The sequence below is a fragment of the Streptomyces sp. NPDC086787 genome (assembly GCF_044745865.1).
Classification (GTDB): domain Bacteria; phylum Actinomycetota; class Actinomycetes; order Streptomycetales; family Streptomycetaceae; genus Streptomyces.
In genome coordinates, this window is the sequence record NZ_JBIVBC010000019.1 from 56,351 (window position 1) to 101,026 (window position 44,676).

Genomic DNA, 44,676 nt, shown 5'->3' on the forward strand with positions numbered 1-44,676 from the left:
GGAGACCCCACCGAGGGGGCCCTGCTGGTGGCCGCCCGCAAAGCCGGCCTGGATCCGGCGCAGGAAGAGGCCGGTTCACCCCGGGTGGCGGAGCATCCCTTCGACCCCGGGCGCAAGCTCATGAGTACCGTGCACCGCGGCGACGACGGAAGCTTCTTCGCCTACGTCAAAGGTGCGCCGGTCGAACTGCTCGCCCGCTGCGATGCCATCGACCGCAGCGGCACGAGGACACCGATGTCAGATGCGGCCCGCACCCAAGTCGCGGCTGCGGCGGACGGCATGGCCGCACAGGGCCTGCGCGTACTGGCGGTCGCCCGGCGGCGGCTGGCCGGTCCCCGGCCGTCGCTCGTGGACGTCGAGTCGGAGCTGACGCTGCTGGGGCTCGCGGGGATGTACGACCCGCCCCGGCCGGAGGTGCGGGACGCGGTGAACGCGTGCCGACGGGCCGGGATCCGCATCGTCATGGTCACCGGAGACCATCCCCTCACCGCGGAGGCCGTCGCCCGCCGCGTCGGCATCGTGCGCGAGCCGGCCCCGGCCGTGGCGACGGGCACCCAGCTGGACACGCTGGACGACAACGGCCTGGACGCATTGCTGGCGGACTCCAGTGAACTGCTGCTGTGCCGCGTCAGTCCAGAGCACAAGATGCGAGTGGTCACCGCGTTGCAGCGGCGCGGTGAGGTCGTGGCCGTCACCGGCGACGGGGCCAACGACGCCCCCGCCCTCAAGCATGCCGACATAGGCGTCGCCATGGGCGCGTCCGGCACCGACGTCGCCCGCGAGGCCGCAGTGATGGTGCTGCTCGACGACTCCTTCGCCTCCATCAGCACCGCGGTAGGGCTGGGCCGCTCGGTCTACCGCAACATCCGCAAGTTCCTGATCTACCTCTTCAGCCACAACATCGCCGAACTCGTACCGATCCTCGCGGCCACCTTCGCCGGATTCCCACTGGTGCCGATCACAGCCGTACAGATCCTCGCCATCGACCTCGGCTCCGACGTGCTACCCGCCCTCGCGCTCGGCGCGGAACCGATGGAACCCGACGTCATGAACAGCCCGCCGAGGCCCCGCCACGAACGACTCTTCTCGACGTCTGTCATGGGCCGCATCCTCTTCCTCGGCGGTATCCAGTCCCTCGGCGTATGCGCCGTCTTCTTCTGGCACATTCACGCCTCCGGCATCCCCTACGCGGACTTCACCAAGAACGATCCCGTCTACCGGGAGGCGATCACCATCGTCCAGGCCGGCATCGTCGTCAGCCAGTTCTTCAACGCCCTCGCCGTGCGCACCGACCGGCAGAGCGTCTTCCGAGCCGGCCTGCTGACCAATCCCTGGCTGCTGGCCGCAGGCTGCTTCGGAATCGGGCTGATGGTCGCCATCAGCTATGCGCCACCGCTCCAGGCGCTCTTCCACACCGCGCCACTGGCTCCCGCCGACTGGGCGGTTCTGGCCGCGTTCGGAGCGCTGCTGCTGGCTGCCGAGGAACTCAGGAAATGGGCGCTACGGCGCCGGAGGACACCCCTGAAGGGGGGAAGATGAATGAGAGTGATCATCGCGGGTTGCGGCCGGGTCGGAGCCACGCTGGCCACGCAGCTCGTCGCCGAGGGCCACGACGTTCGGCTCGTCGACCGGCAGCCGAAAGCGCAGAAGAAGCTGTCGCCGGGCTTCCCCGGCACCTTCCACGTCGGCAACGGCTTCAGCCGCTCCGTGCTGGAGGCCGCCGGAGTCACCCGCGCGGACGCCTTCGTCGCGGTCACGTCCGCGGACAGCAGCAACATCGTCAGCGCGCGGACCGCGAAGGAGACGTACCGGGTCCCCATCGTCCTCGCCCACATCCACGATCCACGCCGCGCCGACATCTACCGGGAACTGGGAATTCCGACGATCTCCAGCGTCCGCTGGGCTGTCAACCGCATCCACCAGATGCTGCTGCACCGTCACCTCACCTCCGAACTCGCCTTCGGCAACGGCGAGACACTACTCGTCCGCTCCCAGCTGCCCTCCTATCTCACCGGACGGCAGGTCACCGAGTTCGACGTCGACGGCGACATCCGCGTCGTGGAGATCACCCGCGCCGGACGCTCTCTGCTCCCCGCCCACGGAGTCCTGGCCGAGCCCGGCGACCTGGTCACCTTCAGCGTCGCCGCCACGGCTCTGGGCCGACTGAGCGGCTTTCTCGACAAGGAGCTGGGAACGTGAGGGTCCTGATCGCGGGTGCGGGCCGCCTCGGCACCCAGATCGCCCAGGTGCTGTCCGTCGCCCGCAATGAGGTCACCCTCGTCGAGTACGACGACGACCGCGTGGCCGAACTCGGCGAACTGCCACACGTACGCGTCGTGGCCGGGGACGCCTGCGAACCGGCGCTCCTTGAGCACGCGGGAGCCCTCGCCTGTGACCTCGTCATCGCCGCCACCGGCAGTGACGAGGACAACCTCGTCATCAGTCTGCTCTGCAAGGGGCAGTTCGCAGTTGGGCGGGTGGCCGCCCGCGTCAACGAGGAGGAGAACGCCTGGCTCTTCGATCAGCGGTGGGGCGTTGACGTGGCCGTGCCAGCGGCCACTCCACTGATCTCCCTCATCGAGGAGGCCACCGGTGCCACGGACACGGTGGCACTGCTGCGTCTGAGCAAGGCGGGCGTCGAGGTCATCGAGACCGCGATCACCGAGGAGTCCCGGGCAGCGGGGCACAGGCTGGGTGAGATCGAGCTGCCCGCCGGCACCGTGGTCGCCACCGTCGTGCGCGACGGCCTGCCCACGGTCCCGGCCCCCGAGGTGCGGCTCCTCCCCGGCGACGAGCTCCTGCTCGTGTCGCACGAGGCGACCGAACAGGAGATTCACGCGGCATTCCAGTGAGCTGGTCCCGCCCAGCACCGGGCCACAGCAACGGCACGGGTCACTGCTCCTGGGAACGCACGATCACGACCGGGCAGCTCGCATGCTGCGACACATGCTGACTGACGGAGCCGAGAAGGGCACGCGTGAACCCGCTCCTGCCCCGGCTGCCCACCACCAGGACCTCGGCTCCTTCAGCGGCGCGCAGCAGGACGTCAGCGGCATTGCCGTGGACCACATGGGTCCGCACCGAGCCCGCAGTCTCCGCGCCGAGCACGTCGGTCAGTTCCTGCGTCATCTTCTGCTGGGTCTCCTCCTCGTCGACGTCCATGTCCACGGCGGGCCCCGACCAGCCGTACAGGCCCGGCAGTTCCCACACCGCAATCGCTTCCACAGTGCCGCCCACCAGACCGGCGTAACGCACGGCCCAGCACAGAGCCTCGTACGAGGACCGCGACCCGTCGACGCCCACCACCACTCGTGGCTCCGAGACATCCGTGCCCATGCGTCCCGCCTCTCCTTCGGTGTCCACGCCCACCGGGCCGTTCCGCCCATGTTCCCCACGCTGCGGGACCCGTGGCGACACCGCCACCGATGGACATCCGGCGGCATGACGCGGGCGGCGGGGGCGACGGTGCTGTCAGCGCCCCGTAGCGTGTGACCCAGCGGGGCTCCACGCGTTCCTCTCCCGGTCCCACCGGGCCGATTCGCCCGTCGCCCTCAGCGAGGAAGGCCGGCGGTGCGCCATGCGTCCGACCGTCGCTCCGTCCGCCTGGGTGCTCGCGACGCGGCGGACGAGCGCATGCTGTTGCCGACGTCCTCTGAACGCGCTCACTGCCGTGCGGGCACGACGGCGACAGGGCACTTCGCGTGGTGGAGCAGGGTATGACTCACGCAACCGAGCTGGAATCCGAAGGGCCCCGTTCTGCGCCGAGCTCCGACGATCACGAGATCAGCAGCAGCCGATCGGTCCACGAGGATTTTGCCCGCCGGTCCCTCAAGAGCCGCCGGGCGCGTCCGGACATGCGGATGCTCGGCGCTCGCCGCCCCGAGAAGAGCATCCATCACAGCGGAGGCACGCTCCTCGTACGTGTCCGCCGGGCCGCCGGGCTCCAACCGGTCGCCGCTCCTGTCGAAGGCGGGCCTGCGCCAGGCCCGCACGACGTCCAGGACGCACCCGCGCACCTCGGCCTCGCGGAAGGCGAAACGCACGGCCTCCGCGCTCGTGTCGGTTTCGCCCAGGCCGAGCAGAATCCGCTCGTGCACACCCTCCAGGCCCACGCGATCGCCCCCCACCACGACCGACGGGCAGCGTGCTCGTGCGGACATGCCGAGGCCAACCGACCCGAGCAGCAGACCCTTGAGCGCACCACGGCCGCGCGAACCCGTCACCAGAGCGAACGCCTCGTCACCAGCGCGTACGAGAGCTTCCACGGCGTCCTCCCGGACGATGTCGGTGGTGACCCTCACATCCGGGTTGCGCCGTTCGGCGCGGTCGGCCGCGGAGGCAACGATGTGCTGAGCCAGCACTTGCCCGGCGGGCCGCTCGCAGCCCACCACCGGGAGGCCGGCCTCATAACGCTCCCAGAGGGAGGCGTACAGCAGCCTGAGCGGGACGCCATGACGGGCGGCTTCGTCCACGGCCCAGTCGACCGCCGGCAGGCACGAGTCCGATCCGTCCACGCCCACCACCAGAGGAAGGGTCATCGTCCCCACCACCTTTCGTGGAGCCGCCCAAGTCGCGCGGTGTTGCGGATGAACCCCACCGTCGCACCCCGTGACGGTGGTCGCGAGGGCGCATCGACCCATGCAGGAGGACCATCGGCCCCTTACTGCTCGTGATCCAGCCCGTGTGCCTGCCGCACAGAAGCGGCGACCCGGTCGACCAATTCGGGGAGCGCCGACCGCACCGCTTCACTCAGGGGCGCGCCGAGTTCGACGTCCGCGACCTCGATGGCGTGCACCACGAGCCTCGGCGGCAGCTGCCCGAGTACCTTCGCCAGGGCTAGGCACTCTCCGAGGCCGAGCGCATGGGTGCTCGCCGTAGCCGCTGACCGGGAAGTCGCGTCCGCCGCCGTGAGGGTGTGCAGCTCCCCCGGCCGGCCCGGCTGTCCGCGGAGGGCTTCCACCACGACCACCGTGTCCGCGCCGCGCCACAGATCGAGCATGCGTGCGGGTTCGCCGTCGCTGACCGTCAGGACGGTTCCGTCCGGGGCACGGCCTCGCAACGCCTCCACCGTGGCCGGACCGACGCCGTCGTCACCACGCAGGGGGTTACCCACGCCGATCACCACGACCCGACCGCTCATGTGCGCTCCACGGTCGCGTCGAGGAAATGGGCGGCGCAGGAGATACAGGGGTCGTGGTTACGGATGACCCGTTCGCACAGACGGACGAGCTCCTCGTCGTCGGCGGTGGGCCCGGCTGTCTCAAGGCGTGCCTGGACGGCCTTGCGCACGTCCTCCTCGATGGCCGTCTGGTTCTGGGCCGTGGGCGGGATGATGCGGACCTCGGTGAGAGTGCCGTCCTCGGTGAGGCCGTAGCGGTGGTACAGCAGGCCCCGGGGCGCCTCGGTGGCCCCGGTGCCGACAGCCCGGCGCGGCGGGACCTCGACGGCCGGGCGGGGAGGTCGCTCGTATCCGCCGATGATCCGCAGGGCCTCCTCGATCGCCTGCACCACTTCCACGGCGCGTACGACGATGCTGCGGTATGGGTTGTCGCAGATGGCGCCGGTGGACGGGTCACCCAGGCCGGCGTCCCGCGCCGCCTCTGCGGCCACCGGGTGAAGCCAACGGTTGTTGACCGCATAGCGGGCCAGCGGCCCGGTCAGGTAGCGGCGGCCGTCGAGTGTGGCCGTGCGAGCAGTGGAGTGCGGCGCCTGCCCCTCCTGGACGTGCTGCTCGAATTCGACCAGGGGGAACTCGCGCAGCGCCGGGCCTTGGCCTTGGCCTTGGCCTTGGCCTTGGCCTTGGGTAATCATCACCGCCGGTGTTCCGGAGTCGATCGCGTAACGGCCGGGATCACACAGGGCGAGCAGGTCGTGGTCGCAGACCGCGTCGGGAAAGTCGAACGCCGCCACCCAGCGGACGGTCTCCAGCGCGTCTTCCCGGGCCTGCCGCAGCCGTTCCGCCAACGGACGCAGTTCCTCGCGATCGGGGGTCCGGTAGAAGCCGCCGACCCGGACATTGACCGGGTGGATGGGGCGGCCGCCGAGCTGTTCGAGGATCGCGTTGCCGGTCTGCTTGATCCTCAGGCCGCGCTCGACGGCGGCTCGCTGGTCGCGGGCGAGCTCCACGACGTCTGCGCGCCCGAGGAAGTCCGGGGCGTGCAACAGGTAGATGTGCAGGGTGTGGCTCTCGATCCACTCCCCGCAATAGAGCAGGCGGCGCAGTTCCGCGAGGGAGCCGTCCACCGTGACACCACAGGCGTTCTCGATCGCTCGGCAGGCGCTCATCTGGTAGGCGACCGGGCAGATGCCACAGATGCGCGCGGTGATGTCGGGCGGCTCCGTGTAGCCGCGGCCGCTGAGGAAGGCCTCGAAGAAGCGTGGCGGTTCGTAGATGCGCAGCCACGTCTCGGCGACGGTGTCACCCTCGACGCGTAGGTGGAGGGCGGCCTCGCCTTCCACCCTGGCCAGCGCGTCCAGCCGCAGGACGCGGGTTCCGCGATGGTTCATGCGCGCCTTTCCGGGGCGGGCGTCCGTCAGACCGGAAGGCTCCGCTGTGCCTCAGCCCGCGAGATGGGTTACGGGGGCATAGTCCGGTGACGCGGCGTTGAAAGTGCGGAAGACACGCTGGATGTCCCGCTCGCTGAGCCCGTCGTGGCGCAACTGCGCGATCATGGAGCGAAGGTTGGGCTTGCTCGACGGTCCGAAACAGCCGTAGCAGCCGCGGCCGTAGGCAGGGCAGACGGCGCCGCACCCGGCGTGCGTGACCGGACCCAGACAGGGGGTGCCGTGGGCAACGGTGATGCAGGTGGTGCCGCGCCTCTTGCATTCGAAGCAGACGCTGTGGTTCGAGATCTGGGGTTTACGACCCGCCAGGTGGGCGTCGATGACTTCGAGGAGCTGGCGGCGGTCGATGGGGCACCCTCGCAGTTCGAAGTCGACCGGCACGTGCGCCGAGATCGGCGTCGACGTCTCCAGGGTGGCGATGTACTCCGGCTGGGCGTAGACGGCGGCGAGGAAGTCGTCGACATCGGCGAAGTTGCGTAGTGCCTGGATGCCGCCCGCGGTGGCGCAGGCTCCGATGGTCACCAGGTACCGGGAGATGCTGCGGACGTGCTGGATCCGCTCGGCGTCCGCGGCGGTGGTGATCGACCCCTCGACCAGGGACAGGTCGTACGGCCCCCGCCCCTCCAGCCGCGCACGCTCCTGGTCGACGCCCTCGGCCGGGGTCATCTCCACGAAGTGGTCGATCCGAACACGCTCGGTGAGGCCGAGGAGTTCGTCCTCGCAGTCCAGGAGGGTCAGCTGACAGCCGTCGCAGGAGGCGAACTTCCACACGGCGAGCGTCGGCCGTGTGCGTATGGTCGGGCCAAGTTCGATGACCATGTCACAGCTCCCTCACGAGAAGCAGATCCGCCACTCGGTCATAGCCGACCACCGGCCCGTCGCGGCACAGCAGGAGCGGGCCGAGCTGGCAGTGGCCGCAATGGCCGGTGGCGCAGCGCATGTTGCGTTCCAAGGACACCTGGACGCGGTGCGGGGCCAGCCCGCGGGTCACGAGGTCGCGTGCGGTGTGCCGCATCATGACCTCGGGTCCGCAAACCAGTGCGCAGGTCCGTTCGGGGTGCAGGTCGAGGCGGTCGAGGAGGGTGGTGACCACGCCCACCGCGCCACGCCAGCTCGGTCCGGGGCGGTCGACGGTCACCTCCACCCGGGCCGGACCGCGCCAGTTCTCGATCTCGTCCTGGAAGACAAGGTCGACAGGGGTGCGAGCACCGACCAGGAGGGCGAGCCGACCGTACTCCGCCGGCCGGGCCAGGACCGTGTGCACGACCGGCCGCAGCGGAGCCAGCCCGATGCCGCCGGCGACCACCAGAACGTCGTGTCCGGCCGCCGCTTCCAGGTCCCAGCCGGTGCCGTACGGCCCGCTGAGCCCGACGCTGTCACCCGGGCGCAGCCGGTACAGCGCGGTCGAGACCGCGCCCACCGCGCGCACGGTGTGGACAAGACCTCCGTGGCGGCCGCGTAGGGCACTGACCGAGATGGGCACCTCACCGACTCCGAACGCGTAGATCATCGCGAACTGCCCCGGTGCGAAGGGTGAGAGTCCTTCCCCGGCCTGTACCAGCTCGATCGACCGGGTGTCGGATGTCTCGGCCCAGGTATCGGCGACGCGATAGGGCAGCGGGGACGGCACGGTGGTCATCCCCCCTTCGGCTCCGCTGCCGTCCAGTCGTGCAGGGCAGCGGCTTCCTCTGTGATGTCGATACCGACCGGACACCACACGATGCAGCGCCCGCAGCCCACGCAACCCGACGAGCCGAACTGGTCGTACCAGGTGCCGAGTTTGTGCGTCATCCACTGCCGGTAGCGGCTGCGCGAGGAGGCGCGGACCGGCCCGCCGTGCAGTTGGGAGAAGTCCAGGTCGAAGCAGGAGTCCCACAAGCGCCACCGCTCCGCGTGGTCACCGGTGAGGTCCGTGACGTCCTCGGTAGTGGTGCAGAAGCAGGTCGGGCAAACCATGGTGCAGTTGCCGCAGGTCAGACAACGCCCGGCGACATCGTCCCAGCGGGGCGCGTCGAGCGTCCCGGCCATCAGCTCCCGCAGGTCGGCTTCCGGCATGGTCCGTCCCATGCGCTCCGCGGCAGCCGTGACGCCTGCGTGGGCCCTCTCCCGGATTTCCGGGCCGGCCGGACGAGCGGGCACCTCGGCCAGGATCTCCGCGCCTTCCGGGCTGCCGCTGCGGACCCAGAAGCGGTGCCCGTCCCCGTCGACCACCTCGGTCATCGCCAGGTCGTAGCCGGGACCGGCAGCGGGCCCGGTGCCCATGGAGACGCAGAAGCACGTGGCGCCGGGCTCTGAGCACTCGACCACGATCAGCAGGGCCCCGGAGCGACGCCCCTCGTAGGTGGCATCGCGGTACGCGCCGCCGGTCAGTACCCGGTCCTGGATGGCGATGGCCCGCAGATCGCACGGGCGCACACCCAGGAAGGCGTACCGCGGAGACGCGGTCTGGTCGGCAGCGAGGACCAGCTCCCCCTGCACCCGGTCGGCACTCCACTCCCGCACCCGCGACGGATGCAGGAAGGACTTCCACGACTGGGGGCCCGCGGCGTTCGCGAAGGCCGCGCCGTCCGACCGCTCCCGCAGCCGATACCGCCCGGCCTCCAGCTCCACGCCCCATCCGTACGGCAGCTCGTCGGCCGACGGCAGCTCCGCCAGTACGATCGCACCGTCCCGCACCGTGGGTCCGACCACGGTGAACCCTCGCCGGACCAGCACGTCCACGAGCGTTCCCATGCCGTCCTTGTCTATGACAAGCCCGTCGGACGCGGGCGGCCGAGAAGTGTTCACATCGCCGTCGGCGCTCATGACCGACCTCCTTCGGCACAGCGGACGGCACATCGAGCCCCACCGTCCCCACAGACCCACGATGGCAGCATTTCCGGCACGGCGCCGCGCCGACAGAGCCACGTGTGCACCTACGTGGGGTCCATCGGTCCCGTTGCCCCCGGCGAACCGGCGACTGCGCACCTCGGACGGCTGTCACAGGTGCCTGCCGGCTGCAGCCGCGGCCGGGGCGGCTCGATGCACCTTTCGACGCCGACCGCCGCTTCTACGGCGGCAACGCCATCTTCGGCGGCGGCCTCCGCGGCCGGCCTGGCCCTCGCCGACCGCATGACCGGCCGCACTCGTGTCACCTGCTGCTTCTTCGGTGACGGCGCCTTCGCCGAGGGCGAGTTCCACGAGACTGGCACACTCGCCGCCCTGTGGGGCCGCACCTGCTGTTGGTCTGCGAAAACAACCTGTACGCGATGGGCACCGCCCTGGCCCGGCACCAGCGCACGACGCTCGGCACCGACTTCGCTCCTCGCTCCCCCACCTCCACGATCACCCTCGCAGTACCCACCCGTGCATCTCAATCCGGCTCCATGTACGGGCGACGGAAGACCGGGGCTTGACCGGTGCCCCACGGGCGTACCGCCGTCAGCGCCCGGGAGACGGCGGATTCCAGTGCGCCTGTGGTGTCGACCGGCACGGCTTCGGGCCACGGCGGTTCCTTCGCGGCCATGGCACCGGCGATCTCGGCGTCGGCGTCGGAGGCGCCGGGGGTGCGTGTGCCCAGGCGGGCTGCCGACACGTCGCCCGGCACGCGGCAGTGCAGGGCCACCAGTTCGGCGCTGGTGCGTTCGGCCACCTGCGCCGCCGCCTCACGATGGGGGGAATCGGACCAGGTGGCGTCCAGAACGACGGACTCGCCGGAGGACAGCAGCAGGGCTGCGCGGTCAAGCAGCGCTGTGTACGTCCTGGCCGTCCACTCGGGCGTGTACAGCCCTTCGCCATAGCCGGCCGCGGCGGACTGCTCCGCCGGGATGCCCGCCAGCTCCTTGCGGATGCGGTCGCTGCTGAGCAGCGTGACCCCCAGCCGGTCGGCCAGCGCACCGGCGAGCGTGGACTTCCCGCTGCCCGGCAGTCCGCCGACGAGGGTGAGGCCGACGGCGGAGGTGCGCAGGTGGCGCAGTGCCATGGCGGCAAGGCTCCGCGACGCTGCGTCCGCGCCGGGCGCTCCCTGGCGAGCCTGAATCACCGAGACTTTGGCACGGACGAAGGCGCGGTAGGCGACGTAGTGGTGCCACAGGGAAGGGGGCGCGGGATCGCCGGAGTACTCGCCGTATCCGGCGAGGAAGTACGCCGCCGCGTCCGGGAAGCCGAGCCGTTCCAGGTCCATGGCCAGGAAGGCGGCGTCGTCCAGGCCGTCGACGTAGCGGAGGCGGTCGTCGAACTCCAGACAGTCCAGGACGCGGGGGCCGTCACCGAGGCAGAACACGTCCTCGGCGAGCAGGTCGCCGTGGCCGTCGACCACCCGCCCCTGCTCGATGCGGCTGTCGAACAGCCGCTTGCGGCCGGTGAGATAGCGGTGCACCAGCCGCTCGATCTCCGCCACGTGCTCGGGCACGGCGCCCTCCGCGGCCAGCGCGTGCAGCTGGGCGAAGCTCGCCTCCCATCGTGCCGACAGCGCGTCCCGCGTGCCCTGTTCGTCCACTTCGCGGCCGCGGGGTGCGGCGGCGTGCCACGCTGCCAAGTGCCGGGCGAGGGTCCGAAGGGCATCGTCCACGGCCGCACCGGCCCGTACGAGACGGGAGAGGCGGCGGTCCTCCGGCATGCGGCGCATCACCACGACCGGTTCAGGCGCCTCCCCATCGGGGCCACGGAACTCGCCCAGGCCCACGTAGACATCAGGAGCAAACCGGCGGTTGAGGGTCACCTCGCGCTCGCAAGCGGCCCGGCGTGCCTCGACCGTGGTGTAGTCCAGGAATCCCAGATCGACCGGCTTCTTGAGCTTGTAGGCCCGGTCGCCGACGAAGAACAGCGTCGCTGTGTGCGTCTCGCACACCCGGGCGCGCGGGGGCGGATCACCGTCATGCCTGGCAGCCCGCTGGAGCGCGGACTCGTCGGCCCGAGACGCGCCGAGGCTGGACTCGGTCATGAAAACCGACGGCGAGAGGGAAGCACACGAGATGTGTGGCCTCCTCGTCTGTGCGTCGGCGGCCCAGCGGGGAGCGGCCAGCACCCCCGGCATGCCGTGCGGCCTGCGGTGACGACTGGTGGCATGGCGACGGCCTCCTTCGCGTAAGAAGCTGAGGGAGCGGCGGACGATCCCCGGCCCGGGCGATCGACCCGCACGGCACCTGCTACCGACGCGAGGCGTTCTCCCGTTCGAGCATCCCCTGTGCCTCTCCGTGGCGCATGTGGGGGCTGCGGCGGTGTCCCTGGCCGTCGACGCCGTCCCGCATAGTGAACGCCCCGGACAACACAGTCGGCTGCTTCCAGGGCCGGTCGCCGGTTTACGGGGACTTTCGGCCCTGTGGCCGAGGAGCGCTGCCGTCTGATCATGGAACAGGAGACCGCCCGGTGGCCGGCTGGAGGCCACCCACCTGGTTTTCAGCCGTCGCGCCCCTCCGTCGCGGTCACCTGGAACGCCGCTGCTCGGACTTGAGTCGCGCGCGGACACACAGGCAAGGAGAGACCGATGTCGCACACCGAACAGTGGAGCGTGCGTCTCCACCTCTTCGAAGACGACGACGGGACAACGAAGGCACACATCACGTTGGACACCGGCACCACGGAGCTCACCGGGCACGGAACCGCGCACTGCAGTCCGGCGGACACGAACGTGCCGGAGATCGGCGACGAACTGGCGGCGGGGAGGGCCATGCACGACCTCGCCCACCAACTGCTGAAGGCCGCCGAACACGACGTCCAAGGTATGACGACGTCCCGACCGAACATTCCTCACATTCCTCAGACGGCTGGAAGGCCCGCTTGAACTCCGAAGGTCTCATGCGATGACAAGCAGGTGACAGCGCCTGCACTCGCCACCCGGGCCGGGCTGAGGGTCCGACCGGCCCTCACTCAGGTGTCGGTGGACGCCTCCCGGGAGTCGTCCTTCCGGTAGGAGAGATTCCCGGAGACCGACACCACGCCATCGACGCCACGGCACAACTGCTCGACGACGGGGATCAGACTCCGGTACTCGACGGTGCCGGCCAGGGTCACCCGCCCGTCGCGCACCTCCGCGCTCACATCCCGTGGGTCGAGTCCCAAGGTGCGCCGCAGCAGGTCGCCCGTGATCTCTTCGCGGATGGCCTCGTCACGGCGGAGGAAGATCCGCAGCAGATCGCCGCGACTGACGATGCCGAGGAGCCGGTCCGTCTCGTCCACCACAGGCAGTCGTTTGACGTTCTGGGCCTCCATGAGGCGGGCGGCCTCGACCATGGTCCACTCCGGACGTGCGCACACTGCGGGAGCGGACATCAGTTCCTCGGCGCGGGAGCCCTCGGCCTTGGCCCGTTCCCAGGCCTCCAGGTGCGGGATGGGTGTCCTGCCCGAGGGGTCGGCCCGGTCGGCACTCTTGCGGAGCAGGTCGGCCTCGGACACCACACCCAGAGGTCGATCCAGTTCGTCCACCACGGGCACGGCGGTGACGTCGTTCTCCTCCAGCAGTCTGACGAGCTCCTTGAACGGCGTGTCACGCCGTGCCCGGACGACGTCGCGGCTCATGAGCTCATCGACCGTTCGGTGGTGCATGTCGCCTCCCGGAAACGGGCCGCCCACCTCGCGGAGACGGGGCAGGCGCCCGGTGCGGCGGTCTGGTCCGCGTGGCAGGTTGGATACAGCACCATTCTGAGGAGAGGACGGCGATCATGCGAGCTCACCTCGGCGATCAACTCGTCGTCGACAGTCCGGCGACCGGCGCCGCCAGGCGCGACGGCGAGATCGTCGGACTCCGCCACGAGGACGGAACGCCTCCCTACGATGTGCGCTGGTCGGACACGGACGAAGTGACTCTCGTGTTCCCCGGGCCCGACGCCCACATCCGCCATCTTGAACACGAACAGCCCGTGTCCGCACGCGAGGGGCAGACGGAGAAGGTGTTCGCCACCGCCCGTCCGACCCGAGCCACCAATCCTGGTGACATCGGCCGACGCGTGGCCGTCGAACGCCGCAGGTGCGGGCTCAGCCGGGAGGTGACAGCCGACCGCGCCCGGATGTCGCCCGACTACCTCGCATATCTGGAGGAAAGTCCCGCCGACCCGAGTCTGTCGACTCTCATCAGGCTCGCGGACGTCCTGGGCACCACTGTCGCAGCACTCCGTGGCGGGGGCATGGATCTCCCACCCGGCCAGGGCATTGCCCTGCTCCACCCTCAGCTGCGAGACCTGGAGCCGGAGGAGTGCCGAACCCTTCTGTCCACGCACGGCGTGGGGCGCGTTTCGGTGTCGGCGTCCGACGGTCGCCCGGCGGTCGTCCCGGTCAACTACGAGTTCGTCGACGACGCCATCGTCTTCCGGACCGCGCCCGGTTCCGTAGCAGCAGAGGCGGCGGAGACGGAGGTCGCCTTCGAGGTCGACCACGTGGACGACGCCCTGAGCCAGGGCTGGAGCGTACTCGCCGTCGGCCCCGCAAGTGTGGTGACGGAGCCGGAGGCCGTGCGCAGGCTCACCCGGCACGCGCACACCACCCCCTGGGCCGGCGGTGAACGTGAGATCTGGGTGTCGGTCAGGCCGACGAGCCTGACGGGCCGCCGGATCACTCCGGCTGATCGGTAGGCAGCCACCGAAGTGAGCCGGAGCGCCCACGCACACCCGCGGCGGGCAGGGGATCATTCTGCCGGGCAGGGGCCGACCGGGCCGATTTCCTCTCCTCTGAGTCGCGACTCGACACCCACCACGCCCTCCAGCCCGCGGACGAGGCACTCGGCGACCCAGATGAGCGAAGTGTCATGGACGGGCCCGCGGAGGGTGACGACGCCGTCCCGCACGGACACGTGGATGGCATGAGCGTGCATCGGGAACAGGTAGGACACCACCGTGCGGCGGACCTCTTCCTCGATGTCCTCGTCGGACCGCAGGAACACCTTCAACAGGTCGCCACGGCTGACGACCCCACACAGTCGATCCACGTCGTCGACCACAGGCAAACGCTTGACGTGATGCACAGCCATCAGGCGAGCCGCCCGGGCGAGAGTGTCGTCCGGTCGGACCGTGACTGCGGGCGTGCTCATCACCTCCTCGGCGGTCATGCCCTTCGCCCTGGTCAGGTCGGCCCGGCGTTGGAACCGCTCGAAGCCGGTCGGCTCACGGTCCCGAAACTCCTCCTTGGGCAGCAGATCGGCCTCGGACACCACACCGACGACCCGCCCTTCGCCACCGACGACCGGCACGGCACTCACATGACGCTCGTCCATGAGCCGCACGATCTCCTTGAAGCGGGCTTCGCGCCCGACGGTGACAGCTGCCGAGGTCATCACATCGCTCACGATGTGCAGAACGGCGACGGCCATGTCCTGGTCCTTGAGAGGTTCCGGAGGCGGCAGGCCCGACCCCTGCCTCCAGCATCACGGCGAGCGCACACACCGCAAACCGGCCGGGCACAGACCAGTCCGACCGGTGGTGTGTCGCGGCGACGAGCAGGCGGTGAGACGGTATTCACAGCGGGCTCTCGGCCACCGGGCGGCAAAGGCGGTGACGGCGATGGACCTCCCACTGGTCGTGGGCGTCGACGGATCGGACTCCAGTCTGACGGCGGTCGACTGGGCCGCGGACGAGGCGCTACGGCACGGGCTGCCCCTTCGCCTCGTCCACGCCTCCCTCTGGGAGATGTACGAGGGAGCCCAGCCGAGCTTCAGTACGGACCGCCCGGCCGCGGATGTCATGGCCGAGCACATCGTCGCGTCCGGCATGGAACGGGCACGCCGCCGCCATCCCGAGGTGAAGGTCTCGGGCGAGGCACTGGCCGAGGACCCCGTGTCCGCACTACTACGGGCGGGCCCCGAGGCGTTCGCTCTGGTCACGGGGTCACGCGGGCGGGGCGAGATCGCCGGGATGCTCCTGGGGTCCGTAAGCCTTGCGGTCGCGGCCCGTGCCGTCTGCCCGGTCGTCGTGGTCCGAGGCGCGGAGCCCAACCGCCGGGGAGCCCTCGGTCGCATCGTCGTGGGTGTCGGTGACGCCACCGGCAGCGCGGCGGCGGTACGGTTCGCTGTCCGCGAGGCCGGGGTACGAGGCTGCGCCCTTACCGCCGTTCGGGCCTGGCGCAACCCGTCGCAGGAACCCGTGGACCACATGTTGATCGCCGACGACGCTGCCAGGCTGCGCGAGGAGCGGGCTTCCACCGGCCTCGACGACGCACTGCGCGAGTCCGTGGGAGAGCACCCCCCGGTCGATGTCCGACGTCAGCCGCTCGAAGGTCCCGCCCACCGGCTCCTGCTTAAAGCGTCGGCCGAGGCCGACATGGTCGTCGTCGGCGCCCAGCGACGACACGGACACTTCGGTCTGCAGCTCGGGAGGGTCGCCCACGCCCTCCTGCACCTCTCGGACTGTCCGGTCGCCGTCGTTCCGCAACCGGTCTGAGACTCGCCCGCGCACCTTGGCTTCCAGAGCCTCAGGAGGAGAGGGAAGGGGGGCGGATGTCGGAGTGGACATGGGATTGGACGGGCTACGACCCCACCGCCGAGCGTCTGCGTGAATCGCTCTGCACCCTCGGAAACGGTTACTTCGCCACTCGGGGCGCGCTGCCCGAGCGACGGGCCGGCTTGCAGCACTACCCGGCGACCTATGTGGCCGGCTGCTACAACCGTCTGGAGTCAACCTTGGCGGGGCGGCAGGTGGTGAACGAGGATCTGGTCAACCTCCCGAATTGGCTGCTTCTGCGATTCCGCCTGCGCCCCACCGCGGGAGCGTGGGGCCCGTGGCTCTCCCCCGGCACGCACACCCTCCTGGACCACAGGCACACCTTGGATCTGCGCCGAGGCACGCTCACCCGGGCCTTCCGGCACCGCATGGACGAGAGGGGCATGCTCAGGGTCGAGCAGATCCGCCTGGTGCATATGGGAGACCCTCACCTGGCAGCGCTGCGCACGGTCATCACGGCCGAGGACTGGTCCGGCGAGATCGAGATCGAAAGTTCCATCGACGGCGAGGTGATCAACGGTAACGTGCACCGATACCGCGCCCTCGGCCACCACCATGTGACCCATGTGCGCACCGGTGCCCACGAGCCCCACACGGTCTGGCTGACCTGCCGGACCAGCGCATCGGACATCTCCGTCGCCCTGGCCGCGCGAACGAGGATCCTCCCCGACGAGGATCAGGTCTCGTCGGTGCTTCGTCCGGCCCGCCAACGCGCGGTCCACCGTCTGGTGATCCCGGTCTCGCCGGGCCGACGAGTCACCGTGGACAAGACCGTGGCGCTCCACACCTCGCGGGACACGGCGATCAGTGACCCGCTCACCGAAGCGGTCGACCGGGTGACCACAGCGCCGGACTTCCCCACCCTCCTGGACTCCCATGCTGCCGCGTGGGAGCGGCTGTGGCGGCGCGCAAACATCCAGGTGCCCGGTGAAGCCGGCCGGATCCTGCGTTTCCACCTCTTCCACGTCCTGCAGACGCTGTCACCCAACACCGCGGACCTGGACGTGGGAGTTCCCGCCCGGGGCCTGCACGGGGAGGCCTACCGGGGTCATGTCTTCTGGGACGAGCTGTTCGTTCTCCCGTACCTCAACTTGCACTTCCCGGAAGTCTCCCGGTCGCTGTTGAACTACCGCTATCGGCGCCTCACGCGAGCCTGCCGAGCGGCGACCACGACCGGTCGGTCCGGGGCGATGTACCCGTGGCAGAGCGGCAGCGACGGCCGAGAGGAATCCCAGGAATGGCATCTCAACCCCGCGTCGGGCCGCTGGCTGCCCGACCACTCCAGCCTCCAGCACCACGTGGGCTCGGCGATCGCCTACAACGTCTGGCAGTACTGCGAGGTCACCGGCGACACCGAGTACCTCCACACGAGGGGCGCGGAGATGCTGCTGCAGATCGCGCGCTTCTGGGCGGACCTCGCCGTCCACGACCCCGACACAGACCGCTATCGGATCCGCGGTGTCGTCGGCCCCGACGAGTACCACGACAGCTACCCGGGGGCCGTCGTGCCAGGACTGGACGACAACGCCTACACCAACGTCTCCGCCGCCTGGGTCCTCACCCGCGCCCTGGAACTCGTGCGGCGCCTTCCCGCATGGCGTCGCGGGGAACTGTTCGACCGGCTCCGGCTGAACCCCGACGAGCTGCCGAAGTGGGAAGAGGTCTCCCGCCGGTTGCGAGTGCCGTTCCACCAGGGGGTCATCAGCCAGTTCGAGGGCTACGACGAACTCACGGAGCTGGACTGGGAGGCCTACCGCGCGCGCTACAGCACCATCCGCCGACTGGACCGGATCCTGGAGGCCGAGGGCGACTCGGTCAACCGCTACAAAGCGTCCAAGCAGGCAGACGTCCTCATGCTCGGCTACCTGTTCTCACCCTCCGAACTGCGGGCTCTGTTCCGGCGTCTCGGGTACGACTTGGACGAGGACGTCTGGCGGAAAACGGTGGACCACTATCTGCAGCGCACCAGCCATGGATCCACTCTCAGCGGACTCGTCCATGGCCTGGTCCTCGCCAGAGCCAGACGGGCCGAGGCATGGCAGTACGTTCACGAAGCCCTGGAAGCTGACATCGCCGACATCCAGGGCGGCACCACAGGGGAAGGCATCCACCTCGGGGCCATGGCAGGGACGCTGGACCTGGTTCAGCGTGGCCTGACGGGGCTGGAGACGCGAGAGGACGCCCTGTGGCTGGACCCGGTGCCTCTTCCCGCTCTCTCCGAGTACGGGTTCACGATGCACTACCGCGGTCACTGGGGCGTCGGCGTGCGCCGACGGAGCGGGCTGCTGGAGATCAGTGTGCCGGACTCGGACGAGTCCCCGATTCGCGTGATGCTGACCGATCGGGCGGTGACCATCGCGCCTGGGGAAACCTGCTCACTTGTCGTGCCGGACATCGCCCCGGACCGCTCGTCGCGTCAGGGCTGACCTCGTGCCCCGGAGAACTCGAGATGCCGGGCTGCCCGATCGCCTGCCACCCTGAAGGTGTGGCGCCGGTTCTGGTCCGCGATAGGGCGGTACCTGCGGCGCGTACGCCGCAGACCTCCGGGGCCGGGAGGGTGGCCATGACCACTTCAGGCAAGAAGCCGGGCGGTAGCGTGCCCTCGACCTCGCCGATCAGGGTCCTCCTGGATGCCGACGGGGTGATCACAGAGTGGAGCGTGGGGGCCGAGACACTGCTCGGCCACCGGGCCGAGGAGATGGTGGGCCGACCGCTGTCATCCCTCCTGGTCCGGCCGGAACCGCACGAGGAGGTCTGGCATCCGCACGCACCGCTTGTCAACGGCGGCTTTCGGGTGCGGCTCAACGACAGGTCCGGTCTGCCGGTCGACGCCGAGTGGTGGATGTGCCCGCACGTCGACCACACAGGACTGGTGACCTGGGCGGTGTTCCTCTCCCCGACGCGCGGTACGGATCCGGGTGACTTCGACCGGGCGGTGCTGGACGCGCTCGTTACCGAGTCACCGATTGGACTGCACGTCCTTGACACCGACCTACGGGTGGTGCGGTTCAACACCGCGTCACCCGGCATGCGGAACGTACGTACCGAGGATGTCATCGGGAGACCGGCCCGCGAGATCGCGCCCACCGTGGTGACCGACACCGTCGAGCACTTGCTGCGGCACGTTCTGAGTACTGGAGAGCCGGTCATCGACTTCGTCCAGCCGGGGTATCCGCCCGCCGATCCCCACAGGGAACACATGTTCTCCATGTCGGCGTTCCGGCTACTCAATCGCGCTGGAGAACCCCTGGGCGTGGCGACCCTGGTAATTGACGTCACGGAGCGCGACCGATACCGGGCGCGCGTCGAACTCCTCAATGACGCCAGCATGCACATCGGCACGACTCTGGACCTGGCCCGTACCGCGGAGGAACTTGCCGAGACCGTAGTGGGCCGCGTGGCCGACGCTGTCAGCGTGGACCTGCTCGATTCCGTCTACCGGGGCGAGGCGCCCGAACCCGGACCCGTTCCCTCCGAGGTCACCTTCCGGCGCACCGCGTTCCGCGCGACGGAGGACTCCGGCCTTCAGCCCGCATATGCCACCGGAGACAAGGCCTCGTACGGCTTCCCGACACCGCTCACCCAATGCCTGGCTGATCTACGGCCCCGTCTGATCCGGAAGGTCGACGAGAACAGCACTTGGTTGGCGCACGATCCGCTCCGAGCGAGCCGCATGCGCGCCGCGCGGGTGCACTCGATGATGATCGTACCGATAGCAGCCCGCGGCGTTGTGCACGGAGTGGTCAGCTTCTACCGTTCCGTGACGTCCGAGCCATTCGACGAGGACGACCTGACGATTGTCGGCGAACTCGCCGCGCACACCGCCCTGGGCCTGGACAACGCCCGCCGCTACACACGCGAGCGCGCTGCCGCCCTCGTCCTGCAGAACAGCCTGCTGCCGGGCCGGCTGCCTACCCAGAATGCCGTCGACGCGGCGTTCAGCTATCTGCCGGGACAGGTCGGCGGCCCCTGGAACAACGTGCCCTGGTACGACGTCATCCCGCTGTCCGGCGCACGAGTCGCGCTGATGGTCGGGGAGGTGGCCGGGCACGGCATGCGTGCCGTGGCCACCATGGGCAGGCTGCGCGCCGCGACCCACAGCCTGGCCTCGTTGGACCTGGCCGCCGACGAGTTGCTCGCCCACCTGGACGACCTGATGATCCGGCTCGCCGGGGAGAATCGTCTGGCTGCGGCCAACGACCCGCTGGACGTGCAGCCCACTGTCGCCACCTGCGCCTACGCGGTCTACAACCCGGTGGACCGACAGCTGATCGTGGCTCGCGCCGGGCATCCCGTCCCGCTTCTCGCCCACCCCGACGGGCACGTGGCGCCGGCCGACGCACCCGCCGGACCGCCGCTGGGCGCCGACGGGCTGCCTTTCGATACGTGGGAGACACACCTGCCAGAAGGAACTCTGATCGCCCTGTACTCCGAGGGGCTGGTCCGCCTGCCGGATGAAGATGCGGGAGTCACGCGATTGGGGCACATCCTGGCCCAGCAGCATGCGGGCACGAAAGAGGCGTGCGACGCGGTGATCTACTCGCAGTTGTCCGGACGAGCCCCTGAGGACGTAACGCTCCTCCTCGCCCGGACCTGTGTTCTGCGCGACGACCAGGTCGCTTCCTGGACGTTTCCCAGCGATCCCGCGATCGTGGCCACCGCCCGCACCCTGACCGACCGTCAGCTCACCAACTGGGGGCTGTCCGACCTCGCGTTCACCACGGAGCTGATCGTCAGCGAACTGGTCACCAACGCGATCCGGTATGCCCCGGGCACCATCCAGGTACGACTTATTCGAGACAGCACACTGATCTGCGAGGTCACCGACGGCAGCAGCGCCGCCCCCCACCTACGCCACCCGCGGACCACCGACGAGGGCGGACGCGGACTCCTGCTCGTCGCCCAGTTCACCGAACGCTGGGGCACCCGCCACACCGACCGCGGCAAGACCATCTGGACCGAACAGCCGCTGCCGGCGCACCTGGGCAACGCCCTACCTGCCAATCCGGACAGCTGATCAACAGCCGGCGAGATGAGTGCGAATCTCTGAAATGCCAAGCTGGTATGTCCCGTACCGGCCCCCTGCGGGAGGTGTACGAGCAGCGTCTGCGCTCCACGAGCGCTACCGTTCCGTGCAGCGGCCTGGGATGCGGTGAGTTCTCCCGTGGGACTCCGGCTCACTCTTCGGGCCAGTCCCTACTCAGCCGTGCCGGGACTCCGGCACGGTGATCACCGGGCACTCCGCCCGGTGCAGCAGACCATGAACCACCGACCCCAGCCTCATCCCGGAGTACCCCCCGCGCCCGTGCCTTCCGACGACAACCACAAGGGCGCCGACCGAAGCGAGAGCCAGTCCCTCCACCGGATGGCCGCGCAGCACCTCACGGGTGATCTCCACATCCGGGTACTTGTCCGCCCATCCCGCAACGGTCTCGGACAGGATACGGTGCCGTTCCTCAAGCCCCACCGCTTCGTCGCCGAAGGACACCACGGGCCGCCGCCACACCCACACGGCGCGCAGGGAAGCGCCATGCAGCGCGGCCTCTTCTACAGCGAACCCCACGGCGGCCCTGGAGGATTCGCTGCCGTCGACACCCACAACGAGATGAGGATGCCGCTCCCCCGCGTGCTGCGGCTCCCTGACCACGACGACCGGGCAGTCCGCATGGGCACTGACCGGAACCGCCACCGAGCCCGTACTGAACAGCTCCTCCGGTCGGCTGAGCCGACGAGAACCGACGACGACCATCCGGGCCTGCGCCGCTTTCTGGCAGAGCATCACCGATGGCATGCCGTCGAGCAGTTCCGTCGCCAGAGGTACTTCCGCATGCAGCGCCCGTACCGTGGCGACTGCCTCGGCAAGGGCGCCTTCGCCCTCCAGCCGGAGCATCGTGCGACGCCAGGGTGCGTCGATGTGCTGCCCGCCAGGCAGAGGTGGTACCGCGACGACCAGACGGAGGGACAACCTCCTGCGGACAGCCTCGTCGACCGCCCAGGCGAGCGCCGGGACGGACTGCTCGCGCGGATCGATCCCGACGATCACCTCATTGCTGACAGCGGTATTCTTCATGTCTCCTCCTGCCGCCTCATGCCGTCGTGGGTAATGGGTCGTGGGTAATGGACTGCAACGAGTGGGCTCGGCATCGCCGTGAATGCCCTCGGCCATGTCCCTCCCGGTCACGCTTGGACGGGGCGCACCCACTCTCGTCATCGCGGCCGCACGAGGGCCGGGGCCAGCAAGCAAGCCTCCGTGCAGAGGCCGAAGATCCTGCATGTGGCCCGTCCCATGCCATTCTTTCGCCGGACGGGCTCGCCCGCCGCCCCACGCGGCCGGGCCGGCGGAGCCCAGGGTTTTCTCACCAGCGCGTCGGCGTCGACATTTCGCTCTGCGCCGGCGGCACCGCTGTGCCACCGTGGTGATCATCGACGAGACCCACGAGCCGATCGACGTGCGGTCCGACCGCACGGCTGGCACGCTGGAAGCGTGGTTACGCGGGCATCCAGACGTCAAGGTCGTATGCCCTGACGGCTCAGCGACCTACGCCGAGGCCATCCGCCGGCCCCTGCCCGACGCGGTGCAGGCCGCCGACGGGCGGCACTTGCGGCACGCTTCGGGGATGTCGCCGGCCGCGCACCAGGTCAGGAACTTACAGTCGGCGTGCCCGAGGTGGTTTCGGTCGACGCCGGTGCGGGCCAGGGCGAGCAGGTTGCGCAGGGGCTCTTTGGCAATTCACGCGGTCGGCGGCATCTGCCCGATCTGCCCCTCTTCAGCAGTGCGTTCCACATGCTCGCGAACTGCTCGTCGGTGAGGTCCTCCCGGTTGCGTAACAGGCGGCGGGCCTTCCACTCCGGGTCCGTGGCCCGTCCACGTCAGTCGCGGACCTCGGCGGTGGTGCGGCGTCGCACGGCGGAGACCATCTTGTTCGCGAGCTGCACGATGCGAAGGTGATCGACCACGATGACGGCGTCGGGCAGGCCGGGGCGGATCGCGGCGCGGTAGGTGGCCGACATGTCGATCGCTACGTGGGTGCCCGCGCTCCCGAGACGACGACGGTGAAGGCTGCGTGCGGCGGGCGGGCAGACCGCCGTCACCTCGGCGGCTGTCACGATCGCCAAGGGCAGGGCCCCGACGGCCGCTCAGGGCCGCCCCGGGCACATGGACGCCCACCCCGACGTCGTGCACCTACCCGTGGTACGTGGGCGACAAGGCGATCACGAAAGCCACCGGGGCCTCGCTGGGACTGACCTCCGCCCAGCGCGGCAGGACGATCACCGTGAAGGTGACCGCCCACCGCACAGGACACAGCGACGGCACCGCCACCAGCAAACCGACAGCGAAGATCCCCCGCTGATAACACGCCCGAGTCAGAGGCAGGACCCGGAGAGCTGAGGGACCAGAAAGGGCCCGGTCCTGAAAGTGCCCCCGACCCGCGATATAAGCGCAGGTCGGGGGTATGAGACCGCGGCGTTCCTTCGAGCACTCACCGCGGTCCACAAACGAATCCCGGAGATCGCGGCCGTCCTGATTGCGCTCTCCGAGGTGATCAACGTGCCGCATCCGCCGACCAGGACCACTATCAGCAGCGGCGCTGGGCGCAGCGGTCGGTCGGCTCAGGAACTGAGTGAGCGGCGAGGTCACTCTTCGCTCTGCGACTGCTCGCGGCCCTTACGGATCTCTCCGCGCAGTTCACGGATTGCACGAAGAGCGCGCTGAGCCTTCTTGGCCAACGGCGGAATCTGGCTCAGCACGTGACTCGTGATCACCGATGCGCCGGTCACGGCAGCGACCACGCCAACAACCCAATCGCCAATGTCCACACTCGTCTCCTGATTCAGGCAAGCCGGAACCAACGACCCGTCTTTGGGTCCTTCCTCCGACTCGGCACTGCAGGAGCTGGGCCGCCGCCAGTAACGGCTCGACCCGATTGAATTGTTGTCCGGTCTGCTACCCACTCAGCACGCGCGCCATGCTTCTCGATGTCGCTCGCCGCCAAAGACCACCGGCGAGACGGGGGGACGCATGGCCACTAAGCAAGCCCTCCTCACCCGGGGGATCGATCAGGGCGATCAGGGGTTTGATGCCGCGCTTGCGCAGCAGGCGGCAGTACTTGTGGAAGTCACAGCCCGGTCGGCGTGCACACGCCGGGGTTTGCGGCGGGGGCGTCCCCGAATCGATGGACGGCGTCCAGCAGGGACAGGAGCCGAGTGACCTCGTGCCGCTTGCCGCCGGGGGAGCGTGGCCGCGAGCGAGGCCCGTGACGGTCGACGATCAGGTGGTGCTTCGAGCCGGGGCGAGCACGGTCGACAGGTGAACGGCCGGTGTGATCCCCCTTGATCTACACCGTGGCCCGCCCGTGCCGCGTGCCACCGCTCACGCCTCATGGGCCACGTACACCGCCTCACCTCCCACATAGGTGCGCTCGACCTTGGCCTCCGCGATCTCCTCCGGCAACCCCGCGAACGGATCGCGGTCCAGTACCACCAGGTCCGCCAGCGCTCCGACCGCCACCCGGCCCGTATCGTCCAACCGGTTCACGTAGGCTGATCCGGCCGTGTAGGCCCTGAACGCCTCGGCGAGCGAGAGGCGCTCCCCGGGCAGGAACACCGGCCCGCCGCCGCCCGGTTCCACACGGTTCACCGCGACATGGATGCCCTGCAGCGGATCGGGGCTGCTCACCGGCCAGTCGCTGCCCGCGGCCAGCCGCGCCCCGGTACGCAGGAGCGCACCGAACGGGTACTGCCGGGCGGCGCGTTCGGGCCCGAGGAACGGAATCGTCAGTTCGTCCATCTGTGGCTCGTGCGCCGCCCACAGCGGCTGGATGTTGGCGGTGGCCCCGAGTTGGGCAAAACGCGGTACGTCGTCAGGATGGACAACCTGCAGATGCGCCAGATGCGGCCGGGTGTCGCTCGGCCCGTTGGCGACGCGCGCGGCCTCGATCGCGTCCAGCGCGTCGCGTACGGCCCGGTCGCCCAGCGCGTGGAAGTGACACTGGAAGCCGAGGGCATCCAACTCCGCTACGTATTCCATGAGTTGCTTCACGACGATGAAGCTGGTGCCCCGATTGGCCGTCCCGCAGCCGCACTTGTCGAGGTAGGGCTCCAGCAGCGCGGCCGTCCCGGTCTCCGCGACCCCGTCCAGCATCAGCTTCACGCTGCCCGCCCGGAACCGGCCGTGCGTCAGTGCGTTTCGGCGCTCGACGAGTTCGGGAATCTGCTCGGCGCCGCGTTCCCTGTCCCACCAAAGGGCGCCGGCCACCCGCGCGGTGAGCGAGCCGTCCCGGGCGGCCGTCAGATACGCGTCGGAAGGGTCATCCATGCCGAGGAAGTCGCCGACCAGCGCGTCCTGCCAGGCCGTGATACCGAGCGCGTGCAGATGGCTCTGGGCGTACAGCAGCGCGGCGAGCCGGTCGGCGGCGGTGGCCGACGGAGTGAGACGGCCGACGAGCAGCATCGCTCCTTCCTGGAGCGTGCCGCTCGGGTCTCCCGAGCCGTCCCGGTCGATCCGCCCGTCGGCCGGGTCGGGTGTGCCCCGGGTGATGCCCGCGAGCTCCAGAGCACGGCTGTTGACCCAGGCACCGTGGTGGTCGCGGTTGGGAAGATAGACCGGCCGGTCGGGCACGAGGGCGTCCAGCAGCTCCCTCGTCGGTATACCGCCCTCGAACGCCTCCATCGACCAGCCGCCGCCGAGGATCCACTCCCGCTCCGGATGCGCGGCCGCGTACGCGCGCACGGCGTCCAGCGTCTCCTCAGCGGTGCGCGCCCCGGTCAGATCGCACTGGGTGAGTTCCAGGCCGGCGGGCACGGGGTGGACGTGGGCGTCCTGGAAGCCGGGCACCAGCAGCCGTCCGGCGAGGTCGACCACCTCGGTGCGCGGCCCGGCCAGTTCACCCAGCTCGTCGTGTCCGACGGCGGCGATCCGGTTCCCGGCCACCGCCACGGCACTCGCCGTGCGTCCCTCGGGGGTCAGGACGGGGCCGCCGGTGAAGAGGAGATCAGCGTGCATGTTCTCGTTCCTTTCCATCAGTTGGGGGTTGCGAGCAGATGCGGCGCGTCGGCGTCCGTTCCCTCGCCGGTGCGGAAGTACGGGGAGCGGCGCACCCACTTGGCGTACGCGGCGGCGACGACGCCGGACGCGATCATCGCCAGTGGCATGAGCAGCAGGAACCAGCCGTTGTCCGAGCTGAGTTCCAGGTGGTCGACGGAGGTGTAGAAAGACCAGCCGAGATAGCCGCCGAGGCTCAGGAGCGCGACGGCGCTCAGGGTGGGCAGTACCACGGCCCGCACTCCCTGCCAGAGGTCGGTGCGCAGCAGGGAACGGAAGCGTACGGCGGCGGCGAGCGCGGTCAGCGCGTAGGACAGCGCGACGACGATGCCGACAGCGTTCACGGTGGCCGTGATCATGTCGGCCAGCCGCGGAATCACCAGGGCGAGCGCGGCCACCACGGTGGCGATCGCCCCGATCAGCAGCGTACCGGCCGCCGGTGTCCCGTACCGGGGGCTGACCTTGGACCACACCGGGCCGACGGTACGGTCCCGGCTCATCGCGAACATGCCGCGCGCCGTGGGAATCACTCCGGCCTGGAGCGAGGCCACGGCCGAGAACATCAGGGCCACCAGCGGCAGCGCGGCGAGTGGCTGTGCTGCCAGCCGGTCTCCGAAGTACGCCAGGCCCTCGGCGCCGTGACCGGCCAGTTCCTTCTCGGACAACACTCGCTGGAAGGCGACCGAGCCGAGCAGGAACAGCGCCAGCATCGTCACCAGGGTGATCGTTCCGGCGCGGGAGGCGTCCTCCGGGTCACGGACCTCCTCGTTGACGCTGAACGCGACCTCGAAGCCCCAGTAGCAGAACACGGACAGCAGCATCCCCTGCGCGAGCCCCGACGCCGACGGGATGGCGAAGGGATCGAACCAGGAGAGGCTGAAGCCGTTCGGGCCGGTGACGATGCCGTAGCCGCAGAACCCGAGCAGTACGACGTACTCGAAGACGAGCAGTCCGCTCTGCAACCGCGCCGCGGTGCGGATGCCCGTCACAGCGGTCAGCGTGACGGCGATCAGGATCCCGATACCCACCGCCGTCGACTGTGCCGTCGACCCCGGATCCAGCGCGAGCCCCGCTGCCCGGTGCAGTCCGGCCTCGCCTGCGAGTTGCAGGATGGCCGACCCGGTGACGGCCGTGGTGTAGGCGAGGAACGCGACCGACGCCGTGAGGTTCACCCAGCCGACCATGAAGCCCAGCCACGGGCTGAGGGAACGCCCCACCCACACGTACCCGTTGCCGGCGTTGGGCTCGACCTTGTTCAGCCGGGAGAAGGCTCCCGCGATGCCGAGGATCGGCAGGAACGCCAGCAGCATGATGGCCGGCAGATGGAGACCGACCACTCCGGCCGTGACCCCGAGGCCGATGCCGATGCTGGTGGTCGCGGCCGTGCTGGACGCGGCGACGGCGACGCCGTCCACGACACCGAGAGACTTGCGCAGCTCCTGCCGCTGAGGTGGGTCGACACCGTTGGGCTCTTCCGTCATGGCCAGCTCTCCGCTCGCACCGGGGGGCCTGGTCGGCCCCGGTGACCGCACATGAAACTGCCCACGCTCTTCACAGGTCAACGGTGTTGTCATAAGGTCTCCCGCACACCCGAGGAGGCTCCATGAGTGAACGCGTCGTCCAGCCCTCGGCTCGGCAACGCAGGCGTCCGACGAAGCAGGGCGTCGTCCTGTCCGCGGAATTGATCGTCGCCACAGCCCTCAGGCTGATCGAGGAGCATGGCACCGACGCCCTGTCCGTGCGTCGTCTGGGGCGGGCACTCGGCGCCGACCCCAGCAGTCTGTACCGCTACTTCCAGCACACCGACGACCTGATGCTCGCCGTCGCCGACGAACTGATCGGCCGCACCATGCGCGGTTGGCGGCCCACTGGTGACTGGCTCGCCGATCTGCGCGAACTGGGCCTGCGCATGCACGAGGGCGCCCTCGCGCATCCCCGGGCATCCGTGCTCAGCTCCTACCGGGTGACCGGGCGGGCCTACGAGATCCAGGCCGTGGAAGCCGGTCTGGGCGTGCTGCGCGGAGCCGGTTTCCCCGACGCCGAGGCAGTACGGATCTACCACGCATTCGTCGACCAGGCCCTGGCGTTCGCCGCGCTGGACTCCGCCTCCCTGTCCCTGCCGAGGTCCGCCCGTGAGACCGAGGCGGAGATCTGGCGGGCGACCTACGCCCGCCTGCACGCCGACACCCACCCCAACATCGCGGCGACCGCCCGACATCTGGTGGCCTCCATGCGGGAGAGTTCCTATCCGGCCGCACTGGACCTGCTACTGAGCGCGGCAGCGACTCGGCTCTCCGTCGTGACCGGAGGCGGCGACGGACGGCTGAGGTCACACCAGCCGGGGAAATGAGTCCGCTGACAACGACGAAGTCGACATGTCAACTGCGACTGACCACCTCCGCACACTTCCGTGAATACGCGTCCCCGGACCAGGTCAAGCTCCGGGCCATTCCAGGACCAACGACCCTCGCCCCCTTTCCCGAGTGGCTGTGCCGCTGGTCAGCCGCGTGACATGTGTTCCACCCGCAGACGAAGAACCTCCTGGTGTCGTACTCACCGAAGAAGCCCGGGTTCTTCCGGGGGCCCGAAAAGGGCGTCTGACCACGAGGATGGCACGCGGCTCGCGCGTAGGAACCCGCGCAACCTCCCGTCGCTGCCCCGCCCCCGGCCCTCCCCGTCGGACCAGGGGCCTGAGAACCCCTGGTCCGACCAGCCATGCTGCCTCGTCGTCAGCTCGCCGCACGTTTCCGTGAGGACAGGTATAGACGTCCGAAGAGGGGGTACTCACGCATCGGCGCCCGGCCGCTTGACGGTCTAGCCGATGTTGACTGCGTACCTGGGAGGGGACACGCCATGACGGGCACGACGGAAGTACACACGCAAAACAGCCCTCTGCCCGAGGTCACAGACCCTTCCCGGGTCGCCCCCCGAGATGCCCGGGAACTCTCCAGACTGTTCTTCGGCCAGTTGCAGGCGCTGGAGGAGGGCACACGGGAGTACAGCTACGTCCGTAACACGCTGATCGAGATGAACATGACCCTGGTCCGCTTCGCGGCCGGCCGGTTCCGCAGCCGCGGGCCGGAGGAGATGGAGGACATCGTCCAGGTCGGCATGATCGGTCTGATCAAGGCGATCGACCGGTTCGAGCTGTCACGGGAGGTGGAGTTCACCTCCTTCGCCATCCCGTACATCGTCGGTGAGATCAAGCGGTTCTTCCGCGACACCACCTGGGCGGTGCACGTGCCCCGCCGTCTGCAAGAAGCGAGGGTCCAGCTCGCCCGTGCCACGGAGGAACTAAGCAGCCGACTGGGCCGTACCCCCACGGCCCGGGAGCTCTCGGAGCTGATGAGCCTGCCCGAGGAAGAGGTCCACGAGGCACGCCTGGCCGCGAACGGCTACAACTCCGCTTCCCTGGATGCCGCGATCAACGGCGGCGAAGACGGCGAGAGCGCCCTGCAGGACTTCCTCGGCATTGAGGACCAGGCCCTGGAACTGGTGGAGGACTTCCATACGCTCGCCCCGCTGATCGCCGAACTCGACGACCGGAGTCGGCAGATCATCCACATGCGGTTCGTCGAAGAACGCACCCAGGCACAGATCGGCGAACAACTGGGCATCTCCCAGATGCACGTGTCTCGCCTGCTCTCCCGCTGCATCGGCCGTCTGCGCGATGGCATGCTCGCCACCAGCTGAAGACCGGAACACGCGATGTCCGCCGCTCCACGGCGGACATCGCGCTGCTTCGCCGAGTCCGGCTACGCCGACCCACCCTTTGGGTGGCCGGGCCCCGCAGGGGGTGTCGTGTTGCGGAGACTGTGGGTGGTGTCGTTGAGCTGGTAGAAGCGCAGGTCGCCGATGGTGCCGCCCTCGCGGCCGGCACGGACCTGCCGGTCGCCGGCCAGGTCCGGTTGGTGCAGTGGGACGGCGTCAAGTTGTGCGCTGATGAGCTGAGCACCGAGCAGAACGGCTTGGCGCCGGCCACTCTCTCCGTCAGGGTCGTCTCGGCTACTGACGCTTCACCGTGCCGGGCGAGGTGGCTCCGTCGCGGCCCGGGAGTCTCCCTGCGCGATTCCCGCGGCCTCGGGCCACAAGCCCCGCTGAGCGCGGGCACGGTTGTGCGAGTGGTCGGGTTGCGACAGTACAGTGAACTACGGCAGGTGGGACCCGACACGGTCCAGACCCTGCCACCCCACCCGAAGCGGTCCTTGACCTGGGACCAGGGCGCCGAGATGGCCGCACACCACTCCTTCAGTGTCGCTACGGACGTGCCGGTCTACTTCTGCGATCCCGGCAGCCCCTGGCAGCGAGGTTCGAACGAGAACACCAACGGCCTCCTGCGGCAGTACTTCCCCCAGGGCAGCAGAGCCTGACCGGCCACACGCGCGACCACCTCGACGCAGTCGCTGCCGAGCTCAACAGCCGCCCACGCAAGACGCTCGGCTGGGAAACCCCAGCCGAGCGTCTGTCTAAACTGCTCGCCACCACACGTCAGTGATCACGTGTTGCAATCCCCGGAATTCGCCTCATGGCCGGGCCCTACGCGTGAGAACGGGTCGCCTGAAGTCACCATCGATACCAGCGGCCACGCCCGCCGCCGGTGGTGGTGGAACGCATCACGAAGCCCAGCAGCCACAGCACCAGCACGGCCAGGGCCACCCACCAAAGGATCTTGACGGCGAAACCCGCGCCGAAAAGGATGACCGCGAGAAGAAGAACAAGAAGCAGGGGAACCATAGTTATCAACCTCCTGCGGCTCCGTCTGCCCTGCACATGCGCCTCCAATCCCAGGATTCACCTTGTTTGTGTAGGGAAAACCGGGGCACGAGCGGCTTTACCGCGACAGCGGCACCAGAACTACGAGGAGGCGCATTCCATGACTGCCGGCGAGAAGGCCAAGGCGAAGACCGAGCAGGCCGAAGGCAAGGCCAAGGAGGCGCTGGGCAGCGCTCTCGGGAATGACCGCATGGCCGCCGAGGGTCAGGCGCAGAAGAGCGTCGGCGATGCCCGTGAGGCGAAGGAGAAAGCCAAGGACGCCTTCAAGCACTGACGCCCCCGCATTCGTCGAGGGCCTTCCCGGAACACATCCGGGAAGGCCCTCGCTTTGTTGCGGAACGGGCCCGGAGTCAGGGCTGGGTGGCGGAGTGGCTGTCGGGGTGGAGTGGGAAGATCTGATCCAGACCGACGATGCGCAGGACGCGCAGGGTAGGGGCGGGGACTGCGGCGAGTGCGATCTCGGCCTGGGCGGAGTGGGCGTGGTTGCGGGCCGCGATCAGGGCGGTGAGGCCACTGGAGTCGCAGAAGTCCAAGCCGGCCAGGTCCACGACGAGGCGCTGGCCCGGCTGGAGCAGGATGGTGGTGAGCAGGTCGCGCAGTTCGGGCGCGGTGGTGTGGTCGAGTTCGCCGGAGATCTGCAGTACGGGACCGGTGGCGGCGTCTCGGGTAGTGATCTTAATCGGGCTCATCGTGGTTTCGTCGTCTGGGAATGAGCGGCGCTAGCACCGAGGGCGAGGAGGGCGGTGTCGTCGTCGAGGCCGTCTCCGAAGCCGTGCAGCAGGCTGGTCAGGGCCTGGATCAGGGCGTGCGGCGGACGGTCGGCGTGCTGGGCGGCGAAGGCGAGCAGGGCTTCGTCGCCGAACAGGGTGGTGCGGTCCTTGCCGGTACGGGCTTCGGTGATGCCGTCGGTGTAGAGCAGCAGCGTGTCGCCGGGTGCGAGCACGGTGGTGGCGGTGGCGAAGCGCGCGGAGGGCAGGATGCCGACCAGGAGTCCGCCCGGGGTGGGCAGGAAGTCGGCGGTGCCGTCCTGTCGGACGACGAGGACCGGTGGGTGTCCGCCCGAGGCGAGGAGGGCCGTGACGTTCCCCGTTGCCGGGTCGGGTTCGAGGGTGCCGAAGACGGCAGTGCAGTAGCGCGGGTCGCCGCTGCCCGCGTAGCGCTCGTGGAGTGCTGTGTTGAGGGTCGTCAGGGCGGCGACGGGATCGGGGTCGTGGAGGGCCGCGGCGCGCAGGGTGTAACGGGTCAGTGAGGTGAGCGCCGCCGCCTGGGGGCCTTTGCCGCAGACGTCGCCCAGGAAGAAGGCGAAGCGTTTGCCGTCGAGGGGGAAGACGTCGTAGAAGTCGCCGCCGAGCCGGTCGGGATGGGCGGTGTGGTAGTAGGCGGCCGTCTCCATGCCGGTGACCGGCGGGAGAGTGTCGGGCAGCAGTGACTGCTGGAGCGCGGCCAGGGCGTCCTGCAGTCGGGCGCGGTCGGCCTCCGCCTGCTTGCGTGCTTCCTCGGCCGACTTCCGGCCGCGCAGGAGTTCCTCCTCGTAGGCACGGCGGTCCCGGGCGTCGAACAATGTGGTGCGGATGAAAAGCGGCTCGCCGCTGCTGCCGTGCTTGACCACGGAGGAGACCAGCACCGGCATGCGGTCGCCGTTTGCCTGTTTGATCTCCAGGGCTATGCCGCTGATCTCGCTCCGCATGCGCAGCAGCGGAGCGAAGTGGGTCTCGTGGTACAGCTTGCCGCCCACGGTCAGCAGGTCGGTGAACCGTGTCAGGCCCACCACTGCCTCACGCCGAAGGCCGAGCCAGTTCAGCAGGGTAGTGTTGATCTTCGCGATGGTGCCGTCCATCAGCGTGGACAGGTATCCGCAGGGCGCGGACTCGTACAGGTCCTCGGCGCTGTCCTCCAGCAGTGCGGCGAAGGCTGCCGTCTCCGTTACGCCGTCGTCGGCGTCGGGCGGATCGGGCTGGTGCCCGGTGCTGCACATCATCGCAAGCCCGCCAGGAAGGTACGGATGGCTGCGTTGGTTGCCTCGGGTGCGGACAGATGCGGGCAGTGCCCGGTCGCATCGAGAGTCACCAGGGTGGAGCCGGGGATCGCCTGGTGGACGAAGGCTCCGACCTCCCGGGGGGCGATGGCGTCCTGGGTGCATTCCAGGACCAGCGTCGGCACCCGCACGCCCTTCAGACAGTCCCTGGAGTCCGACAGAAAGGTGGTGCGGGCGAAGACGCGCGCCATGTCCGGGTCGGTGGCGCAGAAGCTGTTCGTCAGCTCCTCCCCCAGCTCGGGCCGCTCCGCATTGCCCATGATCACGGGCGCCATCGCCGCCGACCAGCCCAGATAGTTCGCCTCGAGCGAGGCCAGCAGCTCGTCGATGTCCTCGGCACTGAACCCGCCCCGGTAACCGTCGTCATCGAGGTACCGCGGCGAGGGGGCTACCATCACCATGGCCCCGATCCGTTCCGGCGCCATGTCCGCGGCCAGTACCCCGATCATCGCGCTGACCGAGTGCCCCACGAACACCGCATCGCCCAGCTCGAACGCTTCGCACACCTCCACCACGTCCTGGGCATACCCGTGCAACGAGGCGTACCGATCCTCCGAGAAGGCGGCCGGATCCGCGCGCCCGGAACCCACGTAGTCGAACAGCACTACCCTGTAGTCCTCGGCCAGAGCAGGCACCGTCAGCCGCCACATGTTCTGGTCGCAGCCGAAGCCGTGCGCCAGCACCACCGTCCGCCCCTGCGGATTGCCGACGACACTGACGTTGTTCCTGCGGCCGATATCCATCCGGTCAGTGTTGCAGCCCCCCACTTACTGGCAGGTCATGGCAGGGGACTCACTCCCCCGGCGCACCCGCCGCCTCCACAAACATCACAGGAGAATCACCCGCAAACCCCCGCGTTTCGGAACAGTCACCCCAGTATGACCGGTGACGCAGCTCATACGACGACCGATCTCCCGGGCGGCACCCTGTCTGCGTGCCAGGCGGCCGCAATCGGTGCGCGGAGCGCGGTCGCTTGGCGGATGTCGAGCATGCCTCCAACCGCGTGGGCCGCTGGCCGACATGAAGTCACGGACCTACCGCCTGCGGTCCTGGGGTGGCCGGCCTCCTTGCGTGCACGGGGGCGAAGTTGTCGCCATGCGCGCGATCTCCGAAAGGACAGTGCACGTCCCCCCTGCACTATCAGGTCTTGATGATCACAGTCAGCGGCGAGGTGGACTTCGTAGACGCGGAGGAGTCCGCGGCAGCACGGGACGTGACCGACCGGCCGACTGCGGACCCGTTGGTGGGTCGTCTTCGCCGACAGCACGCTCGCTTCTCGTTGCCACGCACCGTCATGCGACAGGCAGCCTCGACCGGAGTGTCCTGGTCGACGAGTTCGCGGGCACGAGGGGCGACCTCCAACTGGTAACGGGAGTAGCGGCGGTGGCCGCCCTCCGAGCGTGGAGGACGAGGGCGACGGCACGCTGGTTCGGACCGTCGCCCCTGTGACCAACCGCGGGGAGGCCACCAGGCTCCTCGAACTGCTCCTCCCCCGCGGCGCCGGACGCGGAGCGATCTCGAGTTCACCGCCTGGCGCGTCCTGCACACGGACCGCAGGTCGGACGATCCGACTGGAGGGAAAGCCTCCCGCCTGGACGAGCGTCTGAACGTCGGCTCCTCCAAGCTGCACGGCCGCGGCGCAGGACATGCGGCTCCCGTTCCCGACGACGCTTGAGCGACTGAGGTCAGGAAGTCCGGGCCGATGTCGCACCGCCCCGGGCCTCTGCAGATCAGGCGCTTGTCCAGGTGAGCGGCAGGGCCCGCACGGGCGAAGGCCACCGGACGCGGCGCGGGTGCTCCCTCGGGCCGGTCTGGGAGGTCAGGCCAGGTTGATGTTCTCGGCCTGTGGACCCTTCTGGCCCTGGGTGACATCGAACGTCACGGCCTGGCCCTCCTGGAGCTCACGAAAGCCTGTGGAGTTGATCGCTGAGTAGTGCGCGAAGACATCCGGGCCGCCGCCATCCTGTGCGATGAAGCCGAAGCCCTTCTCCGCGTTGAACCACTTCACAGTTCCCGTAGCCATGGTCATGCCTTCCAGTCGACGAACGCCTCCCACTCCATGTGGCAGACGGAGGTGATCGCCCTGGTCCCTGCGGCAAGCACAGCAAAACGCCCACACCAGAGGCATGAGCGAGAGGGAACTCCGAACCACGACAGCTGACGCAGACGCTACACGCCCACACGCCGCGTCACCAGAGGAAGTGATCACGCCGCACACAGACCGTGCACGGGTGCCCGCCGACGCCGACGGGCACGCTCATCTCATGTTGCTGACGTTGGGTTCGCTGATTCGGCGGCACGGCGATATTCGGCGTTGAGGCGCTGGGCTTCCTCGAGCTGGTCTTCGAGGATGACGATCCGGCAGGCAGCCTCGATGGGGGTCCCATGGTCGACGAGTTCCCGAGCGCGGGCGGCGATGCGCAGCTGGTAGCGGGAGTAGCGACGGTGGCCGCCTGCGGAGCGCAGCGGGGTGATGAGGCGGGCTTCGCCGATGGCGCGGAGGAAACCCTGTGTGGTGCCGAGGATCTCGGCGGCCCGGCCCATGGTGTAAGCGGGGTAGTCGTCGTCATCGAGACGGCCGAACGTGTCGTCTGCTGTCATTGCACCTCTCTGTGGAACGCGTCGAGGGGCCCTGGCGCCGTACTGGCACCAGGGCCCCGAAGGAACTACTACACCATCTGCCGGCCCTGATACTGCACCGGCCCTCTGTTTCCGCAAACCCGACCGACGTGCTGTCGGGGGCGCGGGGATCGCGATTGCTTGACCGGAGACCACCTCACTACCGATGTCCTGCGGTACCCGGGTCCAAGACCTTTACCCGGGCGATCCTGATGGCGCTCGGCTCCTCCATTCTTCCCTCTTGATCAACTATTTGCGTACTGCTGCCCGGCAGTTCATCTCTGCCGCGCTCGCTCGATCTCGGCTACGAGAGAAACCATAACCGCACTGCCGCCCAATGTCTACTTCAGCTGGAATAGATTTTCGCGCGCTCGAAGATGAGGTAGTCCGTTTCGGTCTGCTCGACCGGTCCGTGGACGGTTCAGGCAGCTCAGAGGCTCAGTCCGGCGCTCGCAGTGGCCCACTCGCCGCGCGGCACGCCGGTGGCTGTGACGTCGCCGACCGAGCCGGCGTGCCGTCGGCGGGCACCGGCCAACACTGCGTCGAGAAGAACACCACCGGTTGACGCTCCTGCATCTGCCTCAGCCACGCGAGGGTCTGCTTCCTCGTCCCAGGGTCGACTCTCGCCGTGCCGCCTGCCGAGGCGGACAGCGTGGTCTTGTCGCGTCCGAGCTCCACCAATGCCCTGCGCCACGGCACGGCCGCTGCCGGACATGCGCACCCCTGACCCGGACGGCGGCACCGGGGGCTTCGGCTGGCCCCCTGGTCACCCGCCTCGCCGACGCCCAGGCAGTCACCCGCCGGGCCTCAGGCGGCAAGACCGTGAGCGTCTGCCCTGCCCGGTAGCGTCACTGCTCAACTCACGCGGCCGGATGGCGCCAGCGAATACGGTCCACTTCGCGTCGAAGCCCGACAAGCTGCTCGTTGACGCATCTGCACTTCCATGTCGCCCGGATCCTGCGGGGCGCGGTCGGGATCCCGGAGACAGGCGGGATGTACCCGGTTGCGATCCAGGACGTCAGCGCCTGAGCCATGGGCGACTTCAGCCATTCCGACCACTGAGCGGCAGCGACGGGCGTCGGCCGCACGCAGTGTGGGCCCGATCGGCGTACCGATAGGGCCCACACCGCTGTTCAGGTGTCGGTTCGCGCCTGTTCTCGGGGTCAGACGGCTACGGGGGTGCCGAGCATCGAGGAGGCGTGCTGCATCGGGCTGAGAACACCCCGGGGCGCGGCCTTGGGGGCGGCGCGGCAGGTGAATCCGAGCTGAGTCATGGCCCGCAGGACTTCGAGGGCGCTGAAGTCACGGCGGTCCTGGCGCGTGACGACCTGGCCGACCTGCTTGAGGGGATAGTGACGACGGCCGATGATCACCGAATCGCCGGTAACCGGTTCGGGCTTGACGCCCTTCATCGATTCCAGCACGCCACGCTTGGTGAGCTCGAAGGGGAAACGGGCGATGACGCAGCGCATGGAGCCTCACAAGGGAGAAGGGGAGAACCGTCCGACCAGCGTGCGGCGGCTCAGCGGGAGAGGGCGAGGACGCCCAGGGCGCTGCCTCTGCCCGTCGGCCACCGGCAGGGCACCGAGCCCACGGGTGCGCAACACGTGCTCGGCTTCGGCCGTCGTGGTCACGGGTGAGGTGAACGAGCCGTGGTCGCCGAGGATGTCGCGCAGGCGGACGCGGTCCGTGTAGGCGGAGCTGTCGCGGACGGTGGTGAGGTCGGTCCGGGTGACCAGGCCGGTACGCTGGTCGTCCTGGTCACAGACGACCAGTCGGCTCGTGCGGGCTGCGGCCATGACGGACAGCGCAACCTCGACGCTCATGTCGTCACAGACCTGCGGTCCGGCCGCGTCCACGACCTCCTCCGCCGTCCTGTGCACGGGGCCGGCGCTCGCCGGGCGGGGCTGCATCTGAACCAGCGTCAAAAGGTGCCTCCTGCAGAGATGGTCAGCTTCTTGATCACGAGGTCCTAGGCCGCCGCGCCGAAGACCGGCTTGCGTACGGGCGCGCGCCGGGTTGCCGAAGAGGAGCGGCGCCGACCTCGGGAGGTGGTGCTGCGCTTGGGGCGTTCGGCCACCGGTGCGGTGATGACCACCGGGATGCCGGAGGGGGCCTGGGCACCGGTGATCCGGCGCAGGGCCTCGTCGCCCGAGTGGATCTGGGTGGTCTGCGGCCGGATCCCGGCGTCCAACATGAGGCGCACCATACTGCGGCGCTGGTTCGGTGTGACGAGGGTGACGACACTGCCGGACTCGCCGGCGCGGGCGGTACGGCCGCCGCGGTGGAGGTAGTCCTTGTGGTCGGTCGGCGGGTCGACGTTGACGACGAGGTCGAGGTTGTCGACGTGGATGCCGCGCGCCGCGACGTTGGTCGCTACCAGCACGCTGACGTGCCCCGTCTTGAACTGCGCCAGCGTGCGGGTGCGCTGCGGCTGCGACTTGCCGCCGTGCAGCGCGGCGGCGCGTACTCCGCTGTTGAGGAGGTCCTGGGTCAGCCGGTCGACGGCATGCTTGGTGTCCAGGAACATGATCACCCGACCGTCGCGAGCTGCGATCTCGGTCGTGGCGGCGTGCTTGTCAGCGCCGTGGACGTGCAGGACGTGGTGCTCCATCGTCGTGACCGCACCGGCCGAGGGGTCGACCGAATGCACGACGGGGTCGGTCAGATAGCGGCGCACCAGCAGGTCGACGTTGCGGTCCAAGGTGGCGGAGAACAGCATCCGCTGCCCCTCCGGACGCACCTGGTCGAGCAGCGCGGTGACCTGCGGCATGAATCCCATATCGGCCATCTGGTCGGCCTCGTCCAGCACCGTGACGCTCACCTGGTTCAGGCTGCACTCGCCACGGTCGATGAGGTCCTTGAGCCGGCCAGGGGTCGCCACGACGATCTCGGCCCCGCCACGCAGCGCGACCGCCTGCCTGCCGATGGACATGCCACCCACCACCGTGGCCAGCCGCAGCCTGACGGAGCGGGCATACGGAGTGAGCGCGTCGGTCACCTGCTGCGCCAGTTCACGCGTCGGTACGAGGATCAGCCCCAGCGGCTGGCGGGGCTCAGCACGCCGTCCGGCCGAACGGGCGAGCAGGGCGAGGCCGAAGGCGAGAGTCTTGCCGGAACCGGTGCGCCCGCGGCCCAGGACGTCACGGCCCGCCAGGGAGTTCGGCAGCGTGGCGCCCTGGATCGGGAACGGCACGGTCACGCCCTGCCTGCCGAGTTCGGCCAGCAACTGCTCGGGCATGCCGAGATCGGCAAAACCCTCAACGGCAGGAAGCGCGGGGGTGATCGTCCTGGGCAGCGCGAACTCTCCCTGCACCGGGGCGGGCCGACGGCCGTAACCGCCGGAACGGGCAGGCCCGCCGGAACGGCGCGGTGCCGGCGAGCCGGAGCGACTGCGGCCCTTCCCCGCGTCGGCACCGCCCTGACGGGTGCGGGCGGAGAGGTCATTCGTACGGGTGCGGTTCATGCGGAACCTTCCTCGATGTGGCACATATCAAGGAATTCCCGCAGCGACGAGCGGCATGGAGAATTACAAGTATGGACCGGTAGCAAAAGAAAGAATCTGGCCGACGGAAATGTCCGGGGCGCACGTTCTGAAATGAGAGACGCGATGGAGGCGTAAGATCCGGGCGTCGGCTGCGGTGCAGCTCCTCAGGATGCGCCTGCATCTCCGGAGGAGGAGTCGCGCGTGGCGGGACTGCGGATTCCTCCGAGTCGTCCCACGGGTGAAATCACCGCGGGAGATGCGTGTAGCCGGACCCCGCACCCCGAAGGATGCGGGGTCCGGCTACAGATGGTGCGTGAGCGTCAGGCGGGAACGATGTTCTCGGCAGTCGGGCCCTTTTGGCCCTGCGCGATGTCAAAGTTCACCTTCTGGCCTTCGAGCAGCTCACGGAAGCCCTGCGCCGCAATGTTCGAATAGTGGGCGAACACGTCGGGGCCGCCACCTTCCTGCTCGATGAAGCCGAAACCCTTTTCCGCATTGAACCACTTCACAGTACCAGCAGCCATGTCATATCTCCTTTGGGGCAGTGCATCGGCATCCACACTGCGCGAACGCCGTGTCGCCGCAATGATTACCCCGACCGGAAATGACCGGAAATACAGAAGCGCTCCCGACCCGGCAGATGCCTGGTGGGGGCACTTGAAGTTTTGGGAACCACAACTGCAACCGAGATCGACACTAGCACGCCGGAACGACCCGTGTACGTTGAATAATTCCGCTCCGCTCTTCGCGGCAAAAACTCCCATTGCGCGATCCTTCAAAATCTGACGTCCCGGACACAGACATTGATTCACTCGAAGTACAACGTTTCAGGAAGGAAGACGGTGCCGTACAGGGTGACCGGATGCGCAGCACGGTGCCCTTGTCCAGGTTGTACACCCAGACCGCCCGCCCCGTCGTGGATCGTCCGCCCCTGGGAGCCCGGTGAAGTTGGGGCGGCCGACCACGCCGAACCCGGGCCACCGGCCTGGTCGAATCGACGACGTCGCCTTCACCGACCGCGGCGGCACCCTCCTGGCCGCGATCAAGGCCCGTGCACACCGTGGTGACAGAAGGTGTCGCCCCCCTGTCGGGCCGGGTTCAGGACACTGTTCGGATCAATTCGGATCACCCTCGCCGCCCGCCTGACCCAAGGAGTCGAAGACGTCGTCGCAGTCAACTGTCGGCTCACCGCAAGCGACTCGGCGTACCCATCCTGGGACAGGAGCGGATATGGTGGATATGACCCGCCGGTAGGTTCTTAGTGCCGACCGGACCTGGAGGGAAGCGGTGACCGGCTCCGGTGAACCCCATGTCCGTCTGCCCGACCTCCAGCTGAAAGAGCTGCAGGGGCAGATCAACGCGGCCCGCGGCAGCCGGGACCGTGTGCACGGTCTGCTGGCAGCGGTCCTGTCCGTCGGCAGGGAGCTGGAACTGGAGCACGCCCTGCACTCGGTGGTCGAAGCCGCTGCGGAGCTCGTGGACGCCGAGTACGCCGCTCTCGGCGTCATCGGACCCGACGGCTCCCGGCTCTCGGCCTTTCACACGGTAGGCATGAGCGAGCAACAGATCTCAGCGATCGGCCCCTTCCCAGAAGGCCACGGCATCCTGGGTGAACTGATCCGAGACCCCCGTCCGCTCCGGCTCGCGAAGATCGCCGGTCACCCGGCCTCATACGGCTTCCCGCCGTCCCACCCGCCCATGAACAGCTTTCTCGGTGTCCCCATCCGGATTCGCGGCCAGGTGTTCGGCAATCTGTACCTGACCGAAAAGCGAGGCGGCGCGGAATTCGACGAGGCAGACGAGGCGGTGCTCACCACTCTGGCCGTGGCGGCCGGTGTGGCCATCGACAACGCGCGGCTCTACGAGGAATCCCGGCTGCGCGAGCGCTGGCTACGCGCGAACGCGGAAATCAGCCATAGCCTGATGGCCGGAACCGACCGTGTCGATTCGCTGGCTCTGATCGCCGAGCGCGCGCGGGAGATCTCGGCTTCGGCGCTCGCAGCAGTTGCCCTGCCGGTGGAGAGCACCGGGTCTCTGACCGTGGAAATCGCCGTCGGTCTGGACGCCGAGGCACACCGGGGCCTGGTGCTGCCCCTGCGGGGAAGCCTGATGGGGATGGCGTACACCACGGCAGCCCCGGTCAGTAGCGAGGACGTGTGCCACGACGATCGGATCAATCCCGAGCCGCCGCGTTTCGGCGGCCTCGGCCCTGCCGCTGCCGTTCCGATCGGCACGGGCGGAGGAGGCGTGCGGGGGGTGGTCCTGGTGGCTCGGGAGGCAGGACGGCCGGGTTTCCTGGAGACGGAGACCGAGATGCTCAAGGGCTTCGCGGTCCAAGCCGCCATCGCAATGGAACTGGCCGAGCGCAGGCAGGACGCCCAGCAGATCGCGGTGCTGGAAGACCGTGACCGCATTGCACGCGACCTGCACGATTTCGCGATTCAACGGCTGTTCGCCGCGGGGATGACCTTGCAGAGCGCGGGCCGCTTCATCGAGCACCCTCAGGCATCGGAGCGGGTGCTGCGGGCCGTGGACGACCTGGACGAGACCATCAAGATCATCAGGTCAACGATCTTCGGCCTTCGGACTCCTGCGGAGACGGAGAGAGGCGGCAGCGGCTTGCGGGCGGACCTGGTCCGTGTGGTCGGTGAGTCCGCACCCCTGCTGGGCTTCACTCCCAGTGTGCACATGGAAGGTCTGGTGGACACCGACGTGCCGCCCGACATCGCCAACGAGGTGATGGCCGTGCTGACCGAGGCGCTCACCAACGTGGCGCGGCACGCCCACGCCGACCGGGCTCAGGTACGCCTGACGGCCGCCAACCGCGAGGTGCGCCTGCAGGTGTCCGACAACGGGGTGGGCCTCGCGCCCGGTGGTCGGCGAAGCGGCCTTCGCAACATGGCCGAGCGTGCGGACAGGCACGGCGGGGGGCTCGAGCTGACGCGTCCGGACGGCGGCGGTACCACGCTGGAATGGCGCGTCCCGCTGCCGGCCGAGTAGCCCGCCCAGCGCTGCGGAGATGGGCTGGCGCCGTGCGCGAGCCCCGGATGCCCCTTCTCGCCCATGCAGCTTCGGTTTCGCGGAGGCGGAAGCCGTACTTGATCGCGACAGCACTGAAACGCACGCCAGGCCGACCGGCCCTTGGCAAGGACCGAACGGCACTGGGGAGAAGCAGCACGGCGAACGACACTGGATCAGACAGGAGTGGCACCGGTTCCACAGTGTTGCTCCGTAGCGCACGGTGCCGCGGCAAACGCGCCTGGTACGGCATCCGAAGAGATGCGTCTCGCGTACACGAAGAGAGCAGCCATGAGCCGTGAAGGCAGTGCAACGGGTCGGCGCATCGAGCTGGACCGGACCAGAGCGTTGAGCCTGCTGGGCACTGTTCCCCTGGGAAGACTTGTCTTCACCCGACGGGCTTTGCCAACTATCCGCCCCGTGAACCACATCGTGGACGGCGGTGACATCGTGATCCGTATCCACGAGGACGCGGCGGTGGCCTTGTCGACCCCACCCGACGGCGATGGAGTCGTCGTCGCCTACGAGGCCGACTCCATCGACGCGGACACGCACGCCGGCTGGAGCGTGGTGGTCACCGGCTACGCCCGCCTGGTAACTGACACTGCCGACCTCACCCGCATTCGGGGTCTGCTGGAGCCCTGGATACCGCGGCAGGAGATGGACCACGCGGTCCGAATCCGCCCCGAACTGGTCACGGGGGTGCTGCTCACCGGGACGGAGAATCAGCAATAGCACAGCGACTCTTCTACCGCCAAAATGAGTTTGCTCAGAGGTCAGGGGTGGGGGACCACAGCGACTGGGGGCGTGGAGTGATGCAAGACGGCATGGGTCACATGGCCTATGTGCGTGCCGAAGGGGTTGGTACGGATACGCCGGCCGACGACCACCAGGGATGCCTGGCGCGACGAATCAACGAGGATCTGCGCAGCGACTCCGCACCGGCTCGCCTCGACGACCTGCACGGTCGGGAACTTCTGGCGCCAGGGCAGGAGCACCTCGGTCAGAGCCTTGGCTTTACTGTGCGTGAGCGAGTCGTACAGCTCGGTGCTCCCGTAGTAGCGGTAGAAAGAGGAGGAGGGAGGCTCGCTCCACGCGGACGCGACCCGCAGTGACGCGTCACGGCGCGCTGCGGCGTCGAACGCGAACTCCAGGAGAGCCTCGTCCGGAGCGTCAAGGCCGAGGACGACAGGCCGGCAGGGCCCGGTCTCGGCCGGCGCACTCGGTGCGTCCGCCTGGTCTTCCTCGGCGGGGTGCTCACCGGCTCGGACCAGCACCACGGGACATCCGGCACCGGCGACGGCGGACAGACTGACCGAGCCGAGGAGAAGGCCGCCGATCCCACCGAAACCGCGGGAGCCCAGCACCAGCAGCTCCGCGGACTCGGCCGCCACGAGCAGGGCTTCGGCAGGTTCCCCAGGCAGCTGATCAACGATGATCTCGACGTCGGGATGTCGAAGCCGTAGTGCGTCCACAACATTGACGGTCATTCCGTCTGTCCAGCTCTGCAGGGTTTCACCGCCGAGCTGAGGGGCTTGAGCCACCAGCGCGGGAATCGGCTCCCAGACGTGGACAGCCCTCAACGGCAATCTGCGCAGCTGGGCCTCGCGTGCTGCCCATCCGGCGGCGGCACGGCTCTCAGGCGAGCCATCGACACCCACCGTGACGGTGCGGATCATCGTCTCCACCTCCCGGACAGCAGTCGTATCTCCAGGGTGGGAGCGTTCGGCTCACGGCGTCAGGGGCCGCACGACCCCATCCAGGTCCGAACGACCCGGAGTGTTTCTCGGGACGGCTGCTGTAAAACCGGCAGCAGGACACTCGGAGCCGCAGGACCCGATTTCGTGCGGCACGAAGCCCGAACGACTACCTCCGGGGGGCCTGGCGGTCCCTGGCTCACACTCCACTACCGGTACATCCTGAGAAGAGAGCCGTCCGACGTCCGAGATTCGTGGAGCTCACCATGTACGGCAGAGTGCACATCATCAGCGACGTCATGACGCACACGGTCGCCGCCGTCGGACAGCGGGCGCCCTTCAAAGAGATCGTGCGGCTGATGCAGGAATGGCAGGTCAGCGCCCTGCCCGTGATCGAAGGGGAAGGGCGGGTAATCGGCGTGGTCTCCGAAGCCGACCTGCTGCCCAAAGAAGAACTGCGCGACAACCCCGAGGACGCCTACGCCCAGGCTCGCGGACCCGGCGTCACAGCGAAGGCCCGAGCGGATACCGCAGCCGACCTGATGTCCTCGCCCGCCATCACCGTCCGGCCGGGCGACACCCTCGCGGCGGCGGCGCGGATCATGGCCCGTGCCGGAGTCAAACGGCTGCCCGTCGTTGACGAGACCGGACTGCTGGAAGGTGTCGCCAGCCGAGCCGACCTGCTCAAGGTGTTTCTGCGCGACGACGACAGCATCGCGGAGGAAGTACGACGGGAGATCGTTTCCTACCTGTTCCCCCCGCCCACCTCGGCCCTCCAGGTGGATGTCCACGACGGGGTCGTCACACTGACGGGCCGCATCCGCGACACCGCCCTGGTCCCGGTGGCCGCCCGCCTGGTACGGGCCGTCGAAGGGGTGGTGGACGTGCAGTTCGACCTGGCCCGCGACGACCGCACAGTCACCGGGGCCGGTCGGCCCTAGTTGTATTGACCCGCAGGGTTGTTGACACGGCTGATGGGTGGTTGGCCTCCGAGTGCGGTGTGGCAGCGATGGTAGTTGTAGGTGTGAAGGAAGTCG

Annotated in this window: 40 protein-coding genes and 7 pseudogenes (1 of these 47 running past the window's edge); 18 read left to right on the forward strand and 29 right to left on the reverse strand. The window is 69.0% G+C overall.

Annotated features, from left to right (window positions below):
* The 3 genes in view from ACIPK3_RS30390 to ACIPK3_RS30400 are tightly spaced (each overlapping or abutting the next) and all read left to right on the forward strand, a layout consistent with a single transcriptional unit that may run on beyond the window.
* Positions 1 to 1,539, forward strand: the 3' portion of a protein-coding gene (locus ACIPK3_RS30390) for a cation-translocating P-type ATPase (protein ID WP_402574846.1). 1,185 nt of this gene lie to the left of the window's left edge; 1,539 of the gene's 2,724 nt are visible here — the last part of the coding sequence; its start codon lies off the left edge, out of view; its stop codon occupies positions 1,537 to 1,539.
* Positions 1,540 to 2,199 (forward strand): potassium channel family protein, encoded by a 660-nt coding sequence (locus ACIPK3_RS30395; protein WP_402574848.1) that lies wholly within the window; start codon positions 1,540 to 1,542, stop codon positions 2,197 to 2,199.
* Positions 2,196 to 2,852 (forward strand): potassium channel family protein, encoded by a 657-nt coding sequence (locus ACIPK3_RS30400; protein ID WP_402574850.1) that lies wholly within the window; start codon positions 2,196 to 2,198, stop codon positions 2,850 to 2,852. The genes ACIPK3_RS30395 and ACIPK3_RS30400 overlap by 4 nt, the downstream gene beginning before the upstream one ends.
* A gap of 40 nt (positions 2,853 to 2,892) precedes the next feature.
* Here the strand turns inward: ACIPK3_RS30400 and ACIPK3_RS30405 are convergent, their stop codons facing one another.
* From ACIPK3_RS30405 to ACIPK3_RS30435, 7 genes are all read right to left on the reverse strand, one after another.
* A complete protein-coding gene (locus ACIPK3_RS30405) occupies positions 2,893 to 3,336 on the reverse strand; it encodes a universal stress protein (RefSeq protein ID WP_402574851.1) in 444 nt (147 codons plus the stop codon).
* Positions 3,337 to 3,662: 326 nt separating this feature from the next.
* Positions 3,663 to 4,538 (reverse strand): universal stress protein, encoded by an 876-nt coding sequence (locus ACIPK3_RS30410; protein WP_402574853.1) that lies wholly within the window; start codon positions 4,536 to 4,538, stop codon positions 3,663 to 3,665.
* Between the two features lie 122 nt (positions 4,539 to 4,660).
* Positions 4,661 to 5,140, reverse strand: coding sequence for a hydrogenase maturation protease (locus ACIPK3_RS30415; RefSeq protein WP_402574855.1), 480 nt, complete (start codon positions 5,138 to 5,140; stop codon positions 4,661 to 4,663).
* Positions 5,137 to 6,507 carry a Ni/Fe hydrogenase subunit alpha gene (locus tag ACIPK3_RS30420; protein ID WP_402574856.1) on the reverse strand — a complete coding sequence of 457 codons (1,371 nt, stop codon included), beginning with the start codon at positions 6,505 to 6,507 and terminating at the stop codon, positions 5,137 to 5,139. The genes ACIPK3_RS30415 and ACIPK3_RS30420 overlap by 4 nt, the downstream gene beginning before the upstream one ends.
* A gap of 51 nt (positions 6,508 to 6,558) precedes the next feature.
* Positions 6,559 to 7,383 carry an oxidoreductase gene (locus tag ACIPK3_RS30425; RefSeq protein ID WP_402574858.1) on the reverse strand — a complete coding sequence of 275 codons (825 nt, stop codon included), beginning with the start codon at positions 7,381 to 7,383 and terminating at the stop codon, positions 6,559 to 6,561.
* 1 nt (position 7,384) lies between these two features.
* Positions 7,385 to 8,203, reverse strand: coding sequence for an FAD/NAD(P)-binding protein (locus tag ACIPK3_RS30430; RefSeq protein ID WP_402574860.1), 819 nt, complete (start codon positions 8,201 to 8,203; stop codon positions 7,385 to 7,387).
* Entirely contained in the window at positions 8,200 to 9,369 is a 1,170-nt protein-coding gene (locus ACIPK3_RS30435) for a 4Fe-4S dicluster domain-containing protein (protein WP_402574862.1), read from the reverse strand. Before ACIPK3_RS30435 ends, ACIPK3_RS30430 begins: the two co-directional genes overlap by 4 nt.
* Positions 9,370 to 9,585: 216 nt before the next feature.
* Between ACIPK3_RS30435 and ACIPK3_RS30440 the strand changes: the two are divergent.
* A pseudogene (locus ACIPK3_RS30440) lies at positions 9,586 to 9,720 on the forward strand (hypothetical protein); the annotation flags it as partial.
* A 196-nt stretch (positions 9,721 to 9,916) separates the two neighbouring features.
* Here the strand turns inward: ACIPK3_RS30440 and ACIPK3_RS30445 are convergent.
* Positions 9,917 to 11,392: an AAA family ATPase gene (locus tag ACIPK3_RS30445; protein WP_402574917.1), complete on the reverse strand. Its 1,476-nt coding sequence runs from the start codon at positions 11,390 to 11,392 to the stop codon at positions 9,917 to 9,919.
* 636 nt (positions 11,393 to 12,028) lie between these two features.
* On the opposite strand from ACIPK3_RS30445, the gene ACIPK3_RS30450 reads away from it, so the two are divergent.
* Complete coding sequence (locus ACIPK3_RS30450) at positions 12,029 to 12,325, forward strand: DUF1876 domain-containing protein (protein ID WP_402574864.1); 297 nt, start codon at positions 12,029 to 12,031, stop codon at positions 12,323 to 12,325.
* Positions 12,326 to 12,411: 86 nt separating this feature from the next.
* On the opposite strand, the gene ACIPK3_RS30455 is transcribed toward ACIPK3_RS30450, so the two are convergent.
* The gene (locus ACIPK3_RS30455; protein WP_402574866.1) at positions 12,412 to 13,086 is read right to left on the reverse strand and encodes a CBS domain-containing protein; all 675 of its coding nucleotides are present in this window, start codon (positions 13,084 to 13,086) and stop codon (positions 12,412 to 12,414) included.
* A 116-nt stretch (positions 13,087 to 13,202) separates the two neighbouring features.
* On the opposite strand from ACIPK3_RS30455, the gene ACIPK3_RS30460 reads away from it, so the two are divergent.
* On the forward strand, positions 13,203 to 14,108 hold the full coding sequence (locus tag ACIPK3_RS30460) for a pyridoxamine 5'-phosphate oxidase family protein (RefSeq protein ID WP_402574867.1): 906 nt from the start codon (positions 13,203 to 13,205) through the stop codon (positions 14,106 to 14,108).
* 53 nt (positions 14,109 to 14,161) lie between these two features.
* On the opposite strand, the gene ACIPK3_RS30465 is transcribed toward ACIPK3_RS30460, so the two are convergent.
* Positions 14,162 to 14,842 carry a CBS domain-containing protein gene (locus tag ACIPK3_RS30465; protein ID WP_402574869.1) on the reverse strand — a complete coding sequence of 227 codons (681 nt, stop codon included), beginning with the start codon at positions 14,840 to 14,842 and terminating at the stop codon, positions 14,162 to 14,164.
* A 190-nt stretch (positions 14,843 to 15,032) separates the two neighbouring features.
* Between ACIPK3_RS30465 and ACIPK3_RS30470 the strand changes: the two genes are divergently transcribed.
* From ACIPK3_RS30470 to ACIPK3_RS30480, 3 genes are all read left to right on the forward strand, one after another.
* A complete protein-coding gene (locus tag ACIPK3_RS30470; RefSeq protein ID WP_402574870.1) occupies positions 15,033 to 15,908 on the forward strand; it encodes a universal stress protein in 876 nt (291 codons plus the stop codon).
* 56 nt (positions 15,909 to 15,964) lie between these two features.
* Positions 15,965 to 18,394, forward strand: coding sequence for a glycoside hydrolase family 65 protein (locus ACIPK3_RS30475; RefSeq protein ID WP_402574872.1), 2,430 nt, complete (start codon positions 15,965 to 15,967; stop codon positions 18,392 to 18,394).
* Positions 18,395 to 18,531: 137 nt separating this feature from the next.
* On the forward strand, positions 18,532 to 20,985 hold the full coding sequence (locus ACIPK3_RS30480) for a SpoIIE family protein phosphatase (RefSeq protein WP_402574874.1): 2,454 nt from the start codon (positions 18,532 to 18,534) through the stop codon (positions 20,983 to 20,985).
* A 183-nt stretch (positions 20,986 to 21,168) separates the two neighbouring features.
* On the opposite strand, the gene ACIPK3_RS30485 is transcribed toward ACIPK3_RS30480, so the two are convergent.
* A complete protein-coding gene (locus ACIPK3_RS30485; RefSeq protein ID WP_402574876.1) occupies positions 21,169 to 22,134 on the reverse strand; it encodes a universal stress protein in 966 nt (321 codons plus the stop codon).
* A 214-nt stretch (positions 22,135 to 22,348) separates the two neighbouring features.
* Between ACIPK3_RS30485 and ACIPK3_RS30490 the strand changes: the two are divergent.
* Positions 22,349 to 22,576 (forward strand): annotated as a pseudogene (locus ACIPK3_RS30490) (transposase); the annotation flags it as partial.
* A 262-nt stretch (positions 22,577 to 22,838) separates the two neighbouring features.
* Here the strand turns inward: ACIPK3_RS30490 and ACIPK3_RS30495 are convergent.
* Entirely contained in the window at positions 22,839 to 23,075 is a 237-nt protein-coding gene (locus tag ACIPK3_RS30495) for a transposase (RefSeq protein WP_402574878.1), read from the reverse strand.
* A gap of 89 nt (positions 23,076 to 23,164) precedes the next feature.
* On the opposite strand from ACIPK3_RS30495, the gene ACIPK3_RS30500 reads away from it, so the two are divergent.
* Positions 23,165 to 23,320, forward strand: a complete 156-nt coding sequence (locus ACIPK3_RS30500) for a hypothetical protein (RefSeq protein WP_402574880.1) — start codon at positions 23,165 to 23,167, stop codon at positions 23,318 to 23,320.
* 283 nt (positions 23,321 to 23,603) lie between these two features.
* On the opposite strand, the gene ACIPK3_RS30505 is transcribed toward ACIPK3_RS30500, so the two are convergent.
* The 4 genes and pseudogenes from ACIPK3_RS30505 to ACIPK3_RS30520 all read right to left on the reverse strand — a co-directional run bounded on the left by ACIPK3_RS30505 (position 23,604) and on the right by ACIPK3_RS30520 (position 27,491).
* Positions 23,604 to 23,786 carry a hypothetical protein gene (locus tag ACIPK3_RS30505; RefSeq protein ID WP_402574882.1) on the reverse strand — a complete coding sequence of 61 codons (183 nt, stop codon included), beginning with the start codon at positions 23,784 to 23,786 and terminating at the stop codon, positions 23,604 to 23,606.
* Positions 23,787 to 24,030: 244 nt separating this feature from the next.
* Positions 24,031 to 24,298 (reverse strand): annotated as a pseudogene (locus ACIPK3_RS30510) (IS5/IS1182 family transposase); the annotation flags it as partial.
* Positions 24,299 to 24,339: 41 nt separating this feature from the next.
* The gene (locus tag ACIPK3_RS30515) at positions 24,340 to 25,971 is read right to left on the reverse strand and encodes an amidohydrolase (protein ID WP_402574884.1); all 1,632 of its coding nucleotides are present in this window, start codon (positions 25,969 to 25,971) and stop codon (positions 24,340 to 24,342) included.
* 17 nt (positions 25,972 to 25,988) lie between these two features.
* On the reverse strand, positions 25,989 to 27,491 hold the full coding sequence (locus ACIPK3_RS30520; RefSeq protein WP_402574886.1) for an APC family permease: 1,503 nt from the start codon (positions 27,489 to 27,491) through the stop codon (positions 25,989 to 25,991).
* Between the two features lie 122 nt (positions 27,492 to 27,613).
* Here ACIPK3_RS30520 and ACIPK3_RS30525 point away from each other — a divergent pair, with 122 nt between their 5' ends.
* The 3 genes and pseudogenes from ACIPK3_RS30525 to ACIPK3_RS30535 all read left to right on the forward strand — a co-directional run.
* Positions 27,614 to 28,360, forward strand: coding sequence for a TetR/AcrR family transcriptional regulator (locus ACIPK3_RS30525; protein ID WP_402574888.1), 747 nt, complete (start codon positions 27,614 to 27,616; stop codon positions 28,358 to 28,360).
* 503 nt (positions 28,361 to 28,863) lie between these two features.
* The gene (locus ACIPK3_RS30530; RefSeq protein WP_402574890.1) at positions 28,864 to 29,703 is read left to right on the forward strand and encodes an RNA polymerase sigma factor SigF; all 840 of its coding nucleotides are present in this window, start codon (positions 28,864 to 28,866) and stop codon (positions 29,701 to 29,703) included.
* Positions 29,704 to 30,182: 479 nt separating this feature from the next.
* Positions 30,183 to 30,505: pseudogene (locus tag ACIPK3_RS30535) on the forward strand (IS30 family transposase); the annotation flags it as partial.
* A 68-nt stretch (positions 30,506 to 30,573) separates the two neighbouring features.
* Here the strand turns inward: ACIPK3_RS30535 and ACIPK3_RS30540 are convergent.
* Positions 30,574 to 30,744, reverse strand: a complete 171-nt coding sequence (locus ACIPK3_RS30540; RefSeq protein ID WP_069783483.1) for a hydrophobic protein — start codon at positions 30,742 to 30,744, stop codon at positions 30,574 to 30,576.
* Between the two features lie 139 nt (positions 30,745 to 30,883).
* Here ACIPK3_RS30540 and ACIPK3_RS30545 point away from each other — a divergent pair, with 139 nt between their 5' ends.
* Positions 30,884 to 31,057: a CsbD family protein gene (locus ACIPK3_RS30545; protein WP_402574892.1), complete on the forward strand. Its 174-nt coding sequence runs from the start codon at positions 30,884 to 30,886 to the stop codon at positions 31,055 to 31,057.
* Positions 31,058 to 31,133: 76 nt separating this feature from the next.
* Here the strand turns inward: ACIPK3_RS30545 and ACIPK3_RS30550 are convergent, their stop codons facing one another.
* The 10 genes and pseudogenes from ACIPK3_RS30550 to ACIPK3_RS30595 form a co-directional block, all read right to left on the reverse strand.
* Complete coding sequence (locus ACIPK3_RS30550) at positions 31,134 to 31,472, reverse strand: STAS domain-containing protein (protein ID WP_402574894.1); 339 nt, start codon at positions 31,470 to 31,472, stop codon at positions 31,134 to 31,136.
* Entirely contained in the window at positions 31,469 to 32,758 is a 1,290-nt protein-coding gene (locus ACIPK3_RS30555) for a PP2C family protein-serine/threonine phosphatase (RefSeq protein ID WP_402574919.1), read from the reverse strand. The genes ACIPK3_RS30550 and ACIPK3_RS30555 overlap by 4 nt, the downstream gene beginning before the upstream one ends.
* Positions 32,758 to 33,561 (reverse strand): alpha/beta fold hydrolase, encoded by an 804-nt coding sequence (locus ACIPK3_RS30560; protein ID WP_402574896.1) that lies wholly within the window; start codon positions 33,559 to 33,561, stop codon positions 32,758 to 32,760. Before ACIPK3_RS30560 ends, ACIPK3_RS30555 begins: the two co-directional genes overlap by 1 nt.
* Positions 33,562 to 33,958: 397 nt before the next feature.
* Positions 33,959 to 34,225: pseudogene (locus tag ACIPK3_RS30565) on the reverse strand (hypothetical protein); the annotation flags it as partial.
* Positions 34,226 to 34,637: 412 nt separating this feature from the next.
* Positions 34,638 to 34,841, reverse strand: a complete 204-nt coding sequence (locus ACIPK3_RS30570) for a cold-shock protein (protein WP_030052720.1) — start codon at positions 34,839 to 34,841, stop codon at positions 34,638 to 34,640.
* Positions 34,842 to 35,080: 239 nt separating this feature from the next.
* On the reverse strand, positions 35,081 to 35,419 hold the full coding sequence (locus tag ACIPK3_RS30575) for a MerR family transcriptional regulator (protein ID WP_402574898.1): 339 nt from the start codon (positions 35,417 to 35,419) through the stop codon (positions 35,081 to 35,083).
* A 1,181-nt stretch (positions 35,420 to 36,600) separates the two neighbouring features.
* Positions 36,601 to 36,909, reverse strand: a complete 309-nt coding sequence (locus ACIPK3_RS30580; protein WP_402574900.1) for an SCO5918 family protein — start codon at positions 36,907 to 36,909, stop codon at positions 36,601 to 36,603.
* Positions 36,910 to 36,959: 50 nt separating this feature from the next.
* Positions 36,960 to 37,365, reverse strand: a pseudogene (locus ACIPK3_RS30585) (CBS domain-containing protein).
* A gap of 44 nt (positions 37,366 to 37,409) precedes the next feature.
* Positions 37,410 to 38,903: a DEAD/DEAH box helicase gene (locus tag ACIPK3_RS30590; protein WP_402574902.1), complete on the reverse strand. Its 1,494-nt coding sequence runs from the start codon at positions 38,901 to 38,903 to the stop codon at positions 37,410 to 37,412.
* A gap of 341 nt (positions 38,904 to 39,244) precedes the next feature.
* The gene (locus tag ACIPK3_RS30595; RefSeq protein WP_267058905.1) at positions 39,245 to 39,448 is read right to left on the reverse strand and encodes a cold-shock protein; all 204 of its coding nucleotides are present in this window, start codon (positions 39,446 to 39,448) and stop codon (positions 39,245 to 39,247) included.
* Between the two features lie 763 nt (positions 39,449 to 40,211).
* On the opposite strand from ACIPK3_RS30595, the gene ACIPK3_RS30600 reads away from it, so the two are divergent.
* Both ACIPK3_RS30600 and ACIPK3_RS30605 read left to right on the forward strand, forming a co-directional pair.
* Complete coding sequence (locus ACIPK3_RS30600; protein ID WP_402574905.1) at positions 40,212 to 41,924, forward strand: GAF domain-containing protein; 1,713 nt, start codon at positions 40,212 to 40,214, stop codon at positions 41,922 to 41,924.
* A gap of 309 nt (positions 41,925 to 42,233) precedes the next feature.
* Entirely contained in the window at positions 42,234 to 42,677 is a 444-nt protein-coding gene (locus tag ACIPK3_RS30605; protein WP_402574907.1) for a pyridoxamine 5'-phosphate oxidase family protein, read from the forward strand.
* A 41-nt stretch (positions 42,678 to 42,718) separates the two neighbouring features.
* Here ACIPK3_RS30605 and ACIPK3_RS30610 read toward each other — a convergent pair whose 3' ends face one another.
* A complete protein-coding gene (locus ACIPK3_RS30610; protein WP_402574909.1) occupies positions 42,719 to 43,621 on the reverse strand; it encodes a universal stress protein in 903 nt (300 codons plus the stop codon).
* A gap of 284 nt (positions 43,622 to 43,905) precedes the next feature.
* Here ACIPK3_RS30610 and ACIPK3_RS30615 point away from each other — a divergent pair, with 284 nt between their 5' ends.
* A complete protein-coding gene (locus ACIPK3_RS30615; protein WP_402574911.1) occupies positions 43,906 to 44,580 on the forward strand; it encodes a CBS domain-containing protein in 675 nt (224 codons plus the stop codon).
* On the opposite strand, the pseudogene ACIPK3_RS30620 reads toward ACIPK3_RS30615, so the two are convergent.
* Positions 44,577 to 44,676 (reverse strand): annotated as a pseudogene (locus tag ACIPK3_RS30620) (IS481 family transposase); the annotation flags it as partial. The gene ACIPK3_RS30615 and the pseudogene ACIPK3_RS30620 sit on opposite strands and share 4 nt — an antisense overlap.

What these genes read in the sequence shown, in the direction of transcription:
- ACIPK3_RS30395 (WP_402574848.1), top strand. Translation starts at nt 1,540, where the DNA reads ATGAGAGTGATCATCGCGGGTTGCGGCCGGGTCGGAGCCACGCTGGCC.
- ACIPK3_RS30405 (WP_402574851.1), bottom strand. Translation starts at nt 3,336, where the DNA reads ATGGGCACGGATGTCTCGGAGCCACGAGTGGTGGTGGGCGTCGACGGG.
- ACIPK3_RS30410 (WP_402574853.1), bottom strand. Translation starts at nt 4,538, where the DNA reads ATGACCCTTCCTCTGGTGGTGGGCGTGGACGGATCGGACTCGTGCCTG.
- ACIPK3_RS30415 (WP_402574855.1), bottom strand. Translation starts at nt 5,140, where the DNA reads ATGAGCGGTCGGGTCGTGGTGATCGGCGTGGGTAACCCCCTGCGTGGT.
- ACIPK3_RS30420 (WP_402574856.1), bottom strand. Translation starts at nt 6,507, where the DNA reads ATGAACCATCGCGGAACCCGCGTCCTGCGGCTGGACGCGCTGGCCAGG.
- ACIPK3_RS30425 (WP_402574858.1), bottom strand. Translation starts at nt 7,383, where the DNA reads ATGGTCATCGAACTTGGCCCGACCATACGCACACGGCCGACGCTCGCC.
- ACIPK3_RS30430 (WP_402574860.1), bottom strand. Translation starts at nt 8,203, where the DNA reads ATGACCACCGTGCCGTCCCCGCTGCCCTATCGCGTCGCCGATACCTGG.
- ACIPK3_RS30435 (WP_402574862.1), bottom strand. Translation starts at nt 9,369, where the DNA reads ATGAGCGCCGACGGCGATGTGAACACTTCTCGGCCGCCCGCGTCCGAC.
- ACIPK3_RS30450 (WP_402574864.1), top strand. Translation starts at nt 12,029, where the DNA reads ATGTCGCACACCGAACAGTGGAGCGTGCGTCTCCACCTCTTCGAAGAC.
- ACIPK3_RS30455 (WP_402574866.1), bottom strand. Translation starts at nt 13,086, where the DNA reads ATGCACCACCGAACGGTCGATGAGCTCATGAGCCGCGACGTCGTCCGG.
- ACIPK3_RS30460 (WP_402574867.1), top strand. Translation starts at nt 13,203, where the DNA reads ATGCGAGCTCACCTCGGCGATCAACTCGTCGTCGACAGTCCGGCGACC.
- ACIPK3_RS30465 (WP_402574869.1), bottom strand. Translation starts at nt 14,842, where the DNA reads ATGGCCGTCGCCGTTCTGCACATCGTGAGCGATGTGATGACCTCGGCA.
- ACIPK3_RS30470 (WP_402574870.1), top strand. Translation starts at nt 15,033, where the DNA reads ATGGACCTCCCACTGGTCGTGGGCGTCGACGGATCGGACTCCAGTCTG.
- ACIPK3_RS30475 (WP_402574872.1), top strand. Translation starts at nt 15,965, where the DNA reads ATGTCGGAGTGGACATGGGATTGGACGGGCTACGACCCCACCGCCGAG.
- ACIPK3_RS30480 (WP_402574874.1), top strand. Translation starts at nt 18,532, where the DNA reads ATGACCACTTCAGGCAAGAAGCCGGGCGGTAGCGTGCCCTCGACCTCG.
- ACIPK3_RS30485 (WP_402574876.1), bottom strand. Translation starts at nt 22,134, where the DNA reads ATGGCCGAGGGCATTCACGGCGATGCCGAGCCCACTCGTTGCAGTCCA.
- ACIPK3_RS30515 (WP_402574884.1), bottom strand. Translation starts at nt 25,971, where the DNA reads ATGCACGCTGATCTCCTCTTCACCGGCGGCCCCGTCCTGACCCCCGAG.
- ACIPK3_RS30520 (WP_402574886.1), bottom strand. Translation starts at nt 27,491, where the DNA reads ATGACGGAAGAGCCCAACGGTGTCGACCCACCTCAGCGGCAGGAGCTG.
- ACIPK3_RS30525 (WP_402574888.1), top strand. Translation starts at nt 27,614, where the DNA reads ATGAGTGAACGCGTCGTCCAGCCCTCGGCTCGGCAACGCAGGCGTCCG.
- ACIPK3_RS30530 (WP_402574890.1), top strand. Translation starts at nt 28,864, where the DNA reads ATGACGGGCACGACGGAAGTACACACGCAAAACAGCCCTCTGCCCGAG.
- ACIPK3_RS30540 (WP_069783483.1), bottom strand. Translation starts at nt 30,744, where the DNA reads ATGGTTCCCCTGCTTCTTGTTCTTCTTCTCGCGGTCATCCTTTTCGGC.
- ACIPK3_RS30545 (WP_402574892.1), top strand. Translation starts at nt 30,884, where the DNA reads ATGACTGCCGGCGAGAAGGCCAAGGCGAAGACCGAGCAGGCCGAAGGC.
- ACIPK3_RS30550 (WP_402574894.1), bottom strand. Translation starts at nt 31,472, where the DNA reads ATGAGCCCGATTAAGATCACTACCCGAGACGCCGCCACCGGTCCCGTA.
- ACIPK3_RS30555 (WP_402574919.1), bottom strand. Translation starts at nt 32,758, where the DNA reads ATGTGCAGCACCGGGCACCAGCCCGATCCGCCCGACGCCGACGACGGC.
- ACIPK3_RS30560 (WP_402574896.1), bottom strand. Translation starts at nt 33,561, where the DNA reads ATGGATATCGGCCGCAGGAACAACGTCAGTGTCGTCGGCAATCCGCAG.
- ACIPK3_RS30570 (WP_030052720.1), bottom strand. Translation starts at nt 34,841, where the DNA reads ATGGCTACGGGAACTGTGAAGTGGTTCAACGCGGAGAAGGGCTTCGGC.
- ACIPK3_RS30575 (WP_402574898.1), bottom strand. Translation starts at nt 35,419, where the DNA reads ATGACAGCAGACGACACGTTCGGCCGTCTCGATGACGACGACTACCCC.
- ACIPK3_RS30580 (WP_402574900.1), bottom strand. Translation starts at nt 36,909, where the DNA reads ATGCGCTGCGTCATCGCCCGTTTCCCCTTCGAGCTCACCAAGCGTGGC.
- ACIPK3_RS30590 (WP_402574902.1), bottom strand. Translation starts at nt 38,903, where the DNA reads ATGAACCGCACCCGTACGAATGACCTCTCCGCCCGCACCCGTCAGGGC.
- ACIPK3_RS30595 (WP_267058905.1), bottom strand. Translation starts at nt 39,448, where the DNA reads ATGGCTGCTGGTACTGTGAAGTGGTTCAATGCGGAAAAGGGTTTCGGC.
- ACIPK3_RS30605 (WP_402574907.1), top strand. Translation starts at nt 42,234, where the DNA reads ATGAGCCGTGAAGGCAGTGCAACGGGTCGGCGCATCGAGCTGGACCGG.
- ACIPK3_RS30610 (WP_402574909.1), bottom strand. Translation starts at nt 43,621, where the DNA reads ATGATCCGCACCGTCACGGTGGGTGTCGATGGCTCGCCTGAGAGCCGT.
- ACIPK3_RS30615 (WP_402574911.1), top strand. Translation starts at nt 43,906, where the DNA reads ATGTACGGCAGAGTGCACATCATCAGCGACGTCATGACGCACACGGTC.